58 protein-coding genes (1 of these 58 only partly in view) are annotated in these 54,147 nt (G+C 59.9%); 24 read left to right on the forward strand and 34 right to left on the reverse strand.

Annotated features, from left to right (window positions below; translation table 11 throughout):
* Both gmk and ACMGF7_RS08170 read right to left on the reverse strand, forming a co-directional pair.
* A protein-coding gene (gmk, locus tag ACMGF7_RS08165; RefSeq protein ID WP_033636481.1) for a guanylate kinase crosses the window boundary here: on the reverse strand, nt 1-474 show its 5' portion. The gene continues 150 nt to the left of window position 1, outside the view; 474 of the gene's 624 nt are visible here — the first part of the coding sequence; the start codon lies at nt 472-474; its stop codon lies beyond the left edge, outside the window.
* 210 nt (nt 475-684) lie between these two features.
* Nucleotides 685-1,302 (reverse strand): trimeric intracellular cation channel family protein, encoded by a 618-nt coding sequence (locus tag ACMGF7_RS08170; RefSeq protein ID WP_025304704.1) that lies wholly within the window; start codon nt 1,300-1,302, stop codon nt 685-687.
* Between the two features lie 253 nt (nt 1,303-1,555).
* On the opposite strand from ACMGF7_RS08170, the gene ACMGF7_RS08175 reads away from it, so the two are divergent.
* On the forward strand, nt 1,556-1,993 hold the full coding sequence (locus tag ACMGF7_RS08175; RefSeq protein ID WP_197799330.1) for a DUF3574 domain-containing protein: 438 nt from the start codon (nt 1,556-1,558) through the stop codon (nt 1,991-1,993).
* 34 nt (nt 1,994-2,027) lie between these two features.
* On the opposite strand, the gene ACMGF7_RS08180 is transcribed toward ACMGF7_RS08175, so the two are convergent.
* Nucleotides 2,028-3,212: a NupC/NupG family nucleoside CNT transporter gene (locus ACMGF7_RS08180; protein WP_004931212.1), complete on the reverse strand. Its 1,185-nt coding sequence runs from the start codon at nt 3,210-3,212 to the stop codon at nt 2,028-2,030.
* A gap of 349 nt (nt 3,213-3,561) precedes the next feature.
* On the opposite strand from ACMGF7_RS08180, the gene ACMGF7_RS08185 reads away from it, so the two are divergent.
* Nucleotides 3,562-3,951, forward strand: a complete 390-nt coding sequence (locus tag ACMGF7_RS08185; RefSeq protein ID WP_197799329.1) for a hypothetical protein — start codon at nt 3,562-3,564, stop codon at nt 3,949-3,951.
* A gap of 55 nt (nt 3,952-4,006) precedes the next feature.
* Here the strand turns inward: ACMGF7_RS08185 and ACMGF7_RS08190 are convergent, their stop codons facing one another.
* Nucleotides 4,007-4,870, reverse strand: coding sequence for a YicC/YloC family endoribonuclease (locus tag ACMGF7_RS08190; protein WP_015379441.1), 864 nt, complete (start codon nt 4,868-4,870; stop codon nt 4,007-4,009).
* A gap of 126 nt (nt 4,871-4,996) precedes the next feature.
* Here ACMGF7_RS08190 and rph point away from each other — a divergent pair, with 126 nt between their 5' ends.
* Together rph and pyrE are read left to right on the forward strand one after the other, a co-directional pair.
* Nucleotides 4,997-5,713: a ribonuclease PH gene (gene rph, locus ACMGF7_RS08195; RefSeq protein ID WP_004931205.1), complete on the forward strand. Its 717-nt coding sequence runs from the start codon at nt 4,997-4,999 to the stop codon at nt 5,711-5,713.
* Between the two features lie 96 nt (nt 5,714-5,809).
* Complete coding sequence (pyrE, locus tag ACMGF7_RS08200) at nt 5,810-6,451, forward strand: orotate phosphoribosyltransferase (protein WP_004931204.1); 642 nt, start codon at nt 5,810-5,812, stop codon at nt 6,449-6,451.
* A 30-nt stretch (nt 6,452-6,481) separates the two neighbouring features.
* Here pyrE and slmA read toward each other — a convergent pair whose 3' ends face one another.
* The 3 genes from slmA to coaBC all read right to left on the reverse strand — a co-directional run bounded on the left by slmA (nt 6,482) and on the right by coaBC (nt 8,983).
* Nucleotides 6,482-7,078: a nucleoid occlusion factor SlmA gene (gene slmA, locus ACMGF7_RS08205; RefSeq protein WP_004931203.1), complete on the reverse strand. Its 597-nt coding sequence runs from the start codon at nt 7,076-7,078 to the stop codon at nt 6,482-6,484.
* Between the two features lie 251 nt (nt 7,079-7,329).
* Entirely contained in the window at nt 7,330-7,788 is a 459-nt protein-coding gene (gene dut, locus ACMGF7_RS08210; protein WP_016929680.1) for a dUTP diphosphatase, read from the reverse strand.
* On the reverse strand, nt 7,766-8,983 hold the full coding sequence (gene coaBC / locus ACMGF7_RS08215) for a bifunctional phosphopantothenoylcysteine decarboxylase/phosphopantothenate--cysteine ligase CoaBC (RefSeq protein WP_049240867.1): 1,218 nt from the start codon (nt 8,981-8,983) through the stop codon (nt 7,766-7,768). Before coaBC ends, dut begins: the two co-directional genes overlap by 23 nt.
* Nucleotides 8,984-9,166: 183 nt before the next feature.
* Between coaBC and radC the strand changes: the two genes are divergently transcribed.
* From radC to mutM, 4 genes are all read left to right on the forward strand, one after another.
* The gene (gene radC / locus ACMGF7_RS08220; protein ID WP_004931197.1) at nt 9,167-9,850 is read left to right on the forward strand and encodes a RadC family protein; all 684 of its coding nucleotides are present in this window, start codon (nt 9,167-9,169) and stop codon (nt 9,848-9,850) included.
* Between the two features lie 262 nt (nt 9,851-10,112).
* Entirely contained in the window at nt 10,113-10,349 is a 237-nt protein-coding gene (gene rpmB, locus ACMGF7_RS08225; RefSeq protein WP_004931195.1) for a 50S ribosomal protein L28, read from the forward strand.
* Between the two features lie 11 nt (nt 10,350-10,360).
* On the forward strand, nt 10,361-10,528 hold the full coding sequence (gene rpmG / locus ACMGF7_RS08230) for a 50S ribosomal protein L33 (protein ID WP_002442576.1): 168 nt from the start codon (nt 10,361-10,363) through the stop codon (nt 10,526-10,528).
* An 81-nt stretch (nt 10,529-10,609) separates the two neighbouring features.
* Nucleotides 10,610-11,425, forward strand: a complete 816-nt coding sequence (gene mutM, locus ACMGF7_RS08235; RefSeq protein ID WP_028128080.1) for a bifunctional DNA-formamidopyrimidine glycosylase/DNA-(apurinic or apyrimidinic site) lyase — start codon at nt 10,610-10,612, stop codon at nt 11,423-11,425.
* Nucleotides 11,426-11,430: 5 nt separating this feature from the next.
* Here the strand turns inward: mutM and coaD are convergent, their stop codons facing one another.
* Genes coaD through waaA form a run of 3 tightly spaced genes read right to left on the reverse strand, consistent with a single transcriptional unit; the run spans nt 11,431 to nt 13,971 of the window.
* Nucleotides 11,431-11,916 carry a pantetheine-phosphate adenylyltransferase gene (coaD, locus tag ACMGF7_RS08240; RefSeq protein ID WP_033631353.1) on the reverse strand — a complete coding sequence of 162 codons (486 nt, stop codon included), beginning with the start codon at nt 11,914-11,916 and terminating at the stop codon, nt 11,431-11,433.
* A 3-nt stretch (nt 11,917-11,919) separates the two neighbouring features.
* Entirely contained in the window at nt 11,920-12,693 is a 774-nt protein-coding gene (locus tag ACMGF7_RS08245; protein WP_049240849.1) for a glycosyltransferase family 2 protein, read from the reverse strand.
* Complete coding sequence (gene waaA / locus ACMGF7_RS08250) at nt 12,694-13,971, reverse strand: lipid IV(A) 3-deoxy-D-manno-octulosonic acid transferase (protein ID WP_015379436.1); 1,278 nt, start codon at nt 13,969-13,971, stop codon at nt 12,694-12,696.
* 125 nt (nt 13,972-14,096) lie between these two features.
* Between waaA and ACMGF7_RS08255 the strand changes: the two genes are divergently transcribed.
* The gene (locus ACMGF7_RS08255; protein ID WP_060557971.1) at nt 14,097-15,110 is read left to right on the forward strand and encodes a glycosyltransferase family 9 protein; all 1,014 of its coding nucleotides are present in this window, start codon (nt 14,097-14,099) and stop codon (nt 15,108-15,110) included.
* Between the two features lie 44 nt (nt 15,111-15,154).
* Here ACMGF7_RS08255 and ACMGF7_RS08260 read toward each other — a convergent pair whose 3' ends face one another.
* The 3 genes from ACMGF7_RS08260 to rfaQ are packed head-to-tail and all read right to left on the reverse strand — an operon-like array spanning nt 15,155 to nt 18,464.
* Nucleotides 15,155-16,255 carry a glycosyltransferase gene (locus tag ACMGF7_RS08260; protein WP_197764050.1) on the reverse strand — a complete coding sequence of 367 codons (1,101 nt, stop codon included), beginning with the start codon at nt 16,253-16,255 and terminating at the stop codon, nt 15,155-15,157.
* Between the two features lie 2 nt (nt 16,256-16,257).
* Nucleotides 16,258-17,385 (reverse strand): glycosyltransferase family 4 protein, encoded by a 1,128-nt coding sequence (locus ACMGF7_RS08265; protein WP_277497058.1) that lies wholly within the window; start codon nt 17,383-17,385, stop codon nt 16,258-16,260.
* On the reverse strand, nt 17,382-18,464 hold the full coding sequence (gene rfaQ, locus ACMGF7_RS08270; RefSeq protein WP_420286416.1) for a putative lipopolysaccharide heptosyltransferase III: 1,083 nt from the start codon (nt 18,462-18,464) through the stop codon (nt 17,382-17,384). Before rfaQ ends, ACMGF7_RS08265 begins: the two co-directional genes overlap by 4 nt.
* A 210-nt stretch (nt 18,465-18,674) precedes the next feature.
* Here rfaQ and ACMGF7_RS08275 point away from each other — a divergent pair, with 210 nt between their 5' ends.
* Together ACMGF7_RS08275 and ACMGF7_RS08280 are read left to right on the forward strand one after the other, a co-directional pair.
* Nucleotides 18,675-19,631, forward strand: coding sequence for a polysaccharide deacetylase family protein (locus tag ACMGF7_RS08275; RefSeq protein WP_075684474.1), 957 nt, complete (start codon nt 18,675-18,677; stop codon nt 19,629-19,631).
* 8 nt (nt 19,632-19,639) lie between these two features.
* Nucleotides 19,640-20,734, forward strand: coding sequence for a glycosyltransferase family 9 protein (locus ACMGF7_RS08280; protein ID WP_004931167.1), 1,095 nt, complete (start codon nt 19,640-19,642; stop codon nt 20,732-20,734).
* A 36-nt stretch (nt 20,735-20,770) separates the two neighbouring features.
* Here ACMGF7_RS08280 and ACMGF7_RS08285 read toward each other — a convergent pair whose 3' ends face one another.
* From ACMGF7_RS08285 to rfaD, 6 genes are read right to left on the reverse strand one after another with little or no spacing between them, the layout of a single operon-like run.
* Nucleotides 20,771-21,748 carry a glycosyltransferase gene (locus ACMGF7_RS08285; protein ID WP_197764048.1) on the reverse strand — a complete coding sequence of 326 codons (978 nt, stop codon included), beginning with the start codon at nt 21,746-21,748 and terminating at the stop codon, nt 20,771-20,773.
* Entirely contained in the window at nt 21,745-22,986 is a 1,242-nt protein-coding gene (locus tag ACMGF7_RS08290) for an O-antigen ligase family protein (RefSeq protein WP_049240836.1), read from the reverse strand. Before ACMGF7_RS08290 ends, ACMGF7_RS08285 begins: the two co-directional genes overlap by 4 nt.
* Before the next feature lie 28 nt (nt 22,987-23,014).
* A complete protein-coding gene (locus tag ACMGF7_RS08295) occupies nt 23,015-24,181 on the reverse strand; it encodes a glycosyltransferase (protein ID WP_049240834.1) in 1,167 nt (388 codons plus the stop codon).
* Entirely contained in the window at nt 24,178-25,143 is a 966-nt protein-coding gene (gene rfaC / locus ACMGF7_RS08300; RefSeq protein WP_021504466.1) for a lipopolysaccharide heptosyltransferase RfaC, read from the reverse strand. The genes ACMGF7_RS08295 and rfaC overlap by 4 nt, the downstream gene beginning before the upstream one ends.
* A gap of 2 nt (nt 25,144-25,145) precedes the next feature.
* Nucleotides 25,146-26,192, reverse strand: a complete 1,047-nt coding sequence (gene rfaF / locus ACMGF7_RS08305) for an ADP-heptose--LPS heptosyltransferase RfaF (RefSeq protein ID WP_049240832.1) — start codon at nt 26,190-26,192, stop codon at nt 25,146-25,148.
* A 22-nt stretch (nt 26,193-26,214) separates the two neighbouring features.
* A complete protein-coding gene (gene rfaD / locus ACMGF7_RS08310) occupies nt 26,215-27,144 on the reverse strand; it encodes an ADP-glyceromanno-heptose 6-epimerase (RefSeq protein WP_044030115.1) in 930 nt (309 codons plus the stop codon).
* A gap of 240 nt (nt 27,145-27,384) precedes the next feature.
* On the opposite strand from rfaD, the gene kbl reads away from it, so the two are divergent.
* Both kbl and tdh read left to right on the forward strand, forming a co-directional pair.
* Nucleotides 27,385-28,581, forward strand: coding sequence for a glycine C-acetyltransferase (kbl, locus tag ACMGF7_RS08315; RefSeq protein WP_004931154.1), 1,197 nt, complete (start codon nt 27,385-27,387; stop codon nt 28,579-28,581).
* A gap of 9 nt (nt 28,582-28,590) precedes the next feature.
* Complete coding sequence (tdh, locus tag ACMGF7_RS08320) at nt 28,591-29,616, forward strand: L-threonine 3-dehydrogenase (protein WP_004931152.1); 1,026 nt, start codon at nt 28,591-28,593, stop codon at nt 29,614-29,616.
* Between the two features lie 40 nt (nt 29,617-29,656).
* Here the strand turns inward: tdh and ACMGF7_RS08325 are convergent, their stop codons facing one another.
* The 3 genes from ACMGF7_RS08325 to gpmM are packed head-to-tail and all read right to left on the reverse strand — an operon-like array spanning nt 29,657 to nt 33,498.
* Nucleotides 29,657-30,607 (reverse strand): divergent polysaccharide deacetylase family protein, encoded by a 951-nt coding sequence (locus tag ACMGF7_RS08325; RefSeq protein ID WP_049240830.1) that lies wholly within the window; start codon nt 30,605-30,607, stop codon nt 29,657-29,659.
* A 2-nt stretch (nt 30,608-30,609) separates the two neighbouring features.
* Nucleotides 30,610-31,944, reverse strand: coding sequence for a murein hydrolase activator EnvC (gene envC, locus ACMGF7_RS08330; protein ID WP_049240829.1), 1,335 nt, complete (start codon nt 31,942-31,944; stop codon nt 30,610-30,612).
* Between the two features lie 9 nt (nt 31,945-31,953).
* Complete coding sequence (gene gpmM / locus ACMGF7_RS08335; protein WP_049187724.1) at nt 31,954-33,498, reverse strand: 2,3-bisphosphoglycerate-independent phosphoglycerate mutase; 1,545 nt, start codon at nt 33,496-33,498, stop codon at nt 31,954-31,956.
* 297 nt (nt 33,499-33,795) lie between these two features.
* Here gpmM and ACMGF7_RS08340 point away from each other — a divergent pair, with 297 nt between their 5' ends.
* The 5 genes from ACMGF7_RS08340 to cysE all read left to right on the forward strand — a co-directional run bounded on the left by ACMGF7_RS08340 (nt 33,796) and on the right by cysE (nt 36,982).
* Nucleotides 33,796-34,230, forward strand: a complete 435-nt coding sequence (locus ACMGF7_RS08340) for a rhodanese-like domain-containing protein (protein WP_015379424.1) — start codon at nt 33,796-33,798, stop codon at nt 34,228-34,230.
* A 28-nt stretch (nt 34,231-34,258) separates the two neighbouring features.
* Nucleotides 34,259-34,507 carry a glutaredoxin 3 gene (grxC, locus tag ACMGF7_RS08345; RefSeq protein WP_019452217.1) on the forward strand — a complete coding sequence of 83 codons (249 nt, stop codon included), beginning with the start codon at nt 34,259-34,261 and terminating at the stop codon, nt 34,505-34,507.
* Nucleotides 34,508-34,564: 57 nt separating this feature from the next.
* Nucleotides 34,565-35,035: a protein-export chaperone SecB gene (gene secB / locus ACMGF7_RS08350; RefSeq protein WP_004931139.1), complete on the forward strand. Its 471-nt coding sequence runs from the start codon at nt 34,565-34,567 to the stop codon at nt 35,033-35,035.
* Entirely contained in the window at nt 35,035-36,054 is a 1,020-nt protein-coding gene (gene gpsA, locus ACMGF7_RS08355) for an NAD(P)H-dependent glycerol-3-phosphate dehydrogenase (RefSeq protein WP_049240826.1), read from the forward strand. The genes secB and gpsA overlap by 1 nt, the downstream gene beginning before the upstream one ends.
* A gap of 106 nt (nt 36,055-36,160) precedes the next feature.
* Nucleotides 36,161-36,982, forward strand: coding sequence for a serine O-acetyltransferase (gene cysE / locus ACMGF7_RS08360; RefSeq protein ID WP_004931135.1), 822 nt, complete (start codon nt 36,161-36,163; stop codon nt 36,980-36,982).
* A gap of 61 nt (nt 36,983-37,043) precedes the next feature.
* On the opposite strand, the gene ACMGF7_RS08365 is transcribed toward cysE, so the two are convergent.
* From ACMGF7_RS08365 to cpxR, 5 genes are all read right to left on the reverse strand, one after another.
* On the reverse strand, nt 37,044-37,715 hold the full coding sequence (locus ACMGF7_RS08365) for a DUF3313 domain-containing protein (RefSeq protein WP_004931134.1): 672 nt from the start codon (nt 37,713-37,715) through the stop codon (nt 37,044-37,046).
* A 104-nt stretch (nt 37,716-37,819) separates the two neighbouring features.
* On the reverse strand, nt 37,820-38,593 hold the full coding sequence (locus tag ACMGF7_RS08370) for a CHAD domain-containing protein (protein ID WP_325994800.1): 774 nt from the start codon (nt 38,591-38,593) through the stop codon (nt 37,820-37,822).
* A gap of 50 nt (nt 38,594-38,643) precedes the next feature.
* Nucleotides 38,644-39,117: a tRNA (uridine(34)/cytosine(34)/5-carboxymethylaminomethyluridine(34)-2'-O)-methyltransferase TrmL gene (gene trmL / locus ACMGF7_RS08375; protein WP_004931130.1), complete on the reverse strand. Its 474-nt coding sequence runs from the start codon at nt 39,115-39,117 to the stop codon at nt 38,644-38,646.
* A 43-nt stretch (nt 39,118-39,160) separates the two neighbouring features.
* Entirely contained in the window at nt 39,161-40,555 is a 1,395-nt protein-coding gene (gene cpxA / locus ACMGF7_RS08380; protein ID WP_015379421.1) for an envelope stress sensor histidine kinase CpxA, read from the reverse strand.
* Entirely contained in the window at nt 40,552-41,250 is a 699-nt protein-coding gene (gene cpxR / locus ACMGF7_RS08385) for an envelope stress response regulator transcription factor CpxR (protein WP_004931124.1), read from the reverse strand. Before cpxR ends, cpxA begins: the two co-directional genes overlap by 4 nt.
* A 148-nt stretch (nt 41,251-41,398) precedes the next feature.
* On the opposite strand from cpxR, the gene cpxP reads away from it, so the two are divergent.
* The 4 genes from cpxP (at nt 41,399) to ACMGF7_RS08405 (ending at nt 45,283) form a co-directional block, all read left to right on the forward strand.
* Nucleotides 41,399-41,878, forward strand: coding sequence for a cell-envelope stress modulator CpxP (gene cpxP / locus ACMGF7_RS08390; protein ID WP_004931122.1), 480 nt, complete (start codon nt 41,399-41,401; stop codon nt 41,876-41,878).
* Between the two features lie 132 nt (nt 41,879-42,010).
* On the forward strand, nt 42,011-42,913 hold the full coding sequence (fieF, locus tag ACMGF7_RS08395; protein ID WP_049240823.1) for a CDF family cation-efflux transporter FieF: 903 nt from the start codon (nt 42,011-42,013) through the stop codon (nt 42,911-42,913).
* Between the two features lie 231 nt (nt 42,914-43,144).
* Nucleotides 43,145-44,107: a 6-phosphofructokinase gene (gene pfkA / locus ACMGF7_RS08400; RefSeq protein WP_004931116.1), complete on the forward strand. Its 963-nt coding sequence runs from the start codon at nt 43,145-43,147 to the stop codon at nt 44,105-44,107.
* A 186-nt stretch (nt 44,108-44,293) separates the two neighbouring features.
* Nucleotides 44,294-45,283: a sulfate ABC transporter substrate-binding protein gene (locus ACMGF7_RS08405; protein ID WP_015379419.1), complete on the forward strand. Its 990-nt coding sequence runs from the start codon at nt 44,294-44,296 to the stop codon at nt 45,281-45,283.
* Between the two features lie 65 nt (nt 45,284-45,348).
* Here the strand turns inward: ACMGF7_RS08405 and tpiA are convergent, their stop codons facing one another.
* Nucleotides 45,349-46,116 (reverse strand): triose-phosphate isomerase, encoded by a 768-nt coding sequence (gene tpiA / locus ACMGF7_RS08410; RefSeq protein ID WP_004931113.1) that lies wholly within the window; start codon nt 46,114-46,116, stop codon nt 45,349-45,351.
* Between the two features lie 127 nt (nt 46,117-46,243).
* Nucleotides 46,244-46,828 carry a DUF1454 family protein gene (locus tag ACMGF7_RS08415; protein WP_021504458.1) on the reverse strand — a complete coding sequence of 195 codons (585 nt, stop codon included), beginning with the start codon at nt 46,826-46,828 and terminating at the stop codon, nt 46,244-46,246.
* A gap of 199 nt (nt 46,829-47,027) precedes the next feature.
* On the opposite strand from ACMGF7_RS08415, the gene ACMGF7_RS08420 reads away from it, so the two are divergent.
* Nucleotides 47,028-47,447 carry a DUF805 domain-containing protein gene (locus ACMGF7_RS08420; RefSeq protein ID WP_049240821.1) on the forward strand — a complete coding sequence of 140 codons (420 nt, stop codon included), beginning with the start codon at nt 47,028-47,030 and terminating at the stop codon, nt 47,445-47,447.
* An 8-nt stretch (nt 47,448-47,455) separates the two neighbouring features.
* Here ACMGF7_RS08420 and fpr read toward each other — a convergent pair whose 3' ends face one another.
* Both fpr and ACMGF7_RS08430 read right to left on the reverse strand, forming a co-directional pair.
* Entirely contained in the window at nt 47,456-48,202 is a 747-nt protein-coding gene (gene fpr / locus ACMGF7_RS08425; RefSeq protein ID WP_004931107.1) for a ferredoxin--NADP(+) reductase, read from the reverse strand.
* Between the two features lie 3 nt (nt 48,203-48,205).
* Complete coding sequence (locus tag ACMGF7_RS08430; protein ID WP_049240820.1) at nt 48,206-48,817, reverse strand: helix-turn-helix transcriptional regulator; 612 nt, start codon at nt 48,815-48,817, stop codon at nt 48,206-48,208.
* A gap of 297 nt (nt 48,818-49,114) precedes the next feature.
* Here ACMGF7_RS08430 and emrD point away from each other — a divergent pair, with 297 nt between their 5' ends.
* Entirely contained in the window at nt 49,115-50,299 is a 1,185-nt protein-coding gene (gene emrD, locus ACMGF7_RS08435) for a multidrug efflux MFS transporter EmrD (protein ID WP_004931102.1), read from the forward strand.
* 194 nt (nt 50,300-50,493) lie between these two features.
* On the opposite strand, the gene glpX is transcribed toward emrD, so the two are convergent.
* From glpX to ACMGF7_RS08450, 3 genes are all read right to left on the reverse strand, one after another.
* Nucleotides 50,494-51,504, reverse strand: coding sequence for a class II fructose-bisphosphatase (glpX, locus tag ACMGF7_RS08440; RefSeq protein ID WP_016929713.1), 1,011 nt, complete (start codon nt 51,502-51,504; stop codon nt 50,494-50,496).
* Between the two features lie 127 nt (nt 51,505-51,631).
* Nucleotides 51,632-53,140 carry a glycerol kinase GlpK gene (gene glpK, locus ACMGF7_RS08445; protein WP_049240816.1) on the reverse strand — a complete coding sequence of 503 codons (1,509 nt, stop codon included), beginning with the start codon at nt 53,138-53,140 and terminating at the stop codon, nt 51,632-51,634.
* A gap of 42 nt (nt 53,141-53,182) precedes the next feature.
* Nucleotides 53,183-54,028 (reverse strand): MIP/aquaporin family protein, encoded by an 846-nt coding sequence (locus ACMGF7_RS08450; RefSeq protein ID WP_015379417.1) that lies wholly within the window; start codon nt 54,026-54,028, stop codon nt 53,183-53,185.
* Nucleotides 54,029-54,147: the final 119 nt, after the last annotated feature.

The following is a 54,147-nucleotide window of genomic DNA, read 5'->3' on the forward strand; positions in this document are numbered from 1 at the left end:
CGTCATTTCCGCCACGGCCTGGGCCATGCGTTTGGCGATCACCTCTTCGGAATCCTGCCCGCGCCCGCGCAGGCGGCGGCCCAGTTCTTCCTTCGACGGCGGCAGAATGAAGATGCTGCGCGCCTGCGGCATTTTGGCGCGGATTTGCTGCGCGCCCTGCCAGTCGATATCCAGAAACACGTCCACGCCGGTCGACAAGACTTGTTCGATGGCGGCGCGTGAGGTGCCGTAATAGTTGCCGAACACTTCGGCGTGCTCAAGAAACGCGTCCTGCTCGATCATTCGGCGGAACTCGTCTTTCGAGACGAAGAAATAGTGCTCGCCGTGATTTTCACCCGGGCGACTGTCGCGCGTGGTGTGCGAAACCGAAACCTGCGTGTCGTACAGCGGTTGCGTCTTTAACAAAGCCTGAATCAGACTTGATTTACCTGCGCCACTGGGAGCAGAGACAATATAAAGCGTGCCTTGAGCCATGATGATGTTCGTTGATAACGGTTGATATGCCAAAAACAGCGGATGTGTATTTTCTCCGCACAGTATACACGGCTAACGCGCCGGGTGCAGCGTTAGCTCGCATTTTGCCCGCGGCTTTGCGTGGAAAAAGCGTCGAAAGGGCGAATATGCGCGCTGAAGAGCGATATTTTGGCAGTTTTGGCCCAGCGGCGGCGCGCTGCCGCCCCGGGATCAGTGATCCGGATGTTGGTAGTTGAACACCGGCAGGCCGAGGCGGAAGCGCAGGGCGATCAGACGCGCGCTCAGGCCGGCGACCAGCGTGAGGATCACCACCAGATTGTGCGGCAGGCTGAGGTGCTGCAGGCCGATATACAGCCAGGCGGCGCTGAAGGAGATGCCGGCGTAGATCTCTTTCTGGAACACCAGCGGGATACGGTTGCAGAACATATCGCGCAGCACCCCGCCGAAGACGCCGGTGATCACCGCGGCGATGGCGGCGATAATCGCGCTGTGCCCCATATCCAGCGCCACCTGCGCGCCGATGATCGAGAAGACAATCAGGCCGACGGCGTCGAGCACCAGGAACAGGCGGCGCAGATGGCGCATCAGGGGGGCCACCCAGGTGGTGACGATTGCCGCTATTGCGACGATGACGATGTATTCCGGGTGTTTGACCCAGCCCAACGGAAAATGCCCGAGCAACATATCGCGCACCGACCCGCCGCCGATCGCGGTGACCGAGGCGATGATGATCACGCCGAACATGTCCATTTGGCGGCGGCCGGCCGCCAACGCGCCGGTCATGGCTTCGGCGGTGATGCCGATGATATAAAGGATGCTCAGTAACATAAGGGATTCACAGCGTACTTGCGTCAGAATGATGGCCGGCAGGGTAATCGCCGCCGATGGCGCGCGCCACTGAGTTTTTTTCACCGATGGCATTTCGGATTAATATAGCTAATCCAAACACCATTTTTATTGCCGATAACCAGCCTTTTTTAACATCTTGCTGTTAATGAAAGCATTAGAAATTTCGCGCTAATTTCCATCGCTGACTATGATTTTTGCAGCGAATCCTTCAACCGAAAAATCGAGATTGCAGATGAAAAACTCCCCGAAACTGGCCGTCTGCGCCGTGATGGCTGCCGCCCTGCTGCTGAGCGGCTGCGTGGCGCCAGGCCGCCAGACAACGTCACCCGCCCCGGCTTGCCGCACCGGCGATCCGCTGGTGCAGACAACGCTCTACTTCGGCCTGAACCGGCCGGCGGGGCCGGCGATCACCGCCGCCGAGTGGCAAACCTTCGTCGATAGCCAGGTGACGCCGCGTTTTAAAGACGGGCTGACGGTGTTTGATGCCAAAGGGCAGTGGCTGGGCCACGACGGCAAACTGGCGCGCGAGAACAGCAAGGCGCTGCTGCTGATCCATGCGCCGGGCAAAGAGAGCGAGGCGAATATCGAGGCGCTGCGCAGCGGCTATAAGCAGCAGTTTGCGCAGGATTCGGTGATGCGGGTGGATGCGCCGGTGTGCGTGGCGTTTTAAAACGCACTCCCGGCCGCCTGGCCGGGAGTGAGGATTACAGCACCAGGCCGGCGATGGCTGCTGACAACAGGCTCACCAGCGTCGAGCCGTAAACCAGCTTCAGGCCAAAACGGGAAACCACGTTGCCTTGCTGCTCGTTCAGTCCTTTGATGGCGCCGGCGACGATGCCGATGGAGGCGAAGTTGGCGAACGACACCAGGAACACCGACAAAATGCCCAGCCCGCGCGGCGACAGCTCCGCCGCGATCTTCTTCAGTTCAATCATCGCCACGAATTCGTTGGCCACCAGTTTGGTCGCCATGATGCTGCCCGCCTTCAGGGCCTCCTCCGCCGGGATGCCGATCAGCCAGGCCAGCGGATAGAACACGTAGCCGAGGATCTGCTGGAAGCTGATGCCGAGCACCGCCGAGAACAGCGCGTTGACGGCGGAGATCAGCGCGATAAAGCCGATCAGCATCGCCGCGATGATCATCGCAATCTTGAAGCCGGCCAGAATGTACTCGCCCAGCATTTCGAAGAAGCTCTGATCTTCGTGCAGCTTGTTCAGCTTCAGCTCCGGCTCGTCTTCGACCTGATACGGGTTGATGATCGACAGGATGATGAAGGTGCTGAACATATTAAGGATCAAGGCCGCCACCACGTACTGCGCGTCGATCATCGACATGTAGGCGCCGACGATGGAGAGCGATACCGTCGACATGGCGGTCGCGGCCATGGTGTACATGCGGCGCGGCGAGATGTCGCCGATGATGCCCTTGTAGGCGATGAAGTTCTCTGACTGCCCCAGCACCAGCGTGCTGACGGCGTTGAACGATTCCAGCTTGCCCATGCCGTTGACCTTGGACAGCAGGGTGCCCACCAGGCGGATGATCAGTGGCAGGATGCGGAAATGCTGCAAAATGCCGATCAGGGCGGAAATAAAGATGATAGGACACAAAACGCCGAGGAAGATGAACGCCAGGCCATCCTTGCTCATGCCGCCGAATACGAACTCCGATCCTTGGGCGGCGTAGGCGAGCAGGGTGTCGAAGAAGCCGGCGACGTGTTTGATCACGCTGAGCCCGCTGGCGGAGTGCAGGAAGAAGTAGGCCAGCGCGCCTTCGATCACCAACAGCTGGATGATATAGCGCAGGCGGATTTTCTTGCGATTATTGCTGACCAGCAGCGCCAGGGCGATGATCACCACCAGGGCCATAATAAATTGCAGAATTTGTGGCATAAACGGTCCGTACGGTTCACGGGCAGGAAAAAAACACATTTAGCCACAGCATCGCCGTCCTTTCATTACCTTGCGTGATAATTAGAACAAAATACTTATGGCGTGCGGGATATCTTGCCAAATGTCATCCACACGCGCTGCTCGGCAGTTTTTCATAAGCCCCCTGTGAACAGCCTACTGGCCCGCAACCTGATGCAACCTTCGCCCCACGCGTGCAGACGCCTGGAATCTGGCTCGCAATGGGGGATTTTTCCCGGCGCAAAACGTGGTTTTCTCGGCTAAGACGGAGAAACATGCTTGAGCAGGGCGCCGCGACCGGCGCGCATTTTCTCAAGTCAGGAGGTGAACGATGAATACCGGCATGTTGCTCAGGGCGCTGGCCAACGGCGTTAATCCCGACACCGGCGAGCTGTTGAAACCGGCTTCAGCGGCCTGTGCGCCGGAGGCTATCCGCCTGCTGTTCGCGTTGGCCAACGAGTTCGACGGTGAATCCGCACTGCAGAAAAAAGCCCGGCTGACGCCGGAAGAGAAGCGGCAGAAAAATCTCATTGAGGGTCGGCCGGCCAATGCCTATTTCCTCTGGTCGGAAGAGGAAAAACTGCGGCTGCGCGAGAGCCATGCGGCCGGGGCGACGCTGGAAGCGTTGAGCGATGAGTTTGAGCGCTCAACCTGGAGCATTGCTGTGCAGCTGCAGAAAATGGGGTTGATCGGTGAGGAGCAGGCGGCCGCCTATCGCTGATCTGCAGCCATAAAAAAGCCCGCGTGCCGCGGGCTTAATGGCGTGCGGAGCGGGATCACTCGATGTTCTGGATCTGCTCGCGCATCTGCTCGATCAGCACCTTCAGCTCGATGGCGGAGGCGGTGACGTCGGCATTGATCGACTTGGAGGCCAGGGTGTTCGATTCGCGGTTGAACTCCTGCATCATAAAGTCGAGGCGGCGGCCGACGGCTTCTTTCTTCTTCAGGATGTTGTGCGTCTCTTTCACGTGCGCTTCCAGACGGTCCAGCTCTTCGGCGACGTCGATGCGCTGCGCCATCAGCACCAGCTCCTGCTCCAGGCGGGTGTTTTCCAGCTGCACCTGCGCCTCTTCCAGCTTGCTGACCAGGCGCTCGCGCTGCCATTGCAGGATGTTCGGCATCTGGGCGCGCACTTTGACCACTTCGGCGCTGACGCCGTCGAGACGCTGTTCGATCAGCGTTTTCAGCGCGGCGCCTTCGCTTTCGCGTGCGACGATAAAGTCATCCAGCGCGCCGTCCAGCGCCTGCATCAGCTCGGCGCTGATGGCGTCCAGATCCTGCTCCTGCGCGGACATCACGCCCGGCCAGCGCAGCACGTCGATCGGGTTGATTTCCCCTTCGTCGCTTTGCATTTTCACCCAGTTGGCGGCTTCGACCAGCTGTTTGGCCAGCTTTTCGTTCAGGATCAGCGAGCTTTGCGCGCTTGGATCCAATTCGAAACGCAGGTTGCATTCGACTTTGCCGCGGGTCAGGCGGCCACGGATACGTTCACGGATCACCGGCTCCAGGCTGCGGAATTGTTCCGGCAGGCGGATGTAGGTTTCTAAGTAGCGCTGGTTAACGGAACGCAGCTCCCAGGCTGCGCTGCCCCATTCACCCTTGATTTCACGCCGGGCGTAGGCGGTCATGCTGCGGATCATTGATGCGTACCCGTAATAGGAAAAGATGGGGCGATTATAGCGTCGCGGCTGCGGGCAGGATAGGCATTACGTCACGAAGCCCGTATAATGCGCAGCCAATAGTTGATTTGAAGCCGGAGAGAGCCCATGCGTCCTGCAGGCAGAGCACCACAGCAAGTTCGCCCCCTGACACTGACCCGTCACTATACTAAACACGCTGAAGGTTCAGTGCTGGTTGAGTTTGGCGATACCAAAGTCTTGTGCACCGCCACGGTAGAAGAGGGCGTTCCGCGCTTCCTGAAAGGCCAGGGGCAAGGTTGGATCACCGCCGAGTACGGCATGCTGCCGCGTTCCACCCACAGCCGCAACGCCCGTGAAGCCGCCAAAGGCAAGCAGGGCGGCCGCACGCTGGAGATCCAGCGCCTGATCGCCCGCTCGCTGCGCGCCGCGGTGGATCTGAAAAAGCTCGGTGAATTCACCATCACCCTCGACTGCGACGTACTGCAGGCCGACGGCGGTACCCGCACTGCCTCCATCTCCGGCGCCTGCGTGGCGCTGGCCGATGCGCTGAACACCCTGGTGGCTAACGGCAAGCTGAAAGCTAACCCGATGAAGGGGATGGTGGCGGCGGTTTCCGTCGGCATCGTCAATGGCGAAGCGCTGTGCGATCTGGAGTATGTGGAAGATTCCGCGGCGGAAACCGACATGAACGTGGTGATGATGGAAGACGGCCGCATGATTGAAGTGCAGGGCACCGCCGAAGGCGAGCCGTTCAGCCACGATGAGCTGTTGGCGCTATTGGCGCTGGCCCGAGGGGGCATCGAAACCATCTTCCAGGCGCAGAAAGCGGCGCTGGTGGACTGATTTTTCAAGGCGACTGAGAAGTCGCCTTTTTTATGCCCGGCGATCGGGCGGTAGTAATGACAAGACCCAAGCAGATTCAGACGAGGAGAAGCAGTAATGAAAGCCTATCAGCGCCAGTTTATCGAGTTCGCGCTTAACAAGCAGGTATTGAAGTTCGGCGAGTTCACCCTGAAATCCGGCCGCACCAGCCCGTATTTCTTCAACGCCGGCCTGTTTAATACTGGGCGCGATCTTGCGCTGTTGGGGCGCTTCTACGCCGAAGCCCTGATGGATTCCGGCATCGATTTCGACCTGCTGTTTGGCCCGGCCTATAAAGGCATTCCTATCGCCACCACCACGGCGGTGGCGCTGGCGGAACACCATGAGCGCGACGTGCCTTACTGCTTTAACCGCAAGGAAGCCAAGACCCATGGCGAAGGCGGTTCGCTGGTGGGCAGCCCGCTGCAGGGGCGCGTGATGCTGGTGGACGATGTGATCACCGCCGGCACCGCGATCCGCGAGTCGATGGAAATCATCGGCGCCAGCGGCGCTTCGCTGGCGGGCGTGCTGATCTCCCTCGACCGTCAAGAACGCGGCCGCGCGGATATCTCCGCCATCCAGGAAGTGGAACGCGACTATCACTGCAAGGTGATTTCGATCGTGACGCTGAAAGACCTGATTGCCTACCTGGAAGAGAAACCGGAGATGGCGGACCACCTGGCGGCGGTGCGCGCTTACCGCGAGCAGTACGGGGTGTAAGTAAAACGCCGGGCATGCCCGGCGTTATCATTATTGCAGCTGTGCTGCCAAGAGCGGCCAGCGGGCGTCGAATTCCTGCGTGGGACGATAGCGGAATTCCGAACGCACATAGCGCGACAACATGCCTTCGCAGAAGGCCAGCAGCTGGCTGGCCAGCAGCGTTTCATCGACGATAAAGCCTTTGCCTTCGCGCAATTTGCGCTCTTTCAACACCTGGCGCAGCTGCGCCTCGATGCGTTCGAACAGCTGGTTGATGCGGCCCTGCAGGCGATCCTGTTCAAACATCAGCGCGTGGCCGGTCATGATGCGCGTCAGCCCCGGGTTGCGTTCCGCAAAGCCCAGAATCAGCAGCAAAATCAGGCGCAGACGATTAAACGTCTCTTTCTCGTCCTGCAAGATCAGGTTGATGCGGGTGATCAGGCTGTCTTCGATAAACTCGATCAGACTGTCGAACATCCGTGTCTTGCTGGGGAAATGCCGGTACAGCGCAGCTTCAGAAACACCCACGTTCGCGGCGAGCTTGGCGGTGGTGATGCGTTGGCTGCCGTCGCTGGATTCCAGCATCTGGGCTAACGCCTGCAATATTTCCTCGCGCCGATTCCTTTTCGTCTTTTCTTTTTCTGCCATGTCTGATTAGACCCTTGCTAAAACTTAACTGACGGAAACCCGGGCACCGGCCGCTGCAGAGCAGGCTCTGTGCGGCTTATGTGATAGCTTTTTTACGATGCTGGGGTCAGCGGCCTTAACGGCCTTTTTCCGCGCTGCCTGGTGTGCGCTGCAATTGTCGCGGTAAAACCTTGCCGCAGAGACATCCTTCTCCCCGGAAAGGCAAGGTTCAGGCGACGTTTCCCTGCCGGCCATCGTACATTGGGTAGCGCTTAGTGGCGCCCCGAGTGGCCGAAGCCGCCTTCGCCGCGTTCGCTGCTGTCGAACTCTTCCACCAGGTTGAATTCGGCCTGCACCACCGGCACGAAGACCATCTGCGCGATGCGTTCACCCGGCTCGATGGTGAAGTGCTTCTGGCCGCGGTTCCAGACGGACACCATCAGCTGGCCCTGATAATCGGAGTCTATCAGGCCGACCAGATTGCCCAGCACGACGCCGTGCTTATGGCCCAGGCCTGAGCGCGGCAGGATCACCGCCGCCAGGCCGGCGTCGGCGATATGGATCGCGAGACCGGTAGGCAGCAGCGTGGTTTCACCCGGCGCCAGCTCCACCGCGCTGTCCAGGCAGGCGCGCAGGTCGAGACCGGCGGAGCCCGGAGTGGCGTAGGTCGGTAGCGGGAAATCCTGACCGATGCGCGGGTCGAGGATCTTAACGTCGATTTTTTTCATCATAACGGCTGACTATCTCGTCTATTAAACGTTGGCCAAGGAGTGCCTTGTCGCTCAGCGCCAGGCGTTTCTCTCCATCCTGCCAAAAAAGATGCAGGGCATTGGTGTCGCTGTTGAACCCGTGCTCTGCAAGCGATACATCGTTAGCGCAAATCAAATCCAGCTTCTTACGCGCCAGTTTTTGCCGCGCGTATTCTTCCACATTCTGGGTTTCGGCGGCAAACCCCACGACAAACGGTCGATTTTTGGTCATCGCCGCCACGCCGGCGACGATATCGGGGTTTTTTACCATCTTGAGGACGATTTCATCACCCTGTTTTTTTATTTTTTCATCGGCGATCCGCTCGGGGCGGTAGTCGGCTACGGCGGCGCAGGAGATGAAAATCTGCTGCTGAGCGGCGCGTTGTTGCACCGCCTGTTCCATCTCCAGTGCGCTGGTGACGTCCACGCGTGTGACCTTTGGCGGCGTCGGCTGGCTCACCGGCCCGGCGATCAGCGTCACCTGCGCGCCGCGGGCGGCGGCGGCGCGGGCGATGGCGAAGCCCATTTTGCCGGAGCTGTGATTGCTGATGAAACGCACCGGATCCAACGCTTCACGCGTCGGGCCGGCGGTGATCATAACCTGCAAATGTTGCAGATCCTGCGTGACAGAGAAATGGCCGTTCGCCAGTTCGACGATGTCCAGCGGATCCAGCATGCGGCCCGGGCCGACGTCGCCGCAGGCCTGGCTGCCGCTGTCCGGTCCCCAGAGCAGCATGCCGCGCGCCTGCAGCGTTTGCAGGTTGGCCTGCGTGGCGGCGGCGCGATACATCTGCTGGTTCATGGCGGGCGCGGCGGCGATAGGTGCGTCGGTCGCCAGGCAGACGGTGGTCAGCAGATCGTTGGCCATGCCGGCGGCGACGCGCGCCAGCAGATCGGCGGTCGCCGGCGCCAGAATCACCAGATCCGCCCATTTGCCGAGCTCGATGTGGCCCATGGCGGCTTCGGCGGCGGGATCCAACAGATCGTCGGACACCGGATGGCCGGAAACGGCCTGCAGCGTCAGCGGCGTAATGAACGCCTTGGCGGCGTGGGTCATCACCACGCGCACTTCCGCGCCCCTGTCGCGCAGGCGGCGCACCAGCTCTGGGCATTTGTAGGCGGCGATGCCGCCGCTGATGCCAAGCACAATATGTTTGCCGGAAAGTCCCGTCATCATCATTGTCCGATTGAAAGCCGAAAGATGCGCCATTTTAGCATATCCGCCGTTCAGGTGAGCGATTCCGCAATGGCTGCAGGGCGTTACATTGTGCTTTGCGAAACACTTCGCAATGTTATCAAACACCTGTCGAACGCGTCGGGTGGCGCATGGCATGCTGTAGCCCTTTCAGGGAGGAACACGATGAGCAACCCGATTGTGGCGTGCTGGCCGGGCGCGTTGGCGCCGCGTGAAAAACTGTTGATGCAGGGGGCGGCGTCGCTGTCTGACGCAGAGCTGTTGGCCATTTTCTTGCGCACCGGGTTGCCCGGCGTGCATGTGATGCAGTTGGCGGAGCAACTGCTGCGCCGGTTCGGCTCGCTTTATCACCTGATGTCGGCCGATCATCAGGCTTTTTGCAGCCAAAAAGGCCTGGGCGACGCCAGCTATACCCAACTGCAGGCGATTGCCGAGCTGGCGCTGCGCTTCTTTTCCAGCCACTTGTCGCAGGAAAACGCCATGCTCAACCCGCGCGTCACCCAGCATTATCTGCAAAGCCTGCTGGCGCATCGCGAGCGAGAGGTCTTTTTGGTATTGTTTTTAGACAATCAGCATCGGGTTATTCGCCATCAGGAGATGTTTGCTGGTACCATCAGCAGCGTCGTCGTCTACCCGAGAGAAATTGTGCGTGAAGCGTTGAAGGCTAATGCCGCCGCGCTGATTCTCGCGCATAATCACCCTTCGGGTAAGGCTGAACCCAGTCATGCCGACCGTTTAATAACGGAACAGGTGGTGAAAGCCTGTCAGTTATTGGAGATCCGAGTGCTTGATCATTTGGTGATCGGTCGGGGTGAATGCGTCTCTTTTGCCGAGCGCGGATGGCTTTAAGCGATTTTTTCGCGATCCTTGTGGGATCTTTAGCTGTTCGGGACTTGAGCACTTACGCTTCAGAGCGTATACTACGCCACCTTTGAGAATCTTGGGTTTGGCGCAAGAGCCTATCTCAGCAGGTTTCTGACCTGATGTGTGGTTTCTACCTGATGACGAGAGTCTCCTCAGTATGAAGTTTGCTGAGATGGGCTCTAAAAGCCTGACGAGGCGGCCATACCCTATACGAAGCTCGAGCTGATTTGATTTTTGGAGAATAGACATGTCCCGAGTCTGCCAAGTTACTGGCAAGCGCCCGGTGAGCGGTAACAACCGTTCCCACGCAATGAACGCGACCAAACGCCGTTTTCTGCCTAACCTGCACTCACACCGTTTTTGGGTTGAGGCTGAGAAGCGCTTTGTAACTCTGCGTGTATCTGCTAAAGGTATGCGTGTTATCGATAAGAAGGGTATTGAGACGGTTCTGGCCGATCTGCGTGCCCGTGGTGAGAAGTATTAAGGAACTGAATCATGGCTAAAGGTGTTCGCGAGAAGATCAAGCTGGTTTCTTCTGCTGGTACTGGTCACTTCTATACCACCACGAAGAACAAGCGTACTAAGCCGGAAAAATTGGAACTGAAGAAATTCGATCCAGTTGTCCGTCAGCACGTAGTATACAAAGAAGCTAAAATTAAATAATTTTAGTGGATTAATGAAAAACCCGGCCTTGGCCGGGTTTTTTGTTTTATAAAGGGTAGAAAACGTCGGAGGGGAAGCCAGATGCCTGAATTACCGGAAGTTGAGACGAGCAGACGCGGTATAGAGCCTTATCTTGTCGGCCACAGCATTCAGTATGCGGTGGTGCGCAACGCGCGCCTGCGCTGGCCGGTTTCCGAGCAGATCCTGACGCTGAGCGATCGGCCGGTGCTCAGCGTGCAGCGCCGGGCCAAATACCTGCTGATCGAGCTGGAGAACGGTTGGATTATCGTGCACCTGGGCATGTCGGGCAGCCTGCGCATGCTGCGCGAGGAAAACGAAGACGAAGCCGGCAAACACGACCACGTCGATCTGGTGATCAGCAACGGCATGATCCTGCGCTATACCGATCCGCGCCGTTTCGGCGCCTGGCTGTGGTGCGAAGACCTGGCGACCAGCAGCGTGTTGGCGCATCTGGGGCCGGAACCGCTGAGCGAAGCGTTCAACGGCGATTACCTGTATGAAAAATCACGCAATAAGCGCACGCTGATCAAACCGTGGCTGATGGATAACAAGTTGGTGGTCGGCGTTGGTAACATTTACGCCAGCGAATCGCTGTTCAGCGCCGGGATCCTGCCCGATCGTCCGGCGGGATCCTTGAGCAAAGCCGAAGCGGAACTGCTGGCGAAGACCATCAAGGCGGTGTTGCAGCGCTCTATCGAGCAGGGCGGCACGACATTGCGCGACTTTTTGCAGTCGGATGGCAAACCGGGGTATTTCGCGCAGGAGTTGCAGGTTTACGGCCGGGCGGGAGAACCGTGCCGCGCGTGCGGCACGCCGATCGAATCCGCCAAGCACGGGCAGCGCAGCACCTTCTTTTGCCGCCGCTGCCAGCGCTGAGCCGATCACTCGGCGGCGAGCTTCGCCATCAGCGCCTGGGTGACCACATCGGGCAGGAAAGGCGCGATATCGCCGCCGTGGCGGGCGACCTCCTTCACCAGTGAGGAGGAGATGAACGACCACTCTTCGGAAGGCATCAGAAATACGCTTTCCAGCGTTGGCATCAAATGGCGGTTCATGTTCGCCAGCTGCAATTCATATTCAAAGTCAGACACCGCACGCAGGCCACGCACCAGGATATTGGCATTCTGGTGCGCGGCGAAGTGTGCCATCAGTTCGCTGAAGCCCAGTACCTCAACATTGCCCAGATGTGAGGTGACCTGCGTCGCTAACGCCACGCGCTCATCCAGGCTGAACAGCGGTTTTTTGCTCGGGCTGGCGGCGATGGCCAGAATGACGTGATCGAACATTAGCGACGCGCGCGTCACTAAATCCAGGTGGCCGTTGGTCATGGGATCGAACGTCCCGGGATAGATGGCTTTGCTGGTCATGATTCACTTCTCTGAGTAGTTGCGGCCCAATGCCCATAATGCGGCATATTTATTGAAGGTATATTGCGCGTTGACCACCGCTAACAGCAACCCCTGTTTGCCATCCAGGAAGCCGGCGCGCAGCAGCCAGGTTTTGACGAAGGCGCCGAGCGTGTGGGTCAAGATGGACAAATAGCCGCAACGCTTGCCGGCCCGGTGGCGCTGGGTGGCCCACTCTTCGGCGTAGCGCAGCTGTTTGCGCTGGAAGGCGAAGAAATCACGGCAGGTCAGGTGCAGCATATCGCCGCTGAGGGGGATCACTTTGGCGTCGCCGATGTTCAGCGACTCGTGTACCAGATCGTCGTTATAGCGATAGCGTTGGTTGGCGTACAGGCGGTTGACGCGGTCGGGATACCAGCCGCTGTGGCGCATGAAGCGGCCGAGGAACAGGTTGCGCCGCGCGCAGCTGTAGACGGCGCCGTCCTCCGGCGCGTTCAACACCTGTTCGATAGATTGCCGCAGCTCGGGTGTAACGCGTTCGTCGGCGTCGATCATCAAAACGTAGTCATGGCTGGCGTAGCTTTGCGCCAGCTGACGCTGCTTGCCAAACCCTTGCCAGTCGGTGTGGGTGAAGACTTTGGCGCCCAGGCTTTCGGCGACGGCGACGCTGTCGTCTTCGCTGCCGGAGTCCAGCACAATGATTTCATCGGCCCACTCGACCGAGCGCAGGCAGTCCGGCAACAGCCCGGCTTCGTTTTTGGCGATCATCACCACCGACAGGCTTTTGCGGCTGCTCATTCAGTGACTCCGGGGCGGCAGGTGCGGTTCCAGCAGCTGCAGCAGGCGCTGCAACGCTCCCTGATTCTGATACAGCACTTCCACCGCATGGCGGCCGTAGTAACGACGGTAGTCTTCGTCGGTCAGCAGGGTTGCCACTTCCTTCACCAGCGAATCGACATCGGTCACGGTGATCAGGCCTTCGGCTTGGGAGAGCTTGGCGCAGATGTCTTTAAAGTTGAAAGTATGCGGGCCCATCAACACCGGGATGGCGTGCGCGGCGGCTTCCAGCGGGTTGTGCCCGCCGCGTTCCACCAGGCTGCCGCCGACAAAGGCCAGATCGGCGATGCCGTACAGCAGCATCAGTTCGCCCATGGTATCGCCGATCACCACCTGGGTGCTGCCGGACGGGATTTCGCCGCTGCTGCGCAGGGTGTAACTGAAGCCGGCCTTCTGCACCAGCTCTTTGGCTGTCGGGAAGCGTTCCGGGTGACGCGGCACCAGGATCAGCAGCAGGTCAGGGTGTTTTTCCAGCAGCTTGCGGTGCGCTTCCAGCAGGATGGTTTCTTCACCGTCATGGGTGCTGGTAGCGATCCACACCGGGCGGCGCGGCGCCCATTGGCGGCGCAATGTAACGGCGCGGGCGGCCAGCTCCGGGGTGACGGAGATATCGAATTTCAGGCTGCCGGTTACGGCCAGCTGCGAGCGTTTCAGGCCCAGTTCGATAAATCGATCGCCATCTTCCTGGTTCTGTGCGGCGATCAGCGTGATGCGGCGCAGCATATCGCGCATGAATCCGCCAATTTTCTTATAGCCGGCGGCGGAGCGGGCCGACAGACGCGCATTGGCGATCACCAGGGGGATTTGCCGCTGATGCAGCGCGTTGATCAGGTTAGGCCATAGCTCGGTTTCCATGATGATCACCAGCTTGGGATTCACCTGGTCGAGGAAGCGGTTCATGGCGCCGGGCAGATCGTAGGGCAGATAGACATGATGCACGTCTTTGCCAAAAGCGGACTGGACGCGTTCTGAACCTGTCGGGGTCATTGTGGTCACAGTTATCGGCAAAGCGGGGTAACGATGGCGCAGCGCCCGCACCAGCGGGATGGCCGCCAGCGTTTCGCCGACGGAGACGGAATGCAGCATGATGCCGCCTGGCACGACTTTCCCGGCGCAGAAGCCATAGCGTTCCGCCCAGCGTTTACGGTAGGCTGGAGCTTTGCGGCTGCGCAGCAGTAAGCGGAGCCAGATCAGGGGTTGGATGAGGTAGAGTAGTACCTGATATAAACGCAGCAACATTCTATCAATTTCATTTATATGGGTTATTCGGAATAGTACCATAACTGGAAGGGAAAGGCGCTAATTTGGTAACCTTGGGTGTCAGTTTCAGACAACCGGCGAGCGATTTCGCCGACAGGCTCGGAATGAAGAATATTTTAATTATTCGCCGCGACAACATCGGCGATCTTGTTTGCACCACGCCCTTGATTGAGGGGGTGAAAATTGCCTATCCGGACGCAAAAGTTTATCTGCTGATCAATAAAGTCAGCCAGGATGTTGTTAAAAACAACCCTCATCTCGAGAAAGTCTTTGTCTATAAAAAGGCCAAGCACAAGGCGAAAAATGAGACCACGTTGGGCGTTTATTTCGAACGCATGATGATCTTCCTGAAGCTGCGCAAAATAAAGTTCGATGCGGTTATTCTGGCCAACCCGGTGCCTTGCAAATACAGCCTGCGTCTAGCGAAAATGGCCGGGGCCACCCATATCATCGGCGCCGATCTGGGCACGAAAGATATTCATCGCCCGTTCCGCAAGGACGATTTCCGCGGCCTCCATCAGGTCGAGCACACCTACAGCTATTTATCGGCGATAACCGATCAATCCATTCCGATCCCGCCGGTGCGGGTGTTTCTGGCGCCTGAAGAGCGGCAATTGGCGGCGCAGCGGCGGCAGGAACGTCTGCCGCCGGTCGAGCGCGTATGCGCCGTGCACATCAGCAGCCGCAGCCCGAAACGGCGTTGGCCGGTTGAGCGCTATGCCGAAATCATCAACCGTCTGGTTGCCGATCCCCACACCGGCGTGCTGATCTTTTGGTCGCCGCAGGGCACGTTGGCACCGGACGACATCGGCGATCAGCAGCGCGCCGAACAGCTGCTGGCGCTGTGTCAAAACGAACGCGTCGCGCTTTATCCGACGGCGTCGGTGCGTGAGCTGTTGGGCGGGTTTGATTTATGTGACCGGGTGCTGTGCAGCGACGGTGGGCAGATGCATCTTGCTGCTGCGTTGAATAAGGACATGGTGGTGTTCTTTGGCGATACCGATAAAGTGTCCTGGCATCCATGGACTGGCCGCCATCATATTTTGCAAAGTGAATCGGGGCACTGTGAAGATGTTTCTGTCGATGAGGTTTGGCAGAAAATGCAGGCGCTCAACTAACGAAGAAAATAAGGCAGGCATCCCCTGCCTTATTTATTTTTTTATTATTCTTCTTTCAGCTCAATATATTGATGGCAAATAGGCTCAAGCCCATAGCTCAGCAATTGCTGTTGATTTATCTGCGGCGGGTTGGCGTAAACCTCCGCCATTTTTTCTGCCAGCGACGCTTCGTTTAATTCCGCCAGCGCGTTAGCCATGCCGGCTTTTTCCAGAATTTCCGCAGGGCCGCCCGGGCAGCGAGTGCTGACCACCGGTGTGCCGCACAGCAGCGATTCTACCAGTACGTTGCCAAACCCTTCGCTGTCGGAGCTGAGCACCAGCAGCGAGGCATGACGAATAAACGGATAGGGATTGCTCTGGAAACCGAGGAACAACACGCGCTCTGCGATGCCCAAGTCTGTCGCCAGACGTTTGACCTCGTCGACTTTGGCGTCGTCACCGGACCCGATCAAGGCCAGCGGTGCCTGAATGCCGGAGAGCGCATAGGCTTTCAACAGGCGGTCATGCCGCTTGGTGGTGTGAAAGCGGCCGACGTGCACCAGATAGCCCTGGCCGGCCAGTTCGCAAGGCGCCGCCGCCTGTTGCTGAATGGCGTCGATGTCGAACGGGTTGTTGATGACCGCCAACCGGCGCGGGCGGATCGGCAAGTTCCGCTGCAGATCGTCGCCGACCGCCTGTGAAACGGCGACGATATTTCTTCCCTGGTAAACGTTGGCGATTTTGCGTTGCTTCAGCCAGCGATCGAGACCCTTGCGGTGACCGAGGTAGGAGGTGGAGAGGATGCCGTGAATGCAGAACCACAGGCGATCCGCGGCCAACCGCTTGCTGCGGCTGACGATGCGATCGGTTTTATGCAGGTTGGAGAACACCAGATCGAACGCGCCGTGTTGGCGCTCGTGTTCGGCTATCGCGCGATCCAGCGCGGCGGCGCGGCGCGACAGCTCGGTCAGCTTGCGCCAGGGGGCACGGCTGCGATCGGCCAGCACCTGATAATCAATGCCCGGTGGAATAGGGTAATTGCAGACGTCGCGCAGCGAGATCAGACTGACGTCGTGCCCCTGTTGCTGCATGCCCTGACACAGGGTCAGCACCACTTTTTCCGCGCCGCCTCCCGGCAGGCCATCGATGATCATCAGAATACGCATAGCTAATCCAGTAACCGGTTATAGAGGGAAATCAGCTGTTCGGACAGATGCGCCGGCGTAGCCGTCATAATGCGCAATCTCGCCGCTTCGCCCATAGATGATCCCAGCGCCTGGCGCGGCAGTGCCCGAATAGCCTCCGTGATGGCTGGTACATCGAGTGCGTCGGTCACGAAGCCGTTCTGGCCTGGGGTGATAAACTCGGCGCCGCCGCAGGTGGTGCTGGTGATAACCGGCAGGCCGCACGACATCGCTTCCAGAATCACATTCGGGAACGGATCGTACAGCGTCGGCAGCAGCAGCGCGTCCGCGGCCTGATAGAACGGCAGGGTCTGCTTCTGCACGCCCATAAAGTGAATGCGATCGCCGCAGCCCAGCGACTGCGCCAGCGCCCGGTAGCGTTTTTCGGCTTTGTCTTTACCGATCACCAGGAGGTGGCTGTCGGTCGCCGCCACGGCGCGGATGGCGGCGGCCAGCCCTTTGCGCTCGAAACCGGAGCCGACGAAGATCAGGCAGTGCGCCTGTTGCGGGATCTGATATTGCTCGCGCAGACGTTGACGCTGGGCCTCGTCGGCGGGCGGGAACTTTTGATTGTCGATGGCGTTATAGATCACCGTGATCTTGTCGGCGGGCACGCCAAAGTCGGCGATGATTTCCTGCTTGATCATCTCGGCGTTGCAGATGACGGCTTTCAGCTCGGGCGCGGCGTACATGGCGCGTTCGGCGCACATCACATAGCGGTGATAGCGATTGGAGAACAGCCACTTGCGGCGCCATTCCGGCAGCAGACGCGCGCGTTGCAGCAGCCAGCGGCGGTGTACGCCGTCGCCGGCGCGATAGATGTCGCAGCCGGGAATACGTTCGTGGCTTTGCACCAGATCGAAGCGCTCTTTCTGCCACAGCGCCCTGGCCGCCACGGCGAAGCCCCGTTCGCGGCTGATGCGGCCGAGCTTTAACGGATTGCACAGGTGGATATGCCAGTTGGGATTGGCGTCGCCCTGCCATTCGCGAGTGATGACGTTCAGATCGAGATCCTGTTGCTCCAGCGCTTCCAGGGCGCGGGAAACGAAACGTTCGGCTCCGCCGTCCGGGCGGTATTTTTGGCGAACGATCGCCAAACGAAATGCTTTCATGCCAGCGTGCTCCGCGCGGCTGCAATCACCGCGTCTGTAGGAATAAGGTCGAGATATCGTTCGTCGGTGCCGGTATCGATGGCGTCCGGATCGGGCAGTTCGCCGAAGTCGCCGGCCCAGATCACGGCGCCGGTAGCTTCCCACGGCCGCCAGAAAGTCAGCTTGGAAGGGCCGAACAGCGCCACGCACGGCGTTTGCAGCGCGGCGGCCATGTGCATCGGCACCGAATCCACGCCGATAAACAGCTTGGCGTGGTCGATCAGGGCGGCCAGTTGGCGCAGCGTCAGCTGGCCGGCCAACGAGATCACGCCCTGTGGCGGGCAGAGCGCCAAAATGCGTTCTACCATGGCTTGTTCTCTGGCGTCGGGGCCGGAGGTGATCACCAGCTGGTGGCCGTCGGCCTGCAAGGCGGTGAGGGTGGCGGCCATTTTCTCTTCGCTCCAGCATTTGAAGAACCAGCGCGAGGTGGGTTGCACCACAATATAACTGCTGAAGACGCCCTGCTTCTGCAACCGTTGCTCACAAGCCTGCCAATCCTGCGGATCGTAACTCATGGTCACATGTTCATTGAGCGCGGGCAGGTTCAGCGGCGCCAGCAGCGAAAGATTCTGTTCGACGGTATGCAGGTGGGCGTGATTGTCGACCGGCACCAGCTGGGTGTGGCAATGGCGCCACAGCAAGCCGCGGCGTTTGGGGAAATCGAAGCCCAGACGGATACGCGCACCGGTCAGGCGCGTGAGGATGGCGCTGCGCCACTGATCGGCCAGGTTGACCACCAGATCGTAGCGTTGCGCCTTCAGGCGACGCAGCAGCGCCAGTTCGTGCCCCAGGTGCGCGCGGGCGCCCTGTTTTTTCCATTGACGGTCGATGGCGAACAGCGTCGACAGTTCCGGATTACTGGCCAGCATCTCCTGCGTTTCCTGATACAGCAGTACGTCGATTTGCGCCTGCGGGTAGTTTTGCCGCAGGCTGCTGATGACCGGCGTGACCAGCAGCATATCGCCGTGATGGCGCAGTTTTATGATCAAAATACGCTGTACGGATGGGGCGGAAGTTGGGGCTGGCGCGTCGTTCATCATGAGTCGCTTTCTGGGAAACCAATCTTTGATTCTAAATGACACGATCGCATGTGGCTACTGTTGCAAGGTTTTCTTGCCTGGCCGTAAAAAAATCGCCGAGCCGGGGACGAATGCGCTTCAACGTTGTCCAAACCAGGCAGCAAAGTCGTTTGCCCTGGCGAAACGGCCTGCGTAACATAGTGCATTCTGTTGATATCAGGCTCGATATTCATGACTAAACCGGCGTTTCTCATCACCATTGATACCGAAGGCGATAATCTGTGGCAAAACCACGATCGCATCGCGACCGAAAACACGCGTTTCTTGCCGCGCTTTCAGGCATTGTGCGAAAAATACGCCTTCAAACCGGTTTATCTCACCAACTATGAAATGGCGGTGGACCCGGCTTATGTCGAGTTCGCGCGCGACGTGATCGCTCGCGGCACGGGTGAAGTGGGCATGCACCTGCATGCCTGGAACAGCCCGCCGCTGACGCCGCTCACCGACGACGACTGGCGCCACAAGCCTTATTTGATCGAGTATCCCGCCGATCAGATCCGCGCCAAGGTCGATCACATGACCAAGCTGCTGGAAGACACCTTCCAGACCAAAATGCTCAGTCATCGCGCCGGCCGTTGGGCGTTCAACGAATATTATGCCTCGCTGCTGCTGGAATACGGCTATCAGGTGGACTGTTCGGTGACGCCGCGGGTCAACTGGCAGTTTTCGCCGGGCAATCCACAGGGCAACGGCGGCACAGATTATAGTCGGTTCCCGTCGCAGGCCTATTTCATCGATCCGCAGAACATCGCCAAACCGGGCGCTTCGTCGTTGCTGGAAGTGCCGATGAGTATCCAGTACAAGCACTCGGCGCTGATGAATGCCTTCAAGCAGGGCTATGACCGGCTGCGCGGCAAGCGGCGTTCGCCGTCCGTCAACTGGCTGCGGCCGAGTGGCGGCAATGTGGCCAAGATGATAAGCGTGGCTGAGACATCGCTGGCGCAGGGGCATGACTACGTCGAATTCATGCTGCACTCCTCCGAATTTATGCCGGGCGGCAGCCCGACGTTCAAAACCGAGCAGGATATCGAAGGGCTGTACCGCGATCTGGAGCAGCTGTTTGACTGGCTGCAGCAGCGCACGGTGGGCATGACGCTGGCCGAGTATTATCAACTTAAAGCGAATTAAGCACGCACATGTCGAAGAAATGGAAAATCAAGGTTGCCGACTGGTTCTTGCGGCGCTATACGGCGAAGTACGGCCGTTTTCAGGACAAGGCGACGTTCGACGGCGCCCAGCAGTTTGACAATATCGTCATCTATTCCACCACGGCGTTGGGCGACTTCATGTTCAACACGCCGGCACTGCGGGCGATGCGGGAACGCTACCCCAACGCGCACATCACGCTGGTGGTGCACAAGAAAAACCGCGAGCTGGTGGAAAACGGCCGCTATTACGATCGCGTGGTGTATTGGGACAGCAAGATCAAGACGATGCGCCCGTTGCTGAAATCGCTGCGCGAACATCAGCCGGATTTGGCGCTGATCCTGCATTCCCATCTGCCTTATGACATCATCAGCGCCGTACTGGCCGGGGCGAAGTACATTATCAGGGATAACTACAGTTCAGGCATTTGCGGGCTGGAGCCTTGGCTAACCAACTACGTCTTCCATTATTACGGCCACTTCGTGCGCCGCAAGCTGGAGCTGATTTCCATTTTGGGCTGCCGCAGCGACGATCCGACGATGGAAATTCCCGTGGATTATCAGCGCGGCGTCAAAAGCAGCGAGCATCCCACCATCGGTTTTCAGCTGGGGGCGTCAACGGAGTCGCGTTGCTGGCCGGTTGCGCACTATGCGCGGCTGGCCGATGAGCTGGTGGCGAAGCACCCAAATGTACGCATCGTGCTGATTGGCGCACCGTTTGACGACGGCAAGGCCAAACAGTTTTTGAGTCTGATCGGCCCGCAAACGCAGGCCTGCGTGGATAACCAGATCGGTAAAACGGGGCTGCAAGGTTTACTGACGTTGCTCGACAGTTTCCATGTTCTGGTTACCGGCGATACCGGGCCGTTGCATCTGGCGGTGGCGTTGAAGGTGAAAACCATCAGCCTGTTCGTGACCGCCGACTCACGTTCCACCGGGCCGATTCAGGATCCTGAACTGCACCGCATCATTCAGGTGTCTCGTACCGGCTATACGATGCCGCTGGAGGCGGAAAGCCCGATGGGGGTTATCCAGCCGCAGCGGATTTATGACGAGTTGGTCGCGCACGTGCCTTTAGCGCGCTAAAGGCGAGACGACGCATCGGCCGCCCGGCCGATGCGGTTAGTGCGGCCTGCGCCCGCGCAGCTTCGAAAGAAAGGTATCCACTCGCGCATAGCGCATCTGGCGGACTTTTTTGCCCGGCACGTCGCTGTTGCGGCAGACAGCGGCGGCGCGGCGCAGGATATGCAGCGTTGCCGGCGCGTAATGGTAATAGCCGTACACCGCTTTCGACATGCTTTTCACCTCGGAAAAGCAGTTAGCCAGCATCAGGGCGGCTAACCGGCGCAGCGGCTCATCCCCGGGATGCTGCGCCACAAAACGCAGCATCTTCTCCATGGCGAACAGCAGATCTTCAATATCTTTGGGTTTGATATTGCGGGTGATGCCCTGGCTGTTGTCCCGATAGAAGTAGAGCTCGCAGTCAAGATGGGCGATGCGGCGAGTTTTGAAATACTGAAAAGGCGTGAAAATCACGTCTTCGTAGCGCCTGCCGTCTTCGAACGCCTCCCCTTCCAGCAGCGTGCGTTTATATACCCGGCTCCAGAGATGCCACATCGAGCGTGCAAACAGCGGTTGCAGGCAGCCGAGCCCCAACTGTGAAAAGTCGTAGGCTGCGGGCTGCGCCGCGCGGTTATCCGGCGTCGACGGATGTTCGGTGAACTTCTGATAATTAAAATCGATCAGGTCATATTCACCGGCGATCAACAGGGGGCGCAGGATCGCCAGATAGTCGTCGCTCAGCAGATCGTCGCCGTCGAGAAAGGTGACATAGCGCCCGGTGGCCCGCTGTAGCCCGACGTTGCGGGCGTGCGCAATGCCGCCGTTGGCCTGTGAAGTAAGGACCACGCGCGGATGCCGCCGCTGCGCCAGATAGTGGCTGACCAGCGCGGCGGAGGCGTCGGTGGAGCCATCGTCGATGATCACCACCTCGATATCGTCGTCAATCTGTACAAATAACGAATCCAGCGCAGCGATAACGAACGCTTCATTATTATAAAACGGCACGATAACGCTGAGCAGCGGCTGCTGAGGATTCACAAGGTGGGCTCCTGAACTGGGGGCTGTTTCGTAACGGAAAGAACGGCGGCGATCAGCGCCAGGCAGAACATGACGGTGCCTTCCGTGCTGAAGAAGATGACGTCGCTCAGGCCGTAAACGAACAGGCTGGCGCTGACGCTCAGCAGTAACGCGTTGCGCTGCGGCCGGAACGAAGAGAAGAGCAGGCCGGCGTAGAGCGCCAGCAGCAGCAGTACGCCCCAGACGCCCTTGAGCGAGTAGGTTTCCAGCAGTTCGTTGTGCAGGTGGACGTTGATGTAGGGCATGACGCCGTACAGATGTGGCTGCTGCGCGACGATGGCGCGGATCTCTTCACCGCGTTGTTCGGCGGATTGGCCCCAAGGCGCTTGTGAACCGGTACGCCATGCCAGCGTTTGCATCGACAGCCGGGAAATGATCGAGTTATCCGTTTGTGGCTGATCCATCAGGCGCATGTCGGTCTCAAAGGCCTGGATGCGTTCTTCTATCTGCGTCTTGAACGCCAGACCGCAGGCTATGAGCAGCAGCGGCACTGAGGCCACCAACGCGAGCTTGTGTTTTCTGGAAACCAGCTGCTTGGTCGCCAACAGCGACAGGCAGACCGCTGCCGGGTAGACCAACATGGCCGCGCGCGTGCCGGTGAGCACCAGCGCAGAGAAGGACAGCAGGAACGCCGTGATATATAACGCCAGACGGTAGCGGGTGCGCAGCATCAGGATGGCCTGCATCATGACCAGATCGAGGGCGGTCATCAGGTAGGCCGCGATCGTGGCGCGATCGAAGTTGAGCTCTACGCGCGGGATATCCAGCCGCAGCCCCTGATAGAGTGAATAACCGTTGATCGCCAGACCGGTGGCGAGGGCTACGACAACGAGCAGGCGCTGCACGCACAGGCGTTCATTAAGCGCGATCAGTAAGATGAAAGCGGTCGCGAGTTGGAGCTTGCCGGTCGACATGTAAGAGCGGTAAATGTTGATGTAATCACCCGGCTGTTTGAAGTGGTGCATCCAGAGGATGGTTCCCATGCCTACGCTGAACATCAGCGCGGGCAACAGCAGATTTTTAACGTTGCTGAAGTAGTAGCGCGGGTACAGGCAAACGGCGATAAAGGCGATGTAGCTGGAAATATAAAACAGATTGCGTCCGGTCGCAGAACCGAAAGGAATAGTGCAAAAAGCGATGGCGCACCCCAGATAGATCAGATAGCTGAAGGCAGGGTGCGGTGTTCTGTGTTTTAGCATCGGGCGTGTTTTCCGGCTCACGTTCCAATTAAGCGATAAAGGATCGCAGCGTGTCGTCGAATTCAACTTTGAACTGAGCATAGTTGAAATGTTCCGCAGGATAGCGCTGCGCATTTCGGCTCAGAGTCTGGTAGGTTTCTCGCTCCAGCAATTTCTCAACGGCATCCGCACAGTCGATATGCGACAGCAGCTTGGGCGCCACCAGGCTGTCGGTCTGCGGATCGTAGACCTCATGCGGGAAGTCGACCTCGATATCGGTGAGCTGCCGGTGTTGTTCGATGGTGACCGACGGCGTCAGGCCAAGGCCGCAGACCCCGTCCTTGACCGCTTCCGGCTGGCCGTCGACCCGCGGGAAAATGACCGGCACGCCGAAATAGAGCGATTCCATGCAGGACAAGCCGAACGGCTCGGTGATCGGCGTGCTCATGTAGATGTGCGTGCGATTGAAGAAGCCGGCGACGTCATCCTGATAACCGCTGAAGGTGACGCGGTCGCCGAGCTGAAGCCGTGCCGCCAGCGCCTCGAACGCCGCGCGATCCGGCCCTTTGCCGGCCACTTCCAGCGTGACGTCATGCCCGCGCCGCAGCAGTTCCTGCATCATCAATAATGAAACGCTGATGCCTTTCAGGCTGACCAGGCGTGAGGCAGTGCCGATCCTGACCGGCTGCGACAGCGTTTTCGGCGCAGCGTCGATCCCCGCCGGCGTCTTGATGCGGTTGATCACCACGTGATTTGGGCAAGGCAGATTAAAGCGCAGCTCCATCACCCGCTTCGACGCGTGTGAGGCGGAAATCACACCGTCCAGCATGGCGAAGAAACGCAGCGTCTTTTTATTCTTGGGGTAACGCCAGGAGCAGCCGTGATCGTAGTAAACCAGCTTGCCGCGCTTGGGTTTGGCCGCCAGCCCCGGCACCAGATCCCAGACGATCACCACGTCGGCGTTCGCCCGTTCAATTTTCCATTTCAGCAAAAATTTGCGCAGGAACTGCGGGCAACGCAACGGCAGCGCATTGATAAGGCGGTTGGCGAAGGTGACGGGCTGATGCGCAGGCAACTGGCGGCGGATCTCTTCGCCAATGTCGCCGCTGATGCACAGGACCTGGTTGCTGCCGTCGGTGGTATCGTTGATGTACTGCAGGAACAGGCGCTCGACGCCGCCCATTTTACCCAGGTTGATAATGTGCAGTTTTTTCATGCTATAACCTTTTGCAACGCCTGCCATGCCGTATCGGCGTCGATTGTCGCCATGCTTTTTTCCGGCGAAATCAGCGAGTGCTGATTTTGCCCGTAACCGCCGATCAGGCCGGGATCGGTCGGCCCGAACAGCGTGATGTTCGGTTTGTCGAGCGCGGCGGTCAGATGGCTGAGCCCGGTGTCGACCGAAACCACGCCTTTGGCGCCGGCCAGCACCTCGGCCACCTGCTGCAGGCTGAGTTTCGGCAGCACTTCGACATGTGGAAAACCTTCCGCCAAGCGCAGCGCGCGCTGATGTTCATGCTCTGCGCCCCACGGCAGTTTGATCTTCAGCCCGCTGTCCGCCGCCAGCGCGATCAGCTCACGCCAGTTTTGCTCCGGCCAATGCTTATCGTCACGGGTCGTCGCGTGCAGAAACACCAAATACTGCCCGGCATCGGCCGGCGGGCGGCTGAGAAAGCGTGCGGCGATGGCGTAATCGCCGTAGCTGCCCGGTTTATCGTAGCCGAGGCTTTTGGCGAACAGTTCGCGCGTGCGTTCCACCGCGTGCTGCTGTTTGTCTACCTCATGGCGCACATTGTAGAACCAACTGGCGAACGGCTCGCGCGCACTCTTGCAGTCCGGGCCATGTTTGTTGCCTTTAGCGATGCGCGTGATCAGCGCGGCGCTTTTGATCAGGCCCTGCGCGTCGATCACCACGTCGTAACGGCGTTCTTGCAGCGCGCGCTTGAAGTCGCAGCGCTGTTGCCGAGTATCGTTGCCGAACCAGTTTTTTCGCCAGCGGCGAATGGCTACCGGAATCACGCGATCTACCGCCGGGTGCCAGGTGGGGATTTGGCTGAAGCCTTCTTCCACCACCCAGTCGAAGCGGATATCGGGAATGGCCTGCAGCGCGTCGGTCAGGGCGGGCAGCGTATGCAGCACGTCCCCCATCGAGGAGGTTTTTACAATTAACACCTGCATGACTATTCCTCGCTGGCGACAAGTAACGGCGTCAGCGCATCCAACACTTGCTGCGGCTGAATATCGATCAAACTTTGGTGGTATCCCTGCTCGGCATCGCCCTTACGCACCTTGTGGTAGCCGCTGATCAGGCGAATGACCCGCGCCTTGTCGGAAAGCGGCGGCGTGAAGTCGGGGCTGCTTGGGCCGTACAAGGCTATCAGCGGTTTGTTCAACGCTGCGGCAACGTGCATTAAACCGGAGTCGTTGCTGACCACCGCCCGGCAGGCTGCGATCAGGATAACTGCTTGCTCCAGCTGGGTTTTCCCGGCCAGATTAAGGCAGAAATCGCGCGCGTCGTCCTGCAACGCGGCGCGGATCTGTTCGCCGGCCTCATGGTCTTTTGCCGAACCGAACAGCGCGATCTGATAGCCGCCCTCGATCAGCCGCTGAGCTAACGCCGCGTAGTGATAGTGCGGCCAGCGTTTGGCGGGGCCGAACTCCGCGCCCGGGCAGAAGCCGACGATCGGCCGGCTGTCGGTCAGGTTGAAGGCCGCGGTGGTGTCGGCGATCTCTTCGTCGCTCACCTGCAGCCGCGGCCACAGCAGCGGCTGCGGCAGATCGTCGGCGCGCAGAACGCGGCCTTTGTCATAGGCCAGCGCCACGTAGCGTTGCACCATCAACGGGAAGGCGCTCTTGTCGAGCACGCGGACGTCGTTCAGCAGGCCGTAGCGCATTTCGCCCCGCCAGCCGGTGCGCTGCGGGATATCGGCGAAGAAGGGCACCAGCGCGGATTTGAACGAGTTGGGCAGAACATAAGCGCGATCGTAACGGTTGGCGCGCAGAGCGCGCCCCAGGCGGCGGCGCTCGCCGAGCCCCAGCGCGCCGTGGCCCAGCGGCATCGCCAGCGCCTGATTGACTTCCGGCATGCGCGCCAGCAACGGGCGGCACCAGGCCGGCGCCATCACATCGATCTCCGCCGACGGGTATTCGGCCTTCAGGGTGCGATAGAGACTTTGCGACATCATCATGTCGCCAACCCAAGAAGGGCCGATAACCAGTATTTTCATACCCAGCGTTAATTCCTTCAGCTTATGCGGTGCGGTTCAACCAGGCCATGTACTCTTTCACGCCTTCGGCGACCGTTTTGAACGGTGCGTTGTAGCCGGCGGCGCGCAGCTTGGTCAGATCGGCCTGAGTGTACGCCTGATAGCGGCCTTTCAGCTTCTCCGGGAACTCGATGTATTCCACAGCGCCTTTCTGGTGGAAGTCCACCACCGCGTCGGCTACCGCCTGGAAGGTTTCCGCTCGGCCGGTGCCGCAGTTGAAGATGCCGGATTTGCCGGTTTCCCAGAACCACAGGTTAACCGCCGCCACATCGCCGACGTAGATGAAGTCACGCTTGAAGTTTTCGCTGCCGGCGAACAGTTTCGGGTTTTCGCCGCGGTTGATCTGAGTATTCAGGTGGAAGGCGACGCTGGCCATGCTGCCTTTGTGGCCTTCGCGCGGGCCGTAAACGTTGAAGTAGCGGAAGCCGCAGATCTGCGAGTCCGCTTCCGGCAGGATCTCGCGCACGTACTGATCGAACAGGAATTTGGAGTAGCCGTAAACGTTGAGCGGCGCTTCATACTCACGCTCTTCGATGAACTCTTCGCGGCCGCCGTAAGTGGCGGCGGAGGAGGCATACAAGAACGGGATTTCGCGATCCAGGCAGTAGTGCAGCAGGTCTTTGGAGTACTGATAGTTATTGTCCATCATGTACTTGCCGTCCCACTCGGTGGTCGCGGAGCAGGCGCCTTCGTGGAACACCGCTTCGATCTCGCCCAGATCGTCGCCGGCCACGATGCTGGCGATAAAGTCTTCTTTATCGATATAGTCGGCGATGTCCAGATCGACCAGGTTGACGAACTTGGTGCCGTCCTTCAGGTTATCCACCACCAGGATATCGCGATATCCCTTGTCGTTCAGTGCCTTAATGATGTTGCTGCCGATCATGCCGGCGCCGCCTGTGACGATAATCATTGGGTTACCCCTGCTAAGCTGCCTGGCGGGGCACAATGCCCCACGCTCAATGGCGGTTATAATAGCATTTCATGCCGCGGCAAACAGCGGAAGGGCTCCGAATATCCCGCATTGCCATTGAAGGCCGCCGTTTGCCGTGATATCTGCTGCAATTTTAATATTCTCTCCCGCGCATTCTCGTCAGTTTGGTTACAAATCAGTAAAATATGCCGCAAATAGCCCAATCCTGGAGATAACCGAATGTCAGCGTCTTTTTATCAGCAGTTGGAACAACAGCTTGCCGCCACGCGCAGTGAAGGGCTGTTCAAGGAAGAACGCATCATCACCTCCGCGCAACAGGCGGATATCGCCGTCGCCGACGGCAGCCATGTGATCAACTTCTGCGCCAATAACTACCTGGGCCTGGCCAACCACCCGGCGCTGATCGCCGCCGCCAAGTCGGGCATGGACAGCCACGGTTTCGGCATGGCGTCGGTGCGCTTCATCTGCGGCACCCAGGACAGCCACAAGCAGCTGGAACAGAAACTGGCGGCCTTTTTGGGCATGGAAGACGCGATCCTGTACTCCTCTTGCTTCGACGCCAACGGCGGGCTGTTCGAAACCCTGCTCGGCCCGGAAGACGCCATTATCTCCGATGCGCTGAACCACGCGTCGATCATCGACGGCGTGCGCCTGTGCAAGGCCAAGCGCTATCGCTATGCCAATAACGACATGACCGAGCTGGCCGCGCAGCTCAAGCAGGCCAAAGCCGACGGCGCGCGTCACATCCTGATCGCCACCGACGGCGTCTTCTCGATGGACGGCGTGATTGCCAACCTGAAAGGGGTTTGCGATCTGGCGGACGAATACCAGGCGCTGGTGATGGTGGATGACTCTCACGCGGTGGGCTTTGTCGGCGCCAACGGGCGCGGCACCCATGAATACTGCGAAGTGATGGGCCGCGTCGATATCATCACCGGTACGTTAGGCAAAGCGCTGGGCGGCGCGTCCGGCGGTTACACCGCCGCCAAGAAAGAAGTGGTGGAGTGGCTGCGCCAGCGTTCGCGCCCGTACCTGTTCTCCAACTCGCTGGCGCCGGCGATCGTCGCCGCGTCGATCAAAGTGCTGGAACTGCTGGAAGAGGGCGATGCCCTGCGCGATCGCCTGTGGGCCAATGCGCGTCTGTTCCGCGAAAAAATGACCGCCGCCGGCTTCACGTTGGCCGGCGCCGATCACGCCATCATCCCGGTGATGCTGGGTGAGGCGAAGTTGGCGCAGGAATTCGCCAATGCGTTGCTCAAGGAAGGCATCTATGTGACCGGTTTCTTCTATCCGGTGGTGCCGAAAGGCCAGGCGCGCATCCGTACCCAGATGTCCGCCGACCACACCCCGGAGCAAATCGAACGCGCAGTGGCGGCGTTTACACGTATCGGTAAGGATCTTGGCGTTATTGCATAAGGTAAAACCATGAAAGCACTGTCAAAACTGAAAGCGGAAGAAGGGATTTGGATGACCGACGTGCCTCAGCCGGAGCTGGGCCACAACGACATCATGATCAAAATCCGCAAAACCGCGATCTGCGGCACCGATGTGCATATCTACAACTGGGACGAGTGGTCGCAAAAAACCATTCCGGTTCCGATGGTGGTCGGCCATGAATACGTGGGCGAAGTGGTGGCGATCGGTCAGGAAGTCAAAGGCTTCAACATCGGCGATCGCGTGTCCGGCGAAGGCCACATCACCTGCGGCCACTGCCGCAACTGCCGCGGCGGCCGCACGCACCTGTGCCGCAACACCGTCGGCGTGGGCGTGAACCGCCCGGGCAGCTTCGCGGAATACCTGGTGATCCCGGCGTTCAACGCCTTCAAGATCCCGGATAACATCTCCGACGAATTGGCTTCGATCTTCGATCCGTTCGGTAACGCGGTGCACACCGCGCTGTCGTTCGATCTGGTCGGGGAAGACGTGCTGGTGTCCGGTGCCGGCCCGATCGGTATCATGGCGGCGGCGGTGTGCAAACACGTCGGCGCCCGCCATGTGGTGATCACCGACGTTAACGAATACCGCCTGGAACTGGCGCGCAAAATGGGCGTGACCCGTGCGGTGAACGTCAGCAAGGAAAACCTCAGCGACGTGATGGCCGAACTGGGCATGACCGAAGGGTTCGACGTCGGCCTGGAAATGTCCGGCGCGCCGCCGGCGTTCCGCACGTTGCTTAATGCGATGAACCACGGCGGGCGTATCGCCATGCTGGGCATTCCGCCTTCGGATATGTCGATCGACTGGAATCAGGTCATCTTCAAAGGGCTGTTTATCAAAGGGATTTACGGCCGTGAAATGTTCGAAACCTGGTACAAGATGGCGGCGCTGATCCAGTCCGGCCTCGATTTGACCCCGATCATCACCCACCGTTTCTCGATCGACGAGTTCCAGCAGGGCTTCGACGCCATGCGCTCCGGCAAGTCGGGCAAAGTGGTGCTGAGCTGGGATTAACCTCGGCGATGTGAAAAGGGCCGGAATTCCGGCCCTTTTTTTATGCTTGCGGTTTGGTTTGCGTCCAGTGCTGCCAATGACGCTTGATGAAAGTCACCGGCGGCGAGGTGGCAATGCTGTCGGCGATAACGCCCAGCGCGGTGCCGGCGTTGGCTTTTTCCTTCGGCGGTTTGACCTTGCACTGCTTGATGCCGCCGCTGAACGGGTTCTTCGGCTGCGGTTTTTGCGGTTTGACCGGCGGGACGTAGCTGCCACCGCCGTTGCCCTGCGGTTCGTTCAGCAGCGCGCTCGGTTTGACCAGTACGATATCGGCGGGCAGCGACGGCAGCATCTGCTGCAGCACCTTCACCGTCGCCGGGCGCGGGTGGCCGATGGCGATGGCGGATCCGTTGCGCCGCGCCAATTCAACCGCGCGGTTGAATTGGCGGCGGATATCGGCTTCGTTCGCGGTATCGTCGAGGAACACCTTGCGTTTGATCACTTTCACGCCGGTGCCGGCCGCGGCGCGGGTCGCCTGGCTGCTGCCGATGGTCATGCTGTCGAGGAAGTACAGGCGGTAGCTTTCGAGCGCCTGCATCACTTTCTGCATGCCCGGCAGGCTGGAGGTCATGGCGCTGCCCATGTGGTTGTTCATGCCGACCGCGTAGGGCACGTTGTTCACCGCGTTGCGGATGATGCGCTGGATCTCGTCGCTGCTCATGGAAGGCTGCAGGGTATCGCGTTCCAGCGGCTGCTTGCTGAGCGGCGCCATCGGCATGTGGATCAAGACTTCGCGGCCCTGGCTGTGGGCGCGGGTGGCCATCAGGCGGGCATGCGGCGCGTTGGGCAAGACTGCGACCGAGATCGCCGTCGGCATTTGCAGCACCGCGTTTTCTTCGTGAGGGCGGTAGCCCACGTCATCGATGACGATGGAGAGTTTTCCTGCCTGCGCAGCGTAAACCTGCAGCAGACAGCCGATTAACAAAGCTGTACGGGTTTTGACATAACGCAAATCTATCTTCCCAACCACGGCAGTGGGTTAACCGCCTGTCCCTGACGACGGATTTCGAAATAGAGCGACGGCGTTCCCTGGCCGCCGCTGGTGCCGACCAGAGCGATCGGCTGGCCGGCGCGCACCTGCGCCCCGACGTTGACCAACGCGCTTTGGTTGTAGCCGTACACGCTCATGTCGCCTTTACCGTGTTCGACCACCACCATCAGGCCATAGCCTTGCAGCCAGTCGGCCAGCAGCACGCGGCCATCGGCGACGGCTTTCACTTCGCTGCCTTCGCGGGCTTCGATCACCATGCCTTTCCAGCGTAGCTCGCCCTGCTGCTGCTCGCCAAAGCCGTGCAGCGTGCGGCCGCGCACCGGCCACATCAGCTGGCCGGCCGGACGACCGAGGCCGCCGGTTCGCGCCATCAGCGAGCGATCGGCTTCGCTAGGTTTGTAGGTGGTGCCGGTTTTCTTCGCCTGCTGTTCCTTGATGCGCACCTGCTCGCGCACTTTGGCCGCTTCACGCGCTTCGCGTTCGGCGCGCGCACGGGCTTCGCGCTCCGCCCGAGCGATCTTGTCGCGCATGCGGGCTTCGTTCTGGCGCAGTTCCACCAGGCGTTGTTGGTCTTTTTCCAGCGAGGCTTCCAGCGCGGTCAGCGTTTTCTTGCGGGCGCCGCGCGCCTGCTCCAGCCTCTGCTGCTGCGTCTGTTGCTCGCTCAGTAAGGATTTTTGCTGGCCCTGTTTGGCCACCAGCGTGGTTTTTTGCTTCGCCAGCTCGGTGCGGGTCTGTTTCAACTCTTCGATGGTTTTCTGGCGCGCTTCGTTCAGATAACCGAAATAGGCCAGAATACGTTCGCTGCGCTGGCTTTCTTCACCGCTGAGGATCAGCTGCACGGCGCTGTGCTGCCCTTGCCGGAAGGCGGCATCGAGCTGTTTGGCGAGGAGATTTTGCTGGGTCGATTGCTGCTTTTGCAGTTTGGTTATCGAGGCGTTCAGGCCGGAAATATCCTTGCCCAACTGGGTGAGCGTGCCCTGGGTGTCGCGCAACTGGCGGCTGGCCTGGGCGATGGTTTTTTCCTGTTGACGCAGCTGATCCTGCAGCGAGCTGCGCTGCTGTTGCTGCTGCTTCACCGCTTTTTCTTTCTCGGCGATGCTCTGCTGGATGTCTTTCAGCTGGGATTTATTGTCTTCCGCCGCCTGGCCGGCGAGCGGCAACAGCAAGACGCCAGCGCAAAATACGCTGGCGCACATGGCGGTGAACGTCCTTGGCGCGGTGCGTTCAGGCAGCGGCCGGCTGCCTGCGTTTGCGCTTCGGGTTACCCTTGATAGTGCAAAAAACGCCTTCTCCCTCATGGAGAAGGATTATTCCACGATGAACAGCGGCTTACCAGTCATCTCTTGCGGGATTTCCATTCCCATCAGCGTTAACAGGGTTGGCGCGATGTCCGAAAGCTTGCCGCCTTCGACCGCGCGCGCCGGTTTGCCGACGTAAATCAGCGGCACCGGCAGGCTGGTGTGGGCGGTGTGCGCCTGGCCGGTGGCCGGATCGCGCATCTGCTCGGCGTTGCCGTGATCGGCGGTGATCAGCAGTTGGCCGTCGACGTCGCGCACCGCGTCAACCACCTGAGCGATGCAGGCGTCCAGCGTTTCCACCGCTTTGACCGCCGCTTCATACACGCCGGTATGCCCCACCATGTCACCGTTCGGGTAGTTGCAGATGATGGCGTCGTATTTGCCGCTGCGGATGGCGCTCAGCAGCTTGTCGGTCAGTTCGGCGGCGCTCATCTCCGGCTGCAGATCATAGGTGGCGACCTGCGGCGAGTTGACCAGCACGCGGTCTTCGCCCTTGAACGGCGCTTCCACGCCGCCGTTATAGAAGAAGGTGACGTGGGCGTATTTTTCGGTTTCCGAGATGCGCAGCTGGGTTTTGTCGTGCTTCATCAGCCATTCGCCGAAGGTGTTGGCCAGCGGCGCCGGCGGATAGGCGCAGGCGGTCGCGATGTCGGCGGCGTATTCGGTCAGCATCACGAAATCGCCGAACTGCACCTGCTTGGCGCGCGGGAAACCGTCGAAGTCGGCGTTCACGAAAGCGCGGGTGATCTGGCGCGCGCGGTCGGCGCGGAAGTTCATGAAGATCAACGCGTCGCCGTCCTGCATTGCGGCATCGGCCTCACCGGCGGCGCGGATCACGGTCGGTCTGACGAACTCGTCGTTTTCACCGCGCTGATAAGCAGCCTGCAGGCCGGCGATCGCATCCTCGGCCACGGAATCGCCTTTGGCTGCGGTCAGCAGGTCATAGGCCAGCTGCACGCGATCCCAGCGGTTGTCGCGGTCCATCGCGTAGTAGCGGCCGATCAGCGAGGCGATGCGCCCGACGCCCAATGCGGCGAAGGCGTCGCGGCAGCGTTGCAGCGGGGCTTCGGCGCTGCGCGGCGGCGTGTCGCGCCCGTCAAGGAAGGCATGCAGATAAATGGCTTTGGCGCCGCGTTGGGCGGCCAGCTTGATCATGGCCAGGATGTGCTCGTCATGGCTGTGCACGCCGCCCGGCGACAGCAGGCCCATGATATGCACCGCCTTGCCGGCCGCTACGGCCTTATCGACGGCGGCGGTCAGCACCGGGTTGGTGAAGAAGTCGCCGTCGGCGATCGCTTTGTCCAGCCGGGTCAGATCCTGGTACACGATGCGCCCGGCGCCCAGATTGACGTGGCCGACTTCGGAGTTGCCCATTTGCCCATCGGGCAGGCCGACATCCAGCCCGGAGGCGGCGATCAGCGTATGCGGCTGCTCCTGCCACAGACGATCCATCACCGGGGTGCCGGCGTTCAGGATCGCGTTGTCCTGCCGCTCTTCACGGTGGCCGTAACCGTCCAGGATCACCAGGACCATCGGTTTTTTGTTGTTCGACATTGCATTGACCTCTTATGAACTTTTTAAGCTGCGAATAGCCATGCGCCCGCCGCAAGCATGGCTATTCGCCCTCGAAAAACCGGCTGATTTTACACCGCCGCCGGCGATAAATAGCCCAAAGAGATCAAGGTTGCGGCGAATCGCGCGGGCTTTTATGCTCTGACGTCGGGAATTTCTCAGCGCAGCCCGCAGTTTCTACAATCGCGCTTGCTTATTGGCTGTATTTGCCGCACTCGGCAGGTATACTCTGGAACCTTGACTTATTTATCCCTTAACTGACGGGAGTTGTTACACCCCATGCTGCAAGAAATTATGCCATTCGTAAGCAGACACCCTATTCTGAGCCTGGCTTGGATCGCTCTGCTGGTCGCCGTGATCGTCATGACCTTCAAAAGCCGTTTCTCCAAGGTCAAAGAGATCGCCCGCGGTGAAGCTATTCGCTTGATCAACAAAGAAGAAGCCGTGGTGGTCGACACCCGCAGCCGCGACGATTTCCGCCGTGGTCACCTGGCCAACGCCATCAACCTGACCGCCAGCGAAATCAAAAACGGCAGCCTGGGCGAGCTGGAAAAACACAAAGCGCAGCCGATCATCGTCGTGTGCGCTAACGGCACCGCCTCCCGCGAGCCGGCGGAGAACCTGAGCAAGGCCGGTTTTGAAAAGGTGACGATGCTGAAAGACGGCATTGCCGGCTGGAGCGGAGAAAACCTGCCGCTGGTGCGCGGTAAGTAACCGTTTAACCTATTTGAGGTGGCAATCCATGGCTAACATTGATATCTACACCAAAGCGACTTGCCCGTTCTGCCATCGCGCCAAGGCGCTGCTGAACAGCAAGGGCGCGGCGTTTAACGAGATCGCCATCGACGGCGATAGCGCCAAGCGCGAAGTGATGATCGAGCGCAGCGGGCGCACCACCGTGCCGCAGATTTTCATCGACGGCCGGCATATCGGCGGCTGCGATGATTTATATGAACTCGATGCTCGCGGCGGCCTGGATCCGCTGCTTTAAGCAGCTTGCCGGTTCACCGAGTGTCAATAAGGACGTTTAACCAAGGGTATTACTCACATGTCAGAACAAAACAGCACCGAAATGGCTTTCCAGATCCAACGTATCTATACCAAGGATATCTCCTTCGAAGCGCCGAACGCGCCGCAGGTTTTCCAGCAGGAATGGCAGCCGGAAGTTAAACTTGATCTGGATACCGCGTCCAGCCAGCTGGCTGACGAAGTGTATGAAGTGGTACTGCGCGTAACCGTGACGGCGACCCTGGGCGAAGAGACGGCGTTCCTGTGCGAAGTGCAGCAGGCGGGCATCTTCTCGGTAGCAGGCATCGAAGGCACGCAGCTGGCGCATTGCCTGGGCGCATACTGCCCGAACATTTTGTTCCCGTATGCGCGCGAGTGCATCACCAGCCTGGTTTCCCGCGGCACCTTCCCGCAGCTGAACCTGGCACCGGTCAACTTTGACGCGCTGTTCATGAACTATCTGCAGCAGCAGGCGGAAGGCGAAGGTGCCGCACCACATCAGGATGCCTGATGAACACCGTCAATGCTTCAATGACTGTCATCGGTGCCGGCTCGTACGGCACCGCATTGGCCATCACGCTGGCGCGTAACGGCCACTCCGTGGTGCTGTGGGGGCACAACCCCGCGCAAATTCAAACGTTGCAGCGCGATCGCTGCAATCAGGCGTTTCTGCCCGATGTTCCCTTCCCCGATACCCTGCTGCTCGAAGCCGATTTGGCGCGTGCGCTGGCCGCCAGCCGCGACGTGCTGGTGGTGGTGCCGAGCCACGTGTTCGGCGACGTGCTGCGCCAGCTGAAGCCGCATCTGCGCCCGGATGCCCGCATCGTGTGGGCCACCAAGGGGTTGGAAGCGGAAACCGGCCGGTTGCTGCAGGACGTGGCGCGTGAGGCGCTGGGCGAGACGATCCCGCTGGCGGTGCTCTCCGGGCCGACGTTCGCCAAAGAGCTGGCCGCCGGCCTGCCGACGGCGATCGCGCTGGCGGCGACCGATGCGCAGTTCGCCGACGATCTGCAACAGCTGCTGCACTGCGGCAAGAGCTTCCGCGTCTACAGCAATCCCGACTTCATCGGTGTGCAGCTTGGCGGCGCAGTGAAGAATGTGATCGCCATCGGCGCCGGCATGTCCGACGGCATCGGTTTCGGCGCCAATGCCCGTACCGCGTTGATTACGCGCGGGCTGGCGGAAATGAGCCGTCTGGGGTCTGCGCTGGGCGCCGATCCTTCGACGTTCATGGGCATGGCGGGGCTGGGGGATCTGGTGCTAACCTGCACGGACAACCAGTCGCGCAACCGTCGCTTCGGCATTATGCTGGGGCAGGGTAAAGGCGTGCAGGAAGCGCAGGACAGTATCGGTCAGGTGGTCGAGGGCTATCGCAATACCAAAGAGGTGTTGGCGTTGGCGCAGCGGCACGGTGTGGAAATGCCGATCACCGAACAGATTTATCAGGTGCTTTACTGCCACAAGGACGCCCGCGAAGCGGCGCTGAGCCTGCTGGGGCGAGCCCGAAAGGACGAAAAACCCAGCGCGTGACATAAAACGATATGTCGGGGCAGCGGAATGCTGACCCCGCAAATGACCTGGGCCGCTTCGCGCTACCGTGTGAAGCGGCCCGTTTGGCAAGGTAAAGGGGTATGTGATGTCGTCAGAAGAGTTGGAACAGGTCTGGAACAGCATTAAATCAGAAGCGCGAGCACTGGCTGATTGTGAACCGATGCTGGCCAGCTTTTTCCATGCGACGTTGCTCAAGCACGAGAACCTGGGCAGCGCGCTCAGCTATATGCTGGCCAACAAGCTGGCCACGCCGATCATGCCCGCCATCGCGGTGCGTGAGGTGGTGGAAGAGGCCTACAAGTCTGATAACCAGATGATCGTTTCGGCGGCGCGCGATATCCTCGCGGTGCGCCTGCGCGACCCGGCGGTCGATAAATACTCCACGCCGCTGCTTTACCTGAAGGGGTTCCATGCGCTGCAGGCTTACCGCATCGGCCACTGGCTGTGGCAGCAAGGGCGGCAGGCGCTGGCTATCTACCTGCAAAATCAAATTTCCGTCGCCTTTGGCGTGGACATCCATCCGGCGGCGACCATCGGTTGCGGCATCATGCTCGACCACGCCACCGGCATCGTGATCGGTGAAACGGCGGTGGTGGAGAACAACGTTTCTATCCTGCAGTCGGTCACCCTGGGCGGTACCGGTAAAACCAGCGGCGACCGTCACCCAAAAATCCGTGAAGGGGTGATGATTGGCGCAGGCGCCAAAATTCTCGGCAATATCGAAGTGGGCAAGGGCGCGAAGATCGGCGCGGGCTCGGTGGTCTTGCAGGCTATACCGCCGCACACCACCGCCGCCGGCGTGCCGGCGCGCATCGTCGGGCGGCCGGAGAGCGATACGCCGTCGATGGATATGGACCAATACTTCAACGGCACCAACCACGGCTTCGAGTATGGCGACGGCATCTAAGCCGCGCCTGCGGGTCCATTCAGGGGGAGCTTCGGCTCCCCCTGTGTTTTTCAGGCGGCGGTCAGCCCTGTTTCGGGAACGTGACGATGTCGTTGACCATGTCATCGATCGCCGCTTTAACTTCTTGTTCCGTGACTGGCGCACTGTCGTTGTTGACGGTTTTGCCGTAACTCTTGCGCACCACTTCCAGCACCGTTTTACCGCTATCCTGATCGATCAACTGCGCTTCCAGGAACAGCGTGGTGTTTTGCGTCCGGTGGCCAGTGGCGGCCATGGTGCTGGCCACCACGGCCGCTACCGGCACCACTTCATAGAATTTCATATCCTCATCTTCGGCAGACACGGCGGTAATCGCGACTTTGGCCAACAGCACGCGGGAACCTGTCGGGTTATTCAAAACGGTAGTGCGCTCGGCCACCGCTTTTCTCACGCTTTGGTCGGTATAGTTTCTAATTTTGTCCAGCGTTTGTTGGCTGACGCGGGCGGTGGGTTTAGCCGCCGGGTAATAAACTACGGGAGCGACATACACGCCGCGATAATTCGACTCTTTAAAGGTGGGATCGATCCAACGCAGCGTTTTATGGCCGCTTGGCGAGCTGGTTTCCTGCAGCTTGCTGTAGTCCGGCAGGAACCCCGAATATTGATTCGTTTGGGTGACTTTGGACGAACAGCCCGCCAGCAACAGGCCCGCCGCCAGAACCGCCATGGCAACGCTCAAACGTTGTTTCTTCATATGGTTTCCTATGATGAGTGGTGATTACCCTTACAAAACATAGCGCATTATCTGCGCCTCATCGGGCTTTTTCGGGGCCGGGCGTGCCCTGCTGCGGCCTTTTTTCAGGATCGTGATGCGCCGCCGGTTTTCGCCGCCAGTGCCGGTGATAAGGCGGCGAGCAAGGCGTCCGCGCTGACCAGCGCCTGGCGTTGCTCAGCTTGCCACCGGGGCAACAAGGGCCAGAGATCCGCCTGATGTTCGGCTTGCAGGCACCAAACCTCCCGGTCGTGCCAATCACCGAGGGCGTTTTGCGCCGCTTTCAGACTCGCCGTTGCGCAGGGAGAGAGGGGGAGGCGCTGCGGATAGGCTTCGGCCGCGTAGCGCAGGCGTTTGATCAGCAGCCGCAGGCGGTGGCGATCGTAGCCGGTATCGGCCAATGCCCGGCACAATTGCCGTTGTTGGCGCTGCAGGCGTCGGTTCACACGGTGTTTGGCAGCGCGTTGCGCGCTGCGGCGAAAGCGGCGCGGCCAGGCGTGCAAAAGCGAGGGAAAGCCGATGAGCTGCGGATGGGTGAGCAGTTGACGGTAGCGGGCCTGAAATTCGCTCTGGCGCACGTTGGCCTGCCAATCGAGGCGATGACGCGCCAGTTCGACGATCAGCACCTCGAGATCGCGCAGCGGCGTCGTGAGCCTGCCCAATTCGGCGGCGGCCCGATCGAGCCGGGTTGCGCCGGGGCAGCCGCGTAACGGGCGCAGCAGGCTGCGAATGCGGCGCAGACAGACGCGCAAGTCGTGCAGCGCTTCGCTGTCTTGCGCCTGTTGCAGCCGCAACAGCGCCTCGTTCAGCGCCGGTTCGAGCCGGCGAAGCTGGGTGACAATCTCTGCGATGAAAGCCATGTGCCGTGCCTGGAGAGGATGACTCTTCCAGTATGGCGCGACGTCGCGGATTACGCCTTGATCAGCGCACCGGCATAGTCCAGCTGCCGCCAGGCTTCATACACCACCACCGATACGGCATTCGACAGGTTCATGCTGCGGCTTTGCGCCTGCATCGGGATGCGGATTTTTTGCTGCGCGGGCAGCGCATCGAGGATGTCGGCAGGCAACCCGCGCGTTTCCGGGCCGAACAGCAGGTAGTCGCCGGCCTGGTAGCTGACGGCGCTGTGCGCCGGCGTGCCCTTGGTGGTGAGGGCAAACAGCCGCTGCGGGTTTTCGGCGGCGAGAAAGGCGGCGTAATCGGCATGGCGGCTGACGCGGGTGAACTCATGATAGTCCAGCCCGGCGCGGCGCAGGCGTTTGTCGTCCCACGGGAAACCCAGCGGTTCGATCAGGTGCAGATTAAAGCCGGTATTGGCGCACAGGCGGATGATATTGCCGGTATTGGGTGGAATTTCGGGTTCAAATAAAACGATGTTCAGCATGTTGCAGGCCCCTCGTGAACGAGGGGCGCAGGATAGCAAACTCTTACTGTTCTGTCTTAGACGATAGGCGTTGATGATGCAGCGGCAGCCACAGCACCAGCCGCAGACCGCCAAGCGGGCTGTCTTCGGCCTTCACCCAGCCGCGATGCTGATTGACCGCCGCCTCGACGATAGCCAGGCCAAGGCCGGTGCCGCCGGACTCACGGTCGCGCGCCTCATCGGTGCGGTAGAACGGACGGAAGATCTGCTCGCGGTCTTCGGCGCTGACGCCGGGGCCGTCGTCGTCAACCTGGATAGTCACGCCCTGATTGTCGGCGCTGAACGCCACGGCGATGCGGGTGTGCGAATAACGCAGGGCGTTGCGCACGATGTTTTCCAACGCGCTGTCCAGCGCGCTCGCGTTGCCGAACAGCGTCCACGGACCGGGCGGCGCAGCGATCTCCAGCTGCTTGCCCATCTGTTCGGCTTCGAAACGGGCGTTATCCAGCACGTCGGCCCACAGTTCGTTGGCCTTCAACTGCTCGCGCGCCAGCTCGCCCTTCTGCTGCCCGCGCGACAGCGCCAGCAGATCGTTGATCATCGAATCCAGCCGTTGCGCTTCGGTTTCGATGCGCGCCAGCTCGTGGCCTTCGCCGTGGCGGCGGCGCATCAACGCGGTGGCCAGCTGCAGGCGAGTCAGCGGCGTGCGCAGCTCGTGCGAGATGTCCGAGATCAAGCGTTGCTGGGCGTTCATCATGCGTTCCAGCGCGCTGACCATCTGGTTGAAGCTGGCGCCGGTGGCCAGAAACTCCTGCGGGCCGGCCTCCAGTTCCGGATGCTGTTTCAGGTTGCCGCGCGCCACGTCATCGGCGGCGTTCTTCAGCTTGCGCGCCGGTTTCGCCAGGCTCCAGGCCAGCCACAGCAGCAGCGGGGCGCTGATCAGCATGGTGACGATCAGCAGCAGCAGCGGCCGGTCGAACATCAGGTTGATGAAATCGGATTGCGGGCTGTTGGCGGGGCGGATCAGGTACAGCTGGTAGTTGTCTTCGCCGTCGCGCACCGCGAACGGCCCGACCAGTTCGACGCGGCCGTACTTTTTCTTCTTCGGATGATCCGAATTGTCGGATTGGCCGATGAAGTTGCGGACGATCTGCATTTCATTGCGCTGCGCGCCGATCACCCGACCTTCGCTGGTGACCAGCAGCAGGCGTTGGCCCGGCGGCGCCCATTTGTCGATGGCGCGGAACAGGCGGCGCCACCACATTAGATCGTTGGCCGGATCGTTTTGCAACTCGGCCTCGACGTGCTGTTCCAGCATCAACCCCTGCCGCTGCTCGCTGTCGAGCAGCGAGGTCATTTGGCGGGAGTCGAGCTTGGGCACCATCAGCACCAGCATTAGCACCAGGGCTAACGTGAACCAGAAAATGGCGAAGATGCGTGCCGTCAAACTGTTGATCATGTTGCAGATACCATCAAATAACCACGCCCGCGCAGGGTTTTGAACCACGGATGCCCGTCTTTGCGATCCGGCAGCTTACGCCGCAGGTTGGAGATATGCATGTCGATGGCGCGATCGAATGGGGTCAGGCGTTTGCCCAGCACTTCCTGGCTCAGCAGTTCGCGCGACACCACCTGGCCGAGATGTTGCGCCAGCAGATACAGCAGGGTGAACTCGGTGCCGGTCAGATCCAGCACCTGGCCGTCGAAGCTGGCCTCCTGGCGGCCGGGGTTCAGCTGCAGGCCATCGACATCCAGCGTCGGGGCGCCGCTGTCGACCTGCTGCTGCTGTTCGCTCCAGTTGGAACGGCGCAGAATGGCGCGAATGCGCGCGACCAGTTCGCGATCGTTGAAGGGTTTCGGCAGGTAATCATCGGCGCCCAGCTCCAGGCCCAACACGCGGTCCAGTTCGCTGCCGCGCGCGGTCAGCATGATGACCGGCGTCTGGTGATGTTGGCGCAGTTCTTTCAGCGTATCGATGCCGTTTTTCTTCGGCATCATGATGTCGAGCAGCAGCAGATCGACGGAGCTGTCCAGCAGCGACAACGCCTGCTCGCCATCGTGCGCGACGACGATATTAAAACCTTCCATTTCAAGCAGTTCTTTTAACAGCGAGGTCAACTCGCGGTCGTCGTCAACTAACAGAATCTTGTTCATTATGATTTACCTCCAGACGCAAAATACGTCATCAACTGTTGCCATTCCATGACTTTACGTAGTTTTACATGCACTGACGCAGGTTTTCAGGTGTGGCGGTACACTGCTCCTCGTTGATTCGCAAAGTGAGAAAGCTTGAGGAGTTGAAATGCGTAAGGTGACCGCATTAGTTATGGCATCACTGCTGGCAATTGGTTCGACCGCTGCCTTCGCTGCCGACACTATACCGGACACAGCCCAACCTCCCGGCAACGACGCGATGACCCGAATACCCGGCCAGCACCATATGTTCGACGGTGTCAGCCTCAGCGAACAGCAGCGCCAGCAAATGCGCGATTTGATGCGCCAGGCCCGGCACGATCTGCCTGGTGTCAATGTAGCTGAAATGGAAGCCATGCATAAACTGGTGACCGCAGAGAAATTTGACGAAGCCGCCGTGTATGCCCAGGCGGAAAAGATGGCCCAACAGCAGGTCAAGCGCCAGGTCGAAATGGCCCGGGTGCGCAACCAAATGTATAACCTGCTGACGCCAGAGCAAAAAAGTGTTTTAGACCAGAAACATCAGCAGCGCATGCAGCAGATGGAGCAACAAATTTCTGGTTTGCAGCAAGCTTCTGCCCAGAAGTGAAGTACGACTGAGTAGTCCCCTGTTTTTCCTTGCCATAGACACCATCCCTGTCTTCCCCGCCATGATGGCGGGGTTTTTTTTATCCGACATTTCGCTATATTGAGCGCCATACCTTTTGACCGGGATCCCTCAATGGAACAGCGCTATGCACGCCTGGTAAAGTCCGCTGCGTTGGCCGCTACCGCGCTGGCGTCGTCGCTGTTGCTGATCAAAATCGTCGCCTGGTACCAGACCGGTTCTGTCAGCCTGCTGGCGGCGCTGGTGGATTCGCTGGTCGATATCGCGGCATCGCTGACCAACCTGCTGGTGGTGCGCTATTCGCTGCAGCCGGCCGATGCCGAGCACACCTTCGGCCACGGCAAAGCGGAGTCGCTGGCGGCGCTGGCGCAAAGCATGTTTATTTCCGGTTCCGCCCTGTTTCTGTTTCTCACCGGCTTCCAGCATCTGTATGCGCCGCAAACGCTGCGCGATCCCGGCGTTGGGGTCGTCGTGACGGTGATCGCGTTAGTCAGCACTCTGATGCTGGTCACCTATCAACGCTGGGTGGTCAGAAAAACGCGCAGCCAGGCCGTGCGCGCAGATATGCTGCATTATCAGTCAGATGTCATGATGAATGGTGCTATTCTTATCGCTCTTGGGCTAAGCTGGTACGGCTTCCAGCGGGCGGATGCGCTGTTTGCGCTGGGCATCGGCGTTTACATCCTCTATAGCGCGCTGCGCATGGGCTACGAAGCGGTGCAGTCGCTGTTGGATCGGGCGTTGCCGGATGACGAGCGCCAGGCGATTATCGCCGTGGTTTCCTCCTGGCCCGGGGTGAAAGGCGCGCACGATCTGCGCACGCGGCAGTCGGGGCCGACGCGTTTCATCCAGCTGCATCTGGAGATGGACGACACGCTGCCTCTGCGCGAGGCGCACCGCTTGGCCGATCAGGTGGAACAGGCGCTGCGGCAACGTTTTACGGGGGCGGACGTCATCATTCACCTGGATCCGTGCTCCGTGGTGCCGCCGGGTAGGCAGGGGCATTGGGAGCTATAATCATATAGAGGCATAGCGCAAAGTATTATCATGAATATCTGAGTTAGCTCAGCGTGCCATGCGGTGTTTTAACCGTTATATTGCGTGACTTGAATCAATTCAGCTGGGTGTTTTTGATATAATATCCAGCAATAAGCCATAAAGCTGGTTTTCTGCAGCCGGAGAGGTTTCAAGACGATCGGCGGAGACAGAATTCTTAAGAAATTGCATCTACACAGTTCAGAGGTAGTCATGATCAAGAAAATCGGTGTACTGACGAGCGGCGGTGATTCGCCGGGTATGAACGCTGCAATCCGCGGCGTTGTGCGTTCTGCGCTTTCAGAAGGTCTGGAAGTTTTTGGTATTTACGATGGCTACCTTGGCTTGTACGAAGATCGCATGGAGCAGCTGGATCGCTATAGCGTGTCCGACATGATCAACCGTGGCGGCACCTTCCTCGGTTCGGCCCGCTTCCCGGAATTCAGGGATGAAAACGTGCGCGCCAAGGCGATTGAAAACCTGAAGAATCGCGGCATCGACGCGCTGGTGGTGATCGGCGGCGACGGTTCCTACATGGGCGCCAAACGCCTGACGGAAGAAGGCTTCCCGTGCATCGGTCTGCCGGGCACCATCGATAACGATGTCGCCGGCACCGACTACACCATCGGTTACTTCACCGCGCTGGAAACCGTGGTGGAAGCGATCGACCGCCTGCGCGATACCTCCTCGTCGCACCAGCGTATCTCCATCGTGGAAGTGATGGGCCGTTACTGCGGCGATCTGACGCTGGCGGCGGCGATTGCCGGCGGCTGCGAATTTATCGTGCTGCCTGAAATCGAATTCAACCGCGAAGATCTGGTGTGCGAAATCAAGGCCGGCATCGCCAAAGGCAAAAAACACGCCATCGTGGCGATCACCGAGCACATCTGCGACATCGATGAGCTGGCGCGCCACATCGAGCAGGAAACCAAGCGTGAAACCCGCGCCACCGTGCTGGGCCACATTCAGCGCGGCGGTTCGCCGGTCGCCTATGACCGCATCCTGGCCTCGCGCATGGGCGCCTACGCCATCGAACTGCTGCTGCAGGGTTACGGCGGCCGCTGCGTCGGTATCCAGAACGAAAAAATGGTGCACCACGACATCATCGACGCGATCGAAAACATGAAGCGTCCGTTCAAGGGCGACTGGCTGGAAACGGCGAAAAAGCTGTACTGATACGCCACTCAGCGCACGACAAAAAAGCCTCCGCTCCCGGGGGCTTTTTTATGCTCGCCGGTGACATATTCCAGAATCATCTATCCCAAAATTTTTTATTCTTTAGTTGCCGGGAAAGTTTCTGGCAGGCTCTGATGCTAAATCAACCGATTGAGGTTGCGCTTAATTTTCTGGGAGAGCCTGTCGATGCGTAAATGGGGTGTAGGTCTGACATTGGTGCTGTTGGCGTCCGGCGCCATGGCGAAGGATATTCAGTTGCTGAACGTGTCATACGATCCGACGCGTGAGTTCTATCAGGCTTACAACACGGCATTCAGCAAGCACTACCAGGCGGAAACCGGCGACAAGGTGACGGTGCGCCAGTCGCACGGCGGCTCCGGCAAGCAGGCGACGTCGGTGATCAACGGCATCGAGGCCGACGTGGTGACGCTGGCGTTAGCCTATGACGTCGACGCTATCGCCGAACGCGGGCGCATCGAGAAAGACTGGATCAAACGCCTGCCGGACAATTCGGCGCCTTACACCTCGACCATCGTCTTCCTGGTGCGCAAAGGCAACCCGAAACAGATTCATGACTGGCCTGATTTGATCAAGCCGGGCGTGTCGGTGATCACACCAAACCCGAAAACTTCCGGCGGCGCCCGCTGGAACTACCTGGCCGCCTGGGGCTACGCGTTGCATCACAACAACAATGATAAGGCCAAGGCGCAGGACTTCGTCAAAAACCTGTACAAGAACGTCGAGGTGCTGGATTCCGGCGCGCGCGGCTCGACCAACACCTTCGTTGAGCGCGGCATCGGCGACGTGCTGATCGCCTGGGAAAACGAAGCGCTGCTGGCGGAGAAAGAGCTGGGCAAAGACAAGTTCGAGATTATCACCCCGAGCGAATCGATCCTGGCCGAACCGACGGTGTCGGTGGTGGATAAGGTGGTCGACAAACGCGGTACCCGCGAGGTGGCGACCGCCTACCTGAAATATCTGTATTCGCCGGAAGGGCAGACTATCGCGGCACAGCACTATTACCGCCCGCGCGATGCGGCGGTGGCGGCCAAGTTCGCCGGGCAGTTCCCGCAGCTGAAGCTGTTCACCGTGGATGACACCTTCGGCGGCTGGACCGAAGCGCAGAAGGTGCACTTCGCCACCGGCGGCGTATTCGACGAAATCAGCAAACGCTGATGCCGTTTAAACGGCAATAAAAAACCCCGGCAAGCCGGGGTTTTTTTATGGCAAGCCTAAGGCAATCAGGCTTTTTTCGCTGCGGCAGCGGCTTTGACGATCACGGCGAAAGCGTCGGCTTTCAGCGAGGCGCCGCCAACCAGCGCGCCATCGATGTCCGGCTGGGAGAACAGCTCTGCGGCGTTCTTGTCGTTCACCGAACCGCCGTACTGGATGATGATTTCAGCGGCAACCGCGGCATCGTGCTTGGCGATGTGATCGCGGATAAATTTGTGCACGGCCTGCGCCTGCGCAGGGGTGGCGGATTTGCCGGTACCGATGGCCCAGACCGGCTCATAGGCGATCACGGTGCCTTTCATCGCCGGTGCGCCCAGCGTTTTCAGCACGGCGTCGATCTGGCGCGCGCACACTTCTTCGGTTTTGCCCGCGGCGTTTTCCGCTTCGGTTTCACCGATGCACAGCACCGGGATCAGACCGGCTTCTTTCAGCACGGCGAATTTCTCGGCGATCACTTCGTCGCTTTCTTTGTGGTAGGTGCGACGCTCGGAGTGGCCGATGATGATGTACTGAGCGCCGACGTCTTTCAGCATGTTGGCGGAAACTTCACCGGTGAAGGCGCCGGACAGGTTAACGTCCACGTTCTGCGCGCCCAGCGCGATGCGGCTGCCGGCCAGCGCGTGCTTGGCCTGATCCAGATACATCACCGGCGGGGCGATGGCGACGCCACAGCCGTCAACGCTGCTCAGCTCATTGCGCAGACCGGCGATCAGTTCGTTGACCATGTGAGTGCTGCCGTTAAGCTTCCAGTTACCCATAACTAATGGATGACGCATGTTTTTTCCTCCAACTAGGGAACGCGAGAGTCGAAATGACAACTGCCGGACCGGCAGTTTACCTGCCCAACAGTATAGAGATCATTAAGCGCGAAGGCTTTGCTTTTCGTCATTAAATGCCGCGCCGTTACGGCTCGGAAAGCGCCAGCTTAATCGGTTCAACCGCGAAGGTTACGCCTTTATCGCCGTTGTCCGAGACGACATAGCGAATGGCGCCGACCTGCTGTTGGTAAAAGCGCGATCCTTTGCCTTTTTCCAGCAGGCTGTTCACCTTGTTCTGGCTCTGTTCCACCGTCAATGCCGGTTCGAACTGGCGCATCAGCGCCGCCATGTAGTTGATGGCGATGGCGCGCGCGGCTTTTTCTTCATTGGCCTGCTGCAGCGGCAGATGCGTGATCTGCAACGTTTTGATTTTTCCGGTGCCTTTCTCCAGCGCGGTGGAGGCATACAGGTTTTCGTTGAGTTTGCTGGCGGCGCGCGTCAGCAGCGGCGAATCGTCTTCGGCGGCGGGAATGGCACGGAATTCGCCAATCGGCAGCTTCGGGTTGTCGCGATTGTATTTCTCGCGGAATTTGACCACCGTCAGATCGAAGGTCGGCGCCCCGGCCAGCAGGTAAGGCGCGGTCGGTTTCGCTTCGGCGGCGGGCGGTTCGGCCCAGGCGCTGGCGGCGGCCTGCAGCAGGCAGGCGATGGCGAGGGTTTTTCTCAGCATGGCGTATGGCATCAAGGACAAAGATGGCTCCGATTAAAGCGATAACTCGCGGGCCTTGTCAAAGATCCCACGCCATTATCGGTTCGCTGACGAGAAAGCTGTGCGGCGCGCCGCGTTATGCAAGGCGGAAAACTCGGCCCGGCAGCGCCTATGTTACACTGCGTCGCAGAATATGGGCAGGCTTAGAGCGCAGGAATCGATGACGTTACAACAGTGGTGTTTTTCTTTTAAGGGCCGCATCGGGCGGCGCGACTTCTGGATCTGGATGGGGCTGTGGTTGGCGCTAATGGCGGCGGCGTTTACGCTGGCCAATTATCAATTGATCGCCATCCAATCCATCGCCTTCTTTATCGTGGCGCTGCTGTGGCCGACGGCGGCGGTGCTGGTCAAACGTCTGCACGATCGCAACAAGGCCGGCTGGTGGGCGTTGCTGCTGATCCTGGCGTGGATGCTGGCGGCGGGCAACTGGCAAATGCTGGCGCCGATCTGGCAATGGGGCGTCGGGCGTTTCATCCCGACGCTGATTATCGTGATGATGACTATCGATCTGGGCGCCTTCGTCGGCACGCCGGGAGACAATCGGTTCGGCCCGGAAGCCGAACCGGTGAAGTTCCGCTGATCCTCGGGTTACCAGTAGTGCTCGCTGGTGATGTGGCCCGGTTTGCGGCGCAGGTGCTTGCGCATTTGGCGGTGGTCTTTCAGCGTTTGCTGGGTGTCCCGCACCATCTGCGGGTTGCCGCACAGCATCACGTGGCTGGTTTCGGCGTCGATGGTCAAGCCGATCGCCGCTTCCAGCCGGCCGTCCTCGATCAGCGCCGGCACGCGGCCGGTCAGTGAGCCGGGTGTTTCTTCACGGCTGACGACGGTCTGGATGCGCAGCTTGCCGTTGTAGCGTTGCTGCAGTTGCTGCATCAGCGGCAGGTAGCTCAGATCGCGCGCGAAACGCGCGGCGTGCACCAGCACCAGGTTGTTAAAGCGTTCCAGGCCGACACCTTGCTGCAGAATCGATAAATAGGGGCCGATGGCGGTGCCGGTCGCCAGCATCCACAGCGTGTCGCAGTCGGGCACCTCATCCAGCACGAAGAAGCCGGCGGCTTCTTTGGTCACCATGACATCCGACCCTGGCCGCAGCTGATTGAGGCGCGGGCTCAGTTTGCCTTCCGGCACCGTCACCAGATAGAACTCCAGGTTGGCGTCATCGGGGGCATTGACGTAGGAGTAGGCGCGTTGCACTCGTTCGCCGTCGATCTCCAGCGCCAGTTTGGCGAATTGCCCGGCGGTGAAAGGATCGATGGGGGCATTGACCACCAGGCTGAACAGCCCGTCGGTCCATTGTTTTACCTGCGTAACCTTGCCGTTTACCCATTCAGCCATACTCTAAAGCTCCCGTGGTCGAATCAAATAAGCACAATGTCGTGAGCCGGAAATGGCGTGCGTGGTGCGCTCTATCCGATAGTCGTTGCCGAACAGGCGGTGAAACAGCTGCAGCTCGGAATTGCACAGGCTGCTGCAGTTGGAACCGGCCACGCCGATCGGACAGTGGTTTTCCACCAACAGCGCACCGTGCGGATGATCGAGCAATTCGGCCATGTAACCATCATGTTGCCGCAGACGCACCAATCGGGCTAACCGCTCTTGGTGGCTGCGCTCGGCAGACAGCTCTTCGGCATAACGCAGATAAAGCTGCTCTTCGCGCGCGTTCAGCAACGGTTCCACGCCGGCGCCGCCAAACAGCCGCAGCGCGGATACCCGCAGCCGTTCCTGATCGGCGGCCGCAAAAGCGTGCCCTCGCGCTGTCAGCGACCAGTAGCGCGTCGGGCGGCCGACCTTGCTGCGCGCTTCTTCGTAACAAACCAACTCACGTTTTTCCAGGGATTGCAGATGTTGTCGGATGCCCATCGGCGTGATGTCCAGACGCTCCGCCAGCATTTTGGCCGAGTGCGGGCCGAGAGCCTTTAACTGCAATAAAATCAGCTCAGGTGTTTTCATGAACCAAATCCCTATGGTGTTATTTTATTTCAAGTTGATGAAAATAATTATCGATTAAATGCTAAAGCGCGGCTACTGCAAGGGCGCTATTTTTAACTCCAAAGCGTTAGACGTACAGTTTAATTTACGAGCCTGGTCGGGTTTGCTGCCAGTGTGACCTGGATCAATATCTGCCTGAAACTCGCTAAAAAAATCAGATTTGATTAGTTTATGCCGCCATAGAGGGCTGCTCGCCGTTCTGGCTGCTGCAACGGCCATACCGGGACGCTGTGACGAGTTGAAACGTTAACGAAGATAATGAGAAAACTAGAGAATTTTCACCTGTTGGTGATGCTTATCCTGTTGGTCGCCGTCGGCCAGATGGCGCAAACCATTTATGTTCCCGTTATTGCTGATATCGCCCACGATCTGTCGGTTCGCACCGGCGCCGTGCAACGGGTGATGGCGGCGTATCTGCTGACCTACGGTTTCTCCCAGCTGATTTACGGGCCGATATCGGATCGGATCGGGCGCCGCCCGGTGATCCTGACCGGCATGATGATCTTCCTGGTCGGTGCGCTGGGCGCACTGCTGTCCACCAACCTGACGATGCTGGTCGCCGCCAGCGCGATTCAGGGCATGGGCACCGGCGTGGCGGGCGTGATGGCGCGCACCATGCCGCGCGATCTGTATGCCGGCACCGCACTGCGCTACGCCAACAGCCTGTTGAACATGGGGATTTTGGTCAGCCCGCTGCTGGCGCCGGTGATCGGTGGCGCTTTGGCGATGGTGTTCGGTTGGCGCGCCTGCTACGCCTTCCTGCTGGCGCTGTGCGCCTGCGTCGCCTTCGCCATGTTCCGCTGGCTGCCGGAAACCCGCCCGGTGCAAACGGAAAAACGTCGCATGCTGGCCAGTTTCCGCCAGCTGCTGGGTGACAGCACCTTCAGCTGCTATCTGGTGATGCTGATCGGCGCGCTGGCGGGGATTGCGGTATTCGAGGCCAGCTGCGGCGTGTTGATGGGCGGCGTGTTGGGGCTGAGTGGGCTGACCGTCAGCATCCTGTTCATTCTGCCGATCCCGGCGGCGTTTTTCGGCGCCTGGTACGCCGGGCGCGACGGCAAGACCTTCCACACGCTGATGTGGCATTCGGTGATTAGCTGCCTGCTGGCGGGGGCGATGATGTGGATCCCGGGCTGGTTCGGCGTGATGAACATCTGGACGCTGATCGTGCCGGCCGCGCTGTTCTTCTTCGGCGCCGGCATGCTGTTCCCGCTGGCGACCACCGGGGCGATGGAGCCGTTCCCTTACCTGGCCGGCGCGGCGGGCGCACTGGTGGGCGGGATGCAGAACATGGGGTCCGGTCTGGCGACCTGGCTGTCCGCCATGTTGCCGCAAACCGGGCAGTTCAGCCTCGGCTTGCTGATGTTCGCGATGGCGCTGCTGATCCTGCTGTGCTGGTGGCCGCTGTCCAATCGTATGCAGCATCAGGGGCATACCGCATAACGACAGGGCGCCATTCGGCGCCCTCATACCGTTGACAAAGGGGAGAAAAAGCGGGGTTTTTCTCCCCTTTGTGGTTATCAGCCGAAAATCAATAAATTGATTTTCCTTGTTTTTTATTCGCTGTTCTCTGCCAACACGGCAAGGGCATGAGGTTTGTCATCAATCATCAGGGCGCCATTCGGCGCCCTGTTTCGTTACAGCAGAAACTCGTGCAGCGCCGGGTCTTTGCGATCCAGATAGTGGGTCGAACGAATACGGCGGATGGTGCGCGACTTGCCGCGGATCAGCAACGTTTCGGTGGTGGCCATGTTGCCCTGGCGGCTGATGCCTTCCAGCAGATCGCCCTTGGTGATGCCGGTGGCGGAGAAGATCACGTTGTCGTTGCGCGCCATCTGATCCAGACGCAGCGCCTGGCCGGCTTCGATACCCATCTCCCGGCAGCGGGCTAACTCCTGTTCGCCGATGCGGCGGTTTTCGGCGCTGTCGCCTTTCACCTCATGACGCGGCAGCAAACGCGCCTGCATGTCACCGTCCAGCGCGCGGATCACCGCGGCTGAGATCACCCCTTCCGGTGCGCCGCCGATGCCGTACATCACATCGACCTCGCTTTCCGGCATGCAGGTGAGAATGGAGGCCGCTACGTCGCCGTCAGGAATGGCGAATACTCGCACGCCCAATTGCTGCATCTGCGCGATGACGCCGTCGTGGCGCGGTTTGGCCAATACGATCACCGTCAGCTGCGACAGCGGTTTGCCCAGTCGTTCGGCGACGTTCTGCAGGTTTTCTGCCAATGGCCGGTTGAGATCGATGGCGCCGCGCGCCGCCGGGCCGACCACCAGCTTCTCCATGTACATGTCCGGCGCGTGCAGGAAGGTGCCGCGATCGCCCACCGCCAATACCGCCAGCGCATTGGACTGGCCCATGGCGGTCATGCGGGTGCCTTCGATCGGATCGACCGCGATGTCGACCGCGTCGCCCTGGCCGGTACCGACCTGCTCGCCGATATACAACATCGGCGCTTCGTCGATCTCGCCTTCGCCGATCACGATGCGCCCATCGATATCCACTTTGTTGAGCATGATGCGCATGGCGTGGACCGCCGCGCCGTCGGCGGCGTTCTTGTCGCCGCGCCCCAGCCATTTGTAGCCCGCCAGCGCGGCGGCTTCGGTAACGCGGGAGAATTCGATGGCTAATTCACGTTTCATGGCAAACCTGTCTGTGAGAAAGGGAGGAAAATATCGACAAAGTCTATCACAGCGCGGTGGCGGCAGGGCGGGGCAAAAAAAGCGCCGCCCGCAGGCAGCGCTTGTTGGCGAAACGGCAGCTTCGGGATTACTCGTGATCTTCCCATGCCTGAGCGCGAGCCACCGCTTTTTTCCAGCCGCTGTAGCGGTAGTTGCGTTCGGTGGTTTCGATGCTTGGGCGGAATTCACGCTCAACCACCGCTTTGCTCTTCACTTCATCCAGATCGTTCCAGTAGCCGATGGCCAGGCCCGCCAGGAACGCCGCGCCCAGCGCCGTCGATTCACGCACTTCAGGGCGTTCTACGCGGGTGCCGAGAATATCTGACTGGAACTGCATCAGGAAGTTGTTGGCGACCGCGCCGCCGTCCACGCGCAGCGATTGCAGGCGGGTGTTGGCGTCGGCCTGCATGGCGTCCAGCACGTCACGGGTCTGGAAGGCGATGGATTCCAGCGTGGCGCGGATGATGTGGTTGCTGTTGGCACCACGGGTCAGGCCGAAGATGGCGCCGCGGGCATACGGATCCCAGTAGGGCGCGCCCAGGCCGGTGAAGGCCGGCACCACATAGACGCCGTTGCTGTCTTTCACCTTGGTGGCGAAATATTCGGAGTCGGCGGCGTCGCTGATCAGTTTCAGCTCGTCGCGCAGCCACTGGATAGACGCACCGCCGATGAACACCGCGCCTTCCAGCGCATAGTTCACTTCGCCGCGTGGGCCGCAGGCGATGGTGGTCAGCAGACCGTTTTTCGAACGCACCGCTTCTTTGCCGGTGTTCATCAGCAGGAAGCAGCCGGTGCCGTAGGTGTTCTTCGCCATGCCCGGTTGAACGCACAGCTGGCCGTACAATGCCGCCTGCTGGTCACCGGCGATACCGGCGATAGGAATACGCGTGCCGCCCTTACCGCCGATGTTGGTCTGGCCGTACACTTCGGAGGACGGGCGGACTTTCGGCAGCATGGCGCGCGGGATATCCAGCACTTCCAGCATGCGCTCGTCCCAGTCCAGTTCGTGGATGTTGAACATCATGGTGCGTGAGGCGTTGGTGTAATCGGTGACGTGTACGCGCCCCTGGGTCATTTTCCACACCAGCCAGGTATCCACGGTGCCGAACAGCAGTTCGCCGCGCTTGGCGCGCTCGCGGGCGCCTTCGACGTTGTCCAGGATCCACTTCACCTTGGTGCCGGAGAAGTACGGGTCAACCACCAGGCCGGTGTTGTGACGGATGTACTCTTCCAGGCCGTCGCGCTTGAGCTTCTCGCAGATGTCGGCGGTGCGGCGGCACTGCCAAACGATGGCGTTGTAAATCGGCTTGCCGGTCTCTTTTTCCCAGACGATGGTGGTTTCGCGCTGGTTGGTGATGCCGATGCCGGCGATCTGATCGGAACTGATGTCGGCCTTCGCCAGCACTTCTACCAGCGTCGAGCTTTGCGACGCCCAGATCTCCATCGGGTCGTGCTCAACCCAGCCGGCTTTTGGGTAGATCTGCGGGAATTCGCGCTGCGATACCGCAACGATGTTGGCGTCGTGATCGAGCACGACGGCGCGTGAGCTGGTGGTCCCTTGGTCGAGTGCGACAATGTATTTTTTTTCTACAGTCATGGTAATTATCCTGCTGTTGTTAACCGTGTAAAACTGCACCCATCACGCTTTACGCTGTTGGGTCTTGGCGTCGGGCTCTTCTTCCGTCACGCAGACGTCGCACGGCAGGTGGCGGCCAATCAGCGCGCGGTAACCGAAAGCGCCCAGGCCACAGCCGACGATAGGGGCGAAGATCGGCACCAGGAAGTACGGGATGTCGCGTGCGCCGGTGAAGGCGACTTTGCCCCAGCCGGCCAGGTAGGCGAACAGTTTCGGCCCGAAGTCACGCGCCGGGTTCAACGCAAAGCCGGTCAATGGTCCCATGGAGGCGCCGATCACGGCAATCAGAATACCGATCAGCAGCGGCGCCAGCGGGCCGCGCGGAATGCCGTTGCCGTCGTCGGTCAGCGCCAGGATCAGGCACATCAGGATTGCAGCGATCACCATTTCTACCAGGAAGGCCTGGCCGACGGAGATGTGCGCGTTAGGGTAAGTCGAGAAGATGCCGGCCAGTTCGAGGCTTTCGTTGCTGCCGCGCACCATGTGGTGGGCCGCTTCGAAGTCGAAGAACAGGTTATAGTACAGTCCGTAGACCAAGGCCGCGGCGCAGAAGGCGCCGGCGACCTGCGCAATGATATAAGGCACCACTTTGCGCCCGTCGAAGCAGGCGAACAGCCACAGGGCGAGGGTGACCGCCGGGTTGAGATGCGCACCGGAAATGGCGGCGGTCAGATAGATGGCCATGGCGACGCCCAGGCCCCAAATGATGCTGATTTCCCACTGGCCGAAGCTGGCGCCCGCCAGTTTCAGCGCGGCAACGCAGCCTACGCCAAAGAAGATCAGCAGCGCCGTGCCGAGGAACTCGGCGATGCACTGGCCTTTTAATGTCGGACTGGTGGTTTGGCTCATAATGTTGGTGTCCTGCAAAACGGCGGTTGTTGGTTTATAGGCTCAGCCAGGTATACATCTGACCTATGGGCACAGTTTTTTCATCTCGTCCAATTATTGAATGAGGACGTGATGTAAAT

Source organism: Serratia sp. BNK-17 (assembly GCF_048684935.1).
Taxonomy (GTDB): Bacteria; Pseudomonadota; Gammaproteobacteria; order Enterobacterales; family Enterobacteriaceae; genus Serratia; species Serratia nematodiphila.

Excerpts from the sequence above, each read along its gene's own strand:
- rfaD (WP_044030115.1), bottom strand. The coding sequence starts at position 27,144 with ATGATTATCGTCACAGGCGGCGCCGGCATGATCGGCAGCAACATCATT.
- rpmG (WP_002442576.1), top strand. The coding sequence starts at position 10,361 with ATGGCTAAAGGTGTTCGCGAGAAGATCAAGCTGGTTTCTTCTGCTGGT.
- glpX (WP_016929713.1), bottom strand. The coding sequence starts at position 51,504 with ATGAAACGTGAATTAGCCATCGAATTCTCCCGCGTTACCGAAGCCGCC.
- slmA (WP_004931203.1), bottom strand. The coding sequence starts at position 7,078 with ATGGCAGAAAAAGAAAAGACGAAAAGGAATCGGCGCGAGGAAATATTG.
- gpsA (WP_049240826.1), top strand. The coding sequence starts at position 35,035 with ATGAACACCGTCAATGCTTCAATGACTGTCATCGGTGCCGGCTCGTAC.
- ACMGF7_RS08405 (WP_015379419.1), top strand. The coding sequence starts at position 44,294 with ATGCGTAAATGGGGTGTAGGTCTGACATTGGTGCTGTTGGCGTCCGGC.
- grxC (WP_019452217.1), top strand. The coding sequence starts at position 34,259 with ATGGCTAACATTGATATCTACACCAAAGCGACTTGCCCGTTCTGCCAT.
- cysE (WP_004931135.1), top strand. The coding sequence starts at position 36,161 with ATGTCGTCAGAAGAGTTGGAACAGGTCTGGAACAGCATTAAATCAGAA.
- mutM (WP_028128080.1), top strand. The coding sequence starts at position 10,610 with ATGCCTGAATTACCGGAAGTTGAGACGAGCAGACGCGGTATAGAGCCT.
- pfkA (WP_004931116.1), top strand. The coding sequence starts at position 43,145 with ATGATCAAGAAAATCGGTGTACTGACGAGCGGCGGTGATTCGCCGGGT.
- ACMGF7_RS08170 (WP_025304704.1), bottom strand. The coding sequence starts at position 1,302 with ATGTTACTGAGCATCCTTTATATCATCGGCATCACCGCCGAAGCCATG.
- cpxR (WP_004931124.1), bottom strand. The coding sequence starts at position 41,250 with ATGAACAAGATTCTGTTAGTTGACGACGACCGCGAGTTGACCTCGCTG.
- cpxP (WP_004931122.1), top strand. The coding sequence starts at position 41,399 with ATGCGTAAGGTGACCGCATTAGTTATGGCATCACTGCTGGCAATTGGT.
- cpxA (WP_015379421.1), bottom strand. The coding sequence starts at position 40,555 with ATGATCAACAGTTTGACGGCACGCATCTTCGCCATTTTCTGGTTCACG.
- fieF (WP_049240823.1), top strand. The coding sequence starts at position 42,011 with ATGGAACAGCGCTATGCACGCCTGGTAAAGTCCGCTGCGTTGGCCGCT.
- glpK (WP_049240816.1), bottom strand. The coding sequence starts at position 53,140 with ATGACTGTAGAAAAAAAATACATTGTCGCACTCGACCAAGGGACCACC.
- envC (WP_049240829.1), bottom strand. The coding sequence starts at position 31,944 with ATGAGGGAGAAGGCGTTTTTTGCACTATCAAGGGTAACCCGAAGCGCA.
- rfaF (WP_049240832.1), bottom strand. The coding sequence starts at position 26,192 with ATGAAAATACTGGTTATCGGCCCTTCTTGGGTTGGCGACATGATGATG.
- ACMGF7_RS08420 (WP_049240821.1), top strand. The coding sequence starts at position 47,028 with ATGACGTTACAACAGTGGTGTTTTTCTTTTAAGGGCCGCATCGGGCGG.
- ACMGF7_RS08280 (WP_004931167.1), top strand. The coding sequence starts at position 19,640 with ATGTCGAAGAAATGGAAAATCAAGGTTGCCGACTGGTTCTTGCGGCGC.
- emrD (WP_004931102.1), top strand. The coding sequence starts at position 49,115 with ATGAGAAAACTAGAGAATTTTCACCTGTTGGTGATGCTTATCCTGTTG.
- ACMGF7_RS08365 (WP_004931134.1), bottom strand. The coding sequence starts at position 37,715 with ATGAAGAAACAACGTTTGAGCGTTGCCATGGCGGTTCTGGCGGCGGGC.
- ACMGF7_RS08450 (WP_015379417.1), bottom strand. The coding sequence starts at position 54,028 with ATGAGCCAAACCACCAGTCCGACATTAAAAGGCCAGTGCATCGCCGAG.
- tpiA (WP_004931113.1), bottom strand. The coding sequence starts at position 46,116 with ATGCGTCATCCATTAGTTATGGGTAACTGGAAGCTTAACGGCAGCACT.
- ACMGF7_RS08415 (WP_021504458.1), bottom strand. The coding sequence starts at position 46,828 with ATGCTGAGAAAAACCCTCGCCATCGCCTGCCTGCTGCAGGCCGCCGCC.
- trmL (WP_004931130.1), bottom strand. The coding sequence starts at position 39,117 with ATGCTGAACATCGTTTTATTTGAACCCGAAATTCCACCCAATACCGGC.
- pyrE (WP_004931204.1), top strand. The coding sequence starts at position 5,810 with ATGAAAGCCTATCAGCGCCAGTTTATCGAGTTCGCGCTTAACAAGCAG.
- ACMGF7_RS08245 (WP_049240849.1), bottom strand. The coding sequence starts at position 12,693 with ATGAGCAGCCGCAAAAGCCTGTCGGTGGTGATGATCGCCAAAAACGAA.
- coaD (WP_033631353.1), bottom strand. The coding sequence starts at position 11,916 with ATGACCAGCAAAGCCATCTATCCCGGGACGTTCGATCCCATGACCAAC.
- waaA (WP_015379436.1), bottom strand. The coding sequence starts at position 13,971 with ATGTTGCTGCGTTTATATCAGGTACTACTCTACCTCATCCAACCCCTG.
- radC (WP_004931197.1), top strand. The coding sequence starts at position 9,167 with ATGAGCAACCCGATTGTGGCGTGCTGGCCGGGCGCGTTGGCGCCGCGT.
- ACMGF7_RS08275 (WP_075684474.1), top strand. The coding sequence starts at position 18,675 with ATGACTAAACCGGCGTTTCTCATCACCATTGATACCGAAGGCGATAAT.
- ACMGF7_RS08370 (WP_325994800.1), bottom strand. The coding sequence starts at position 38,593 with ATGGCTTTCATCGCAGAGATTGTCACCCAGCTTCGCCGGCTCGAACCG.
- dut (WP_016929680.1), bottom strand. The coding sequence starts at position 7,788 with ATGATGAAAAAAATCGACGTTAAGATCCTCGACCCGCGCATCGGTCAG.
- ACMGF7_RS08255 (WP_060557971.1), top strand. The coding sequence starts at position 14,097 with ATGAAGAATATTTTAATTATTCGCCGCGACAACATCGGCGATCTTGTT.
- ACMGF7_RS08265 (WP_277497058.1), bottom strand. The coding sequence starts at position 17,385 with ATGAAAGCATTTCGTTTGGCGATCGTTCGCCAAAAATACCGCCCGGAC.
- ACMGF7_RS08180 (WP_004931212.1), bottom strand. The coding sequence starts at position 3,212 with ATGCCACAAATTCTGCAATTTATTATGGCCCTGGTGGTGATCATCGCC.
- rph (WP_004931205.1), top strand. The coding sequence starts at position 4,997 with ATGCGTCCTGCAGGCAGAGCACCACAGCAAGTTCGCCCCCTGACACTG.
- ACMGF7_RS08175 (WP_197799330.1), top strand. The coding sequence starts at position 1,556 with ATGAAAAACTCCCCGAAACTGGCCGTCTGCGCCGTGATGGCTGCCGCC.
- fpr (WP_004931107.1), bottom strand. The coding sequence starts at position 48,202 with ATGGCTGAATGGGTAAACGGCAAGGTTACGCAGGTAAAACAATGGACC.
- coaBC (WP_049240867.1), bottom strand. The coding sequence starts at position 8,983 with ATGATGACGGGACTTTCCGGCAAACATATTGTGCTTGGCATCAGCGGC.
- gpmM (WP_049187724.1), bottom strand. The coding sequence starts at position 33,498 with ATGTCGAACAACAAAAAACCGATGGTCCTGGTGATCCTGGACGGTTAC.
- ACMGF7_RS08295 (WP_049240834.1), bottom strand. The coding sequence starts at position 24,181 with ATGAAAAAACTGCACATTATCAACCTGGGTAAAATGGGCGGCGTCGAG.
- rpmB (WP_004931195.1), top strand. The coding sequence starts at position 10,113 with ATGTCCCGAGTCTGCCAAGTTACTGGCAAGCGCCCGGTGAGCGGTAAC.
- ACMGF7_RS08430 (WP_049240820.1), bottom strand. The coding sequence starts at position 48,817 with ATGAAAACACCTGAGCTGATTTTATTGCAGTTAAAGGCTCTCGGCCCG.
- ACMGF7_RS08260 (WP_197764050.1), bottom strand. The coding sequence starts at position 16,255 with ATGCGTATTCTGATGATCATCGATGGCCTGCCGGGAGGCGGCGCGGAA.
- kbl (WP_004931154.1), top strand. The coding sequence starts at position 27,385 with ATGTCAGCGTCTTTTTATCAGCAGTTGGAACAACAGCTTGCCGCCACG.
- ACMGF7_RS08190 (WP_015379441.1), bottom strand. The coding sequence starts at position 4,870 with ATGATCCGCAGCATGACCGCCTACGCCCGGCGTGAAATCAAGGGTGAA.
- secB (WP_004931139.1), top strand. The coding sequence starts at position 34,565 with ATGTCAGAACAAAACAGCACCGAAATGGCTTTCCAGATCCAACGTATC.
- ACMGF7_RS08290 (WP_049240836.1), bottom strand. The coding sequence starts at position 22,986 with ATGCTAAAACACAGAACACCGCACCCTGCCTTCAGCTATCTGATCTAT.
- tdh (WP_004931152.1), top strand. The coding sequence starts at position 28,591 with ATGAAAGCACTGTCAAAACTGAAAGCGGAAGAAGGGATTTGGATGACC.
- rfaC (WP_021504466.1), bottom strand. The coding sequence starts at position 25,143 with ATGCAGGTGTTAATTGTAAAAACCTCCTCGATGGGGGACGTGCTGCAT.
- ACMGF7_RS08185 (WP_197799329.1), top strand. The coding sequence starts at position 3,562 with ATGAATACCGGCATGTTGCTCAGGGCGCTGGCCAACGGCGTTAATCCC.
- ACMGF7_RS08340 (WP_015379424.1), top strand. The coding sequence starts at position 33,796 with ATGCTGCAAGAAATTATGCCATTCGTAAGCAGACACCCTATTCTGAGC.
- rfaQ (WP_420286416.1), bottom strand. The coding sequence starts at position 18,464 with ATGATGAACGACGCGCCAGCCCCAACTTCCGCCCCATCCGTACAGCGT.